This is a genomic window from Pseudomonas sp. FP1740 (assembly GCF_030687165.1).
Lineage (GTDB): Bacteria > Pseudomonadota > Gammaproteobacteria > Pseudomonadales > Pseudomonadaceae > Aquipseudomonas.
In genome coordinates this window covers 512,493-569,722 of record NZ_CP117461.1, presented here as the reverse complement: position 1 = coordinate 569,722, position 57,230 = coordinate 512,493, and the positions used below count along the sequence as shown (strand labels likewise).

Sequence of the window (57,230 nt, the reverse complement as noted above, 5' to 3'; positions counted from 1 at the left end):
GCGTGTAAATCAGGCTTCGTCGTTATAAACGAACTTGGGCATTTCCCAGTGGAAACGGATCGCCAGCAAGCGCAGCAGGAAGCCGCCGAATAGTGTGATCAGGATCGCCTGTTCACCCGGCAATTGCAGATAGACACAGAATAAATAGCACCACGCCGCGGCAAACGAGACGCTGGCGTAGAGTTCGCGGCGGAAGATCAGCGGGATGTCGTTGCAGAAGATGTCCCGCAGAATGCCACCGAATACCCCGGTGATCACGCCGCTGACCGAGGCCACCAGCATGCCGTGGCCCATTTCCAGGGCGATCATGCAGCCGATCAGGGTAAACGCCACCAGGCCCACGGCGTCGAGCACCAGAAACAGCGAGCGCAGATGGCGCATCCAGCGCGCCGCGAAGACGGTGAACATCGCTGCGATCGACGTCAGCACCAGGTATTCCGGGTGTTTGACCCAGGTCAGCGGGTAATGGCCAAGCAACACGTCGCGCACCGAACCGCCGCCCAACGCCGTGACGCATGCAATCAATACCACGCCAAACCAGTCCATGCCGCGACGGCCCGCAGACAGGGCGCCAGTCATGGCTTCGGCAGTAATGGCGATCAGGTAGAGCATCAGCAACATGGTGGCGGTCCTTACGAGAAGGCGCGCAGTCTACTCAGATCGTCAGGGCACCAAAAGGGGGCAAGGGGACCTGTGTCGAGGGAGCTTGTTCCCGCTGCGCCGCAGAGCGGCCCCATTTGCTGAGAAAGCAACTCTTCAAACAGACCGCGCCGGCTGACTTTACGACTGCTACGCAGCCGAACGGGAGCAAGCTCCCTCGCCACAAAAACCTCCCTATGCCCAATCAGAACTTGATGAAATTCTTGCGGTAGTGCTGCAGCTCGGCGATCGATTCGCGGATGTCGTCCAGGGCCAGGTGAGTGCTGCCCTTTTTGAAGCTGTCGCGCACGTCCGGGGCCCAACGCGCGGCCAACTCCTTGAGGGTCGACACGTCGAGGTTGCGGTAGTGGAAATAGCTTTCCAGCGACTTCATGTGGGTATAAAGGAAGCGACGGTCCTGGCAGATGCTGTTGCCACAGATCGGCGACTTGCCCTTCGGCACCCATTTCTCCAGGAAGGCGATGGTCTGGGCTTCCGCTTCGGCCATGCTGATGCGGCTGTCGCGAACCCGTTGGGTCAGCCCGGAGCCGCCGTGTTGACGGGTATTCCACTCGTCCATGCCGGCGAGGATCTCGTCGCTGTGATGGATGGCGATCACCGGACCTTCAGCCAAGGTGTTCAAATTACTGTCGGTGACGATGGTGGCCATCTCGATGATGACGTCGGTATCAGGGTTCAGCCCGGTCATTTCCAGGTCGATCCAGATCAGGTTCTGCGGGTTCTGCATATGTCGGCTCCTCGGCGTAGGTTCGCAGTTTAGCCTAGGGAGGCGGCCGGGCGTGCTAAACTCGCGGCCGTTTTACCTAATCGCTGCATTCTCGATACGGAACACCCATGGCCAAACGCCAACTCAATCGTCGTCAAAACTGGCGCATCGAAAAGATTCAGGGCGAGCGCGCTGCCCGCGCCGCCAAACGCGAGTCCTCGGCTGTCGAGGCACTTGAGGGTGGCGACCTGGGTCCGGAACAGACGGGCCTGGTGATCGCGCACTTCGGTGTACAGGTTGAAGTCGAAGCCCTCGATGGCGAGCTGGCCGGCCAGGTATTCCGCTGCCACTTGCGCGCCAACCTGCCGGCGCTGGTGACCGGCGATCAGGTCGTATGGCGTGCCGGCAACCAGGGCATCGGCGTGATCGTGGCGCAACTGCCGCGCAAAACCGAGCTCTGCCGCCCGGACAGTCGTGGCCAGCTCAAGCCGGTGGCGGCCAACGTCGACATGATCGTCATCGTCTTCGCCCCGCTACCCGAGCCTCATGCCAACCTGATCGACCGCTACCTGGTTGCCGCGGAACACGCGGGTATCCGCCCGTTGTTGCTGCTGAACAAATTCGACCTGATCGACGAGCAGAACGCCCCGGCGCTGAATGCCTTGCTGGCGGTTTACCGCACGCTGGGTTACCCGGTGCTGGAAGTGTCGGCGCACCACGGCAACGGCATGGAACAACTTCAAAAACTGTTGGACGGGCACATCAGTGTGTTCGTCGGCCAGTCCGGTGTCGGCAAATCATCTTTGGTCAACAGCCTGTTGCCGGAAGTCGAAACCCGCGTCGGCCCGCTGTCCGAGTTGTCGGGCCAGGGCACCCACACCACCACCACCGCGCGGCTGTTCCACTTCCCCGGTGGCGGTGAGCTGATTGACTCCCCGGGTATCCGCGAGTTCGGCCTGGGTCACGTCAGCCGTGCCGACGTCGAAGCCGGCTTCATCGAGTTCAACGACCTGCTCGGCACCTGCCGCTTCCGCGACTGCAAACACGACCGCGAACCGGGCTGCGCCCTGCTCAAGGCCCTGGAAGATGGCCGCGTGCAGCAGCAACGGATGAACAGCTACCGGTCGATCATCGCCAGTTTGCCTGAAAACAGCTATTAAACAGGTGTACCAGCCGCCCCGACATTAATGGGACGGCTGGTCGGCAGGATGGGTGACGCCGTCATTCACCGGGACTTCGGTAACGTCGAATAGCCGAACGGTTAGTCGTCAATCGCGGTGCAGGGTCAATCCTTTTTGGATCGTGGCGGGTTGTCCTGACGATAGGTGTGCTGGGGTTTTATGACCAATTGCCTGACCTGGCTGTCCAATTCTTTGCTGTGATACAGGTCCAGGCATTTGAGCAGCTCAAAGCGAACGCCTTGACGCTCTGACTCGACCAATGGATTGTGATAATCACGAGCCAGGAACTGGTCAACCAGAGATCTACCGGCTTGAGGTGCTTGCTCCAGATCGAAATAGGTCCAGTCATAAGCGCACTGGCACTGCTTCCGGCATCCTGGGCGGCTTCAGGTTCGCTCTTGTAGGCTGTAGCGATGCAGTCTGCCAGCACCATATCCTTGTAATTCTGCGCGTAGGTGCGACCGCCAGCCTGTGGGGAGTGGGTCGGATCATCCTTGGACCAACCGCTGGAAGGTGCGACTGCCCAAGCCAGGGCCAAGACCGCAGTCAAATATTTCATCAAGACAAACTCCAGAAGTTTGCGCGGTCGGTTTGATAGTTCACACCTGGCTCATTGAAACAGCAGAAAAAAAACCGCGACCATCGCGGCTTTTTTTACCTCAGGAAACCGCGGCCGGCGGTTTCGGTTCGACGCTCTTCAGCCCAGGCTTCTGAAACGGGTACAAGTGCTGGCGCAGGATACCGCCCGGCAAGTCCTTGCCAAAAACCCCGTAGCGCGTCGGCCACTCCTTGGGTGGCAACTTGAAGGTGCCAAACAGCATATCCACCAGCGGCGTATGGATCGCATAGTTCTTGTAGATGTAATCCTTGTGCCGGGCATGATGCCAATGGTGATAGCGCGGCAGGACCAGCACATAATTCAGCCAGCCGCCGTTGATCCGTACATTGGCGTGGGCCAGCACGGCCTGCACCCCGACCAGAATCACGTAGGCGTTCAACGCCTGGGGCGCAAAACCCAGCAGCATCAAAGGCACCAGCACGCCGGTGCGGGTGAGCAGAATCTCGATGAAGTGGACACGCGAGCCGGCGAGCCAATCCATGTGCGTGCTTGAGTGATGTACGGCATGCATGCGCCATAACCATGGCACGACGTGATACAGCCGATGCAGCCAGTACTGACCGAGGTCGGCTACCAGTACCGCCAGTAAGAACTGCACAACGATCGGCAGGCTTTGTACGCTGGCCTGCAAATCCGTCGACACGGCCCAACCAGCCATAAAGCTCGACGAGGCAGTGATGAAAATCAGGATGAACTGCACCAGCATATGACTGACAAAAAAGTAGGTCAGGTCAGTTCGCCAGTGCGGACGCAGAATGTTTTGCTCAGGGTCCTTGGAATAGAGTTTTTCCAGGGGGATAAAGACGATGGCCGACACCAGCAGAGCCAGGACGAACCAGTCCAGCCCCAGCGAGTACGGTGTCTGCCCAATCGAGCTGATCTGCACATTGGTGCCGCCGAGAAACACCGCCAGCCCCGAGGCGACAAGTCCGGTGATCCCCAAGCGCTTTCGCTTGTTGAGCAGGATATTCAGGGTGCCCAGGCTGAAAGACAGTACCAGCCCAAGCAATAGCGTGGTGCGCGCAAACTGCTCGTCGTACACCTTGCGCAGTTCGGCGGTGGTCAGCCATTCGGGAAAGAGAAAGCACAATACCGCCAGCAGGCTCAATAGCCCGAGCGTGGCTGAGATGTAGCCACTGACCCGCCCTTCACCAAACTTGAAGGGTGCATTGCCATGCTGCTGAAAATAGGACTTGAGTCTTTCCATTACTGATCTTCCATGATTCCGAAAACAAACTTGCAGTGAGTCGAGTCATTGCGACGCTGCAGTGACGCAGCCAGAAACAGAAAAGCCACTCATGGTGGCTTTTCTGCAGGTTATTGCTTGGGCGGTAGAGCGGGTTTGGGCGGTTCGCCCGGCTTCGGCACCGGGTTATCAAACAGATTCAAACGCTCACGAAGTTCGTGTGCTGGCAGCGGTTCTTTGTCCGCCGGCAATGCGCTCGGATCGGCTGGCGGCGCATGCACTTCGCCCGGGCCGCCTTGCCCTTGCGTCGGCACTGGCGCCGGCTCGGCACCTTGTTCGCCTTCGATGGCTCGCTGGGCTTTCTTGGTCAGCACCACGATGTCGATTCGGCGGTTGACCGGATTGAACGGGTTCTCCCTGTCGAACAGCGCCGACGAGGCATAACCGACGACTCGCGCGACCTGGGCGTCCGGATAACTGCCGGCGACCAATGCACGACGAGCCGCGTTGGCGCGGTTGGCCGAGAGTTCCCAGTTGCCGAAATCGCCAGTGCCCGAGTACGGCTTGGCATCGGTGTGGCCGCTGATGCTGATTTTGTTCGGCACCGCTTTGATGGTGTCGGCCATGGCCAGCAGAATGTCTTCGAAGTACGGCTTCAGGCGCGCACTGCCGGAGTCGAACATCGGGCGGTTTTCGGCGTCCATGATCTGGATGCGCAAACCGTCCTGGGTGATCTCGAAGAGGATCTGGTCCTTGAATTTCTGCAATTGCGGGTTTTCATTGACCTTGTTCTGCAACTCTTGCAGTAACAACTCCAGGCGTTCCTTCTCGACCTGCTCGGCCATGCCTTCAACCTGCTCGGCGTCGATGGTCACCTTGTCTGGCTGCGGCTGAGATTTCACCTCCGGGTTGAGGGTGTTCTCCGGCGCCAGGGTCGGCGTGCCGCCCAGGTCGATGATGTACGGCGTACCGCTTTCGGAAAACCCGACCGGGTCCTTGAAGTAACCGGCGATGGCGATCTTCTGTTCAGGCGTCGCGGTGGACAGCAGCCACAACACCAGGAAGAACGCCATCATCGCCGTCGCGAAGTCCGCGAAGGCGATTTTCCAGGCGCCCCCGTGATGCCCTCCGGCGATGCGCTTGACGCGCTTGATGATTATCGGCTGGTTATTTTCCATGACTTAACGACCGCGAACCGCTTGTTCCAGCTCAGCGAAGCTAGGACGGTGCGCCGGGTACAGAACCTTGCGACCGAACTCCACCGCCAGCGACGGCGGCATCCCGGAAGCCGAAGCCACCAGCGAAGCCTTGATGGCTTCGTAGGTGTTCAGTTCTTCCTTGGCATCGTGAGCCAGGGAGTGGGCCAGCGGGCCAAAGAAACCGTAGGCCGCGAGAATACCGAAGAAGGTACCGACCAGTGCCGCACCCACGTGCAGACCGATGGACTTCTGGTCGCCTTCGCCCAGGGATGCCATGGTCACCACGATCCCCAATACCGCCGCGACGATACCGAAACCGGGCATGGCGTCGGCGATGCCGTTCACCGCGTGGGACGGGTGCTCGAGGTCTTCCTTGAGGCTGTAGAGTTCCATGTCGAACAGGCCTTCCAGCTCATGGGGAGCCATGTTGCCGGAGGACATGATGCGCAGGTAATCGCAGATGAACGCGGTCATGCGTTCGTCTTTGAGCACCGCCGGGTACTTGGCGAAGATCGGGCTCGCGGCGGCATCTTCGATGTCGCCTTCGATCGCCATCATGCCTTCGCGACGGCTCTTGTTGAGGATCTCGTAAATCAGCCCCAGCACTTCCAGGTAGAAGGTGTGGTTGAAACGCGAACTGAACATGCCCAAGGACTTCTTGAGCACGTGCATTGTCATGTGGCCGGGGTTGGCCTGCAGGAAGGCGCCAAGGGCCGCGCCACCGATAATCATCACCTCGAAAGGCTGGATGAGAGCGGCAATCTTGCCGTGGGAAAGCACGTATCCGCCGAGCACGCTCGCGAATACGACGATGATGCCGATAATTTTAGCCATAGGTAGGAGAGCACTTACTGAGTCGGGTTCAAGGTCATATTCGGAAGTTAAAAAATCTCTTCTTCTACTTATCGGCAAAACTGCGCCAGACTATAGCCAGTTAAGGCGAAAAGCTAATTTGACCCGTTCAGGGCATAGGTAAAGCAGACGATGATCGCGTCCAGACATGGCTAACGAAACGAACGTCCCAACGCCAAAACCAACCACGCTTGAAAGCTGGGTCAAGCTTCTCGATGGCGTACGCCTGCCGGTTCCGCAAGCCAGCCACGACCGGGTCTGCAAAGCGATCCGTGATAACCGCAGCTCGCTGCGCGACATCGCCGACCTGATGCAGGAAAGCCCGGCCCTGGCCTTGAGCGTGATTCGCGAAGCCAACCGTCACACCCATGGCAGCATGACCGAGCCTGCTGAAAACCTTGAGGTGGCGATCAATCGCCTCGGTTTGAAACGCACCGAAGAACTGCTCGACCGCCTGCCCGCCGAACCCCAATTGCAAATCCCCGTCGCTCTGCGCCAGCTTCAACTGATCAGCCAGCACGCCACTCAACAGGCCAATGGTTTTTTTGCCAGTCGCCTGGCGCGACTGTGGCAGGACATCCACTGGGGCAGCCTGCTGTTTCTCTCGCCACTCTGGCCCATGGCGCTGACCCATCCGCAGTTGCTTGAAGAGTGGGAGTTGCGGGTCATCCATAAAGGCGAGTCGGCACGCAAAGTCGAAAAGCAATTGTTCGGCGTGCGCCTGCTGGAAATCTGTCTGGCGCTGGTGGACGTCTGGCGCCTGCCGATCTGGGTGCAGCAAGGTTATCGGCTGCTGCGTAGCGAACAACGTGAGCTGGTGAAAGTCCTGCGCATTGCACGTGACAGCGATCACCCGTTGCGCCAACAGAACCGCCTGGATGACGACCCGACGTTGCGCCGCTGGCTCAATCAGCCCGCCAATACCGTGCTGCTGGCCAACGGTCTGGCGCTGGCGGCACAACAGGCCTGGGACAGTCCACACTGCGAACGCTGGCAGTACCTGACCAGCCTTTATCTGCAAATGCCGATGGATGAGGTGCAACAACAATTGCACCAGCAGGCCGCCAACAGCGCTCGCCAACACGCCATGCCAGACCTCTGGCACCCGGCCGAATCGCTGATCTGGCCACCGGGTGCGCACCGCGTGCATGCCGGTTTGTTGCCCGCCCCGGCGCCGACCGCCGAAGACCTGGCGAAGTGGCGCAAGCAATGCGCCGAATTGCTGGTGGAGCCGAGCCGCTTTACCAATGCCATGCACTTGACCACATCGGCCCGGGACGCTCTGGTGGCGTGTGGCATGCGCCGGGTGATGATTCTGATGGCCGATCGCACGCACGCCAATTTGCGTGTGCACCAGACCGCCGGGCTACCCAAGGAAGTGGCCGGCCTGAACCTGGTGGTCAGCCAGAGCACCGTGCTGCAACGCCTGCTCGCGCAACAGGCCCAGGTGCGCCTGACGCCGGCCAACAACGCACAATTCTCGGCCCTGCTGCCGGCTAGCCTGCGTAACCAATTCAGTGGTGAACACCTGCTGCTGCGCTCACTGGTCAACAATGGCCGGGTGATCATGATCGTGGTAGCGGATCAGGGCGGCGGACCGTTCTCGGAAATCACCGTGCAAGCGTTCGGCAAAACCGCTCAATGTATCGAAAAGGCCCTGCACAGCTTTAGCCACCGCTAGGGCCTGTTATCAGTTATTTCCTGCCCCAAAATAACTGATAACAGGCCCTCATGACGCTGCGCTACAATCCTCCCCTTTGTGCTCTGGAGACCTCACATGTCTGACTTCTCTGGCTTGGCGCTGGTGATCGAACCGAGCGACCTGCTCCCGCGTCTCGACTCCCGCGAACTGATTCTGGTAGATCTGACCAGCAGCGCCCGCTATGCCGAAGGGCATATCCCCGGTGCACGCTTTGTCGATCCAAAACGCACTCAGCTGGGCCAGGCGCCTGCGCCCGGCCTGCTGCCGACCCAAGCCGCGCTTGAAGCACTGTTCGGCGAACTGGGGCACAACCCCGATGCCGTCTATGTCGTCTATGACGATGAAGGCGGCGGTTGGGCAGGACGTTTTATCTGGTTGCTGGATGTCATCGGCCACCGCAAATACCACTACCTGGACGGCGGCCTGCCGGCCTGGCTGGCAGAAGGCTCGCCCATGTCGATCCAGATCCCGCCTCCAGTCGGCGGCCCGGTTGCGTTGACCTTGCACGACGAACCCACCGCCACCCGCGAGTACCTGCAAAGCCGTCTCGGCGCCGCCGACCTGGCGATCTGGGACGCGCGCGGGCCGCTGGAATACTCCGGCGAGAAAGTGTTGGCGGCCAAGGGCGGGCACATCCCCGGCGCGGTCAATTTCGAATGGACCGCCGGCATGGATCAGGCACGCAACCTGCGTATCCGCACCGACATGCCGAAAATCCTGGAACAACTCGGTATTACCAAAGACAAAGAAGTCATTACCCACTGCCAGACACACCATCGTTCTGGCTTCACCTATCTGGTAGCCAAATCGCTCGGTTATCCGCGAGTCAAAGGCTACGCCGGCTCCTGGGGCGAATGGGGCAACCACCCCGACACGCCCGTTGAGATTTAAGTTTTTCAAGGACAGTTAATGAATAAGCGTTTGTTTATCCTCAGCCAATACCTGCTGCCCCATCACTTGCTTTCGCGACTGGCCGGCTGCATTGCCGAATGCCGCGTGCGCTGGTTCAAGAACGCCTTTACCGCCTGGTTCGCCAAGCGCTATCAAGTGGACATGTCCCAGGCGCTGGTCGAGGACCTGACGGCTTACGAGCACTTCAATGCATTCTTCACCCGCGCCTTGAAAGATGGCGCTCGCCCGCTGGACCCAACCCCTGGCGCGATCCTCAGCCCGGCTGACGGTGCGGTCAGCCAGCTCGGCCCGATCGAACACGGTCGCGTTTTCCAGGCCAAGGGCCACAGCTTCAGCGTGCTGGAACTGCTGGGCGGTGACGCGGCCAACGCCGCGCCCTTCATGGGCGGTGATTTCGCCACCATTTACCTGTCGCCGAAAGACTACCACCGTGTGCACATGCCGCTGGCCGGCACCCTGCGCGAGATGGTCTACATTCCCGGCCGCATCTTCTCGGTCAACCAGACCACCGCTGAAAACGTGCCGGAACTGTTTGCCCGCAACGAGCGTGTAGCGTGCATTTTCGACACCGAGCGCGGCCCGATGGCCGTGGTGCTGGTGGGCGCGATGATTGTGGCGTCGATTGAAACCGTTTGGGCTGGCTTGGTCACACCGCCAAAACGCGAGCTGAAAACCTTCCGCTACGACGAAGCGGCTCGTGCGCCGATTCACTTGGAAAAAGGTGCGGAACTGGGTCGTTTCAAGCTCGGTTCTACGGCGGTCGTGCTGTTCGGGCCGAATCAAGTGAAATGGGCTGAAGGGCTCGGCGCCCTTTCGCCAGTGCAGATGGGCCAGGGCATCGGCCTGCCAACCGCCTGATCCCTTGATCCGATCCCACGAACGCCTTTCGTGGGATCGGACATTTCCTCCCGCTGCGCCCCCTCCTCCAGCGTTCATAGCTGCTACAGTCAAAGTCATTCGTTGCCCATTTCCCGGTCGGAGTTTGTCCACGGCATGAATGAGACCAATCCTGCCCTGCTGCTACGCGCACCGATCCCGACGCAGTCGCGCCTGTCTTTCTGCGAAGCCACGCCACGCGACCTCAAGCGCTGGATCGCCAACCTGCCCAAAGCCAACATCGGTGAAACCGCTCGCCAGTTGTATCAAGGCTTGAACGAACTAAACCAACTGCTCACACCCAGCGACAATCGCCTGCAATTGCTCGAATTGCTGCGGCCCGAGGTGTATTACGTCTGCAAGCACCTGGAGCGGCATTTTCTGCACCAGGCCATTGTGCTCGACGAGCGTTCGCGCAAGATTGCCAACCTTTGCCAGGCGCTGCAGAGCCACTTGGCGATTGGCTACAAGCAGATCGTCATCCGAATTACGCAGCACTTCAGCAAGGACCGGGCACCGCTACTGACCCAGGCGTTGCAACGGGCGACCCATTGCCTGAACGGCGCGTTGATCCGCGCCACTGAGCTCTATTGCCCGGTGCCCGAAGGCCTGTGGCTGGAACTGCATCAGCTGTACCGGATCGGCTGCGAACATCAGCTGCAACATCAGAACGTGCGCGATGAACTGGCCAGCCAGACGCAAAGCCTGAGTATCGAGCAGACCTACGTTGTCGCCCTCCTGCTGGGTGCTTCACGCTGCAATCAACTGCGCCAGAACCAGATCGCCCGACTCGCCGAGGTGCTGGAACCCTGGAGCCAATGGATCAAGCTGCAACCCTTCAAGCCGGACAACGGGCTGTTTGCCGTCGCCCCGGATCTCGACAGCGGCCCGCGTTATCGCGCCAAGTTCCCGGCCGAACAACAGGAGCGTTTGTTGGGGATCGACCCGCAGCCCCTGGTCGCCGCCATCGAAACCCATCTGCAACAATCGGCCGACAAGGCATCGCCGCTGCCGGTTCCGATGGGCCTCAATCTGGATACGCTGCAACACCTGCATGCCGCCTGGGGCCAGGCCTCCGAGCGCGGTTTCCAGCGCGCCGTCGGCCACGGCACATTGACCCTGTGCGTGGGCATGAGCGCCCTGCACTTTTATCTCGGTGGCAAACGCCCGTTCAACGACATCCTGAAAAAAACCGGCGCCCGTCCCGCGCAGTTCTCGGCAGCCGAGCCGGCAGGACGCGCCAAGGACCAATGGAAACAGGCCTTCGACGCCGCCCCCCATGGCACGGCAGACACGCTGCTGCCCTACGAAGAGATCGAATATCCACACCTTCAGAAACATGACAACCACGAGGCGTCCGGCCAACAGCATTTCCCGACCTACGCGCTACCGGTGATCAATCACAGCCCTGGCGGTTATTGCCTGGCCTGGCCCGGCGCAGTGCCTGCCGAACTGCAGGCTGGCGAAATGCTCGGTATCGAGGATATGGCCGGTCAAGGCTGGAGCGTTGCCGTGGTGCGCTGGATCCGCCAGGTACGGGGCGGCGGCACGCAGATGGGTATCGAGCAAATTGCGCCTTACGCCGAACCCTGCGGCCTGCAACTGATTCGTTCCGGCGACGAACACAGCCAGTACTTGCGCGGGCTGTTACTGCCCGCTATCAGTGCCATCGACCTGCCGGCCACCCTGCTCACGCCGCGCCTGCCGTTCCAGGAAGGTAATAAGGTGTTGATCAACACCAATGGCCAGGAACGCCCGGCCGAGTTGGAGCGACGGGTGACGAGCACCAACAGCTTCAATCAGTTTGCCTACCGTTCGCTGGAGGTAGCCAGAAACGAAAACGCCGCGGAAGGCGGCGTGGTCGGGGTCGCGCAAGAGTTTGATTCGTTGTGGAAGTCGCTATAACGGCGAGTCCCAGAGACCGAGGCGCCCCCATCGCGAGCAAGATCGCGATGGGGGCGCCCGGACGGTCGAAAACTCAGAGCTGCCCGTCGCGATCCCGGAAGCCCAGCAGATACAGCACGCCATCCAGCCCAAGGGTGGAAATCGCCTGCTTTGCCGATTGCTTGACCAATGGTTTGGCGCGGAACGCTACGCCCAGCCCGGCAATCGCCAGCATTGGCAGGTCGTTGGCACCGTCACCGACGGCAATCGTCTGCTCCAGACGCAAACCTTCTTTATGCGCCAGTTCACGCAGCAAATCCGCCTTGCGTTGCGCATCGACAATCGGCTCGACCGCCACGCCGGTGACCTTGCCGTCGACCACTTCCAGTTCGTTGGCGAACACATAGTCGATGCCCAGCTTGGCCTGCAGTTGCTTGGCGAAGTAAGTGAAGCCGCCCGACAGAATCGCAGTCTTGTAGCCCAGACGCTTGAGTTCCGCGAATAGGGTTTCGGCGCCCTCGGTCAGGCGCAGGGAAGCACCGATGGAGTCCAGCACGCTGACGTCCAGCCCTTGCAGCAAGGCCAGGCGTTCCTTGAAGCTGGCGCGGAAGTCCAGCTCGCCGGCCATCGCCCGCTCAGTAATCGCGGACACCTGATCGCCAACACCGGCGGCCTTGGCCAGTTCGTCGATGACCTCGGCTTCAATCAGCGTCGAGTCCATGTCGAACACCGCCAGACGACGGTTACGGCGGAACAGCGAATCTTCCTGGAAGGCGATGTCGACGTTCAGCTCTTGCGCGACGCTGAGGAATTCAGCCCGTAGCGCTTGCGGGTCAGCCGCTTCGCCGCGCACGGAAAACTCGATGCAACCCTTGCCCTTGTCGGCCGGGGTGTCCAGCGGCATGCGCCCGGACAGACGGTCGATATGGTCGATGTTCAGACCGTATTTGGCGGTGATCGAACTCACACGCTGCAATTGCTCAGCGGTCACTTTGCGGGTCAACAGGGTGACGATGTGGCGTTTCTTGCCCTGATTGCCGACCCACTGCTGGTAATCCTCTTCGGACACCGGCGTGAAACGCACTTGTTGCTCAAGCTCATAGCCTTTGAACAGGATGTCTTTGAGCACCGAGTTGCCTTGCTCGGTGTCAGGAATTTCAACCAGGATGCCGAACGACAGGGTGTCGTGGATCACCGCCTGACCGATGTCGAGAATGTTCACACCACCCTGGGCCAGAACGCCGGTTATGGCCGCAGTCAGACCCGGACGGTCGACTCCCGTGATGTTTATCAGGACGATTTCGCGCAAGGCGCACCCCCGCAGGTGGAAAAAAACCGCATTCTACCCATTTTCAGTGACCATCGGGCACCGCGAGCGCTTTGACGGCCTAGGGCCTGTCGCTATACTGCGCGTCAACTTCACGGACAAAGAGCCGAGCTCAAGTGAACCGGCCCACGCCAGTAAAAACCGATAACTTCTTTCTGCTGATCTTCCGGGCACTGCGTCATCGCCGTGTACCGATCGCATTACGCATTGCCAGCCATAACGTGATCCTGGTCGCTCTGGCCCTGGTGATCTATGCCTGTGTGATGGGTTTGCAGTTCAAGCAGGCCATGCACGAGCAGGCGGATGCCCTGGGCGAAAGCCTGACTACCCAGACGGCTACGTCGGCCACGGAGCTGTTGGTGTCCAACGACATCCTCAGCCTGAATGTGCTGCTCAACAACCTGACCAAGAACAAGCTGGTGGCCCACGCTGCCATCTACAGCGTGGATAACCGCATCCTCGCCGAAGCCGGTCAGCGTCCCAAGCACGGCCTGCTGGGCGAAGCCGAAGGCATGTACCAGAGCAAGATCACCTTCCAGGACGTGACCGCCGGGCAACTGCGCATCAGTCTGGACATGGATCAGTTCCAGCAGCCGATGACCATCAGCCTGCAAAGCATGGGCATTCTGAGCGCGATTCTGCTGGCGCTGTCCCTGGCCTTGAGCCTGCGCCTGGGCCGCAATATCTCCACGCCGCTGCTGCAATTGCGCGTGTGGCTGCGCAATATCGACGAATACACCCCGGCCACCGAGCGTCAGGATGAAGTCGGCGATCTCGCTCGTCAGCTGCACGCCAATTTCGCGCCGGAGCCGGCTGAACCTGAGCCTGTTCCGGAGCCCGAGTTCGACGACAGCGATGACGACGAAGAGGTCGATCCGGCCTTCGAAGTTCGCAACCTGCGTGATCCGAGCTTCGATGAAACCCGACCGGTGGCAGGTCTCAAGCCTGCGCCGCGGCGCATTGTCAGCACGGTCGAGGACGACGAGGACGACGAAGATCCGTTTGCCGATCTGCGTGACGACTCGACAGACAGTGCGCCGAAATCCGTCGCAAAGCCGCAGGTATCGAACGTACCTCAACACAGCGCGGTACTGGCGGTACAACTGGGCGCACAGGATCAACTGCGTCGCCTGCCCCGCGCACGTCTGGAAGAGCTGCTCAAACGCTACCGCGATTGCCTCGATCAGGCGGCGTCGCTCTACCAGAGCGAACTGCACACCCTGAACGATGGCAGCACGCTGATGCTGTTCCACACCGAAGACAGCGGCGATGACTACCTGACCAACGCCATCTGCTGCGGTGAGTTGCTGCGCGCCCTGGGCCATCAATTGCAGATCGAAGTCGCCGACAGCGGCATCACCCTGCAATTGCAGTTGGGCCTGACACTGGGCGACGAACTGTTCGGCTTGAGCCAGATCGACCTGCTGCTGACCGAAACCGCTCAGGATGCGCTGGCCCTGTCGCAACACAGCCGCAACCTGCTGCTGGTGGAGCGCAAGATCAGCGACGACGCGCTGATTCGCCAGCGTGCGCGGATCCGCCCGATTGCAAGCCCTGAGGGTGCGTGCTGCGTAGAACGCCTGATGGAGCCTTATCCGTCGATGCTGGAGCGGCAACTGGCGCGGATGCACGAACGCCGGGCATAAACCTCAAGGAAGCCCGCAGATGAGTGATCGTCTGCGGGCTGATCGTTCCCATGCTCCGCGTGGGAATGCCTCCAGGGACGCTCCGCGTTCCAGTACATAGAACCTGGCACCGATGTGACGCAGAGCGTCACGGGCTGCATTCCCACGCAGAGCGTGGGTACGATCAGCGTCTTCCTCGAACGCAGGCTCCGCAGCTCCGCAAAAACAACAAAGCCCGCACAAGGCGGGCTTTGTTCTGGACTCAATCCAGGCTCAGAACCTGAATACTTCCATATCCGTACGAATCGGCGAGGCCATCGGGATCTTTGGCTGCTTCTCCGGCTCTGCTGCCGGTGCTACCGGTTTGGCAGCCGGTTTGCGCGGTGCTTCAGCGATCGGTGGCTGATTGGCCAGTGGCTTGAGCGCTGTGGACAGTTGCTCGGCCAGACGCTGCAGCAACACACCCTGGGCCTGAACCTGGGACGCCGTGCCGCCGGAGTGCTGCTCCTGCAGATGAATGATGCGGTTATCACGCACCTGACCACGACGATCGATCAGGCGCCATTGCGCGTCCAGGATCGCCGGTTGCGACACACCCGAGTCCAGACGGGTGATGGTCAGCAGAACCTGAACATCCGGCGTGAAGCCCACTGTCGCAGGTGCCAGGACAACGCGCTGGCTGTCCAGATGACCAGCGACCTGACGCAGCAACAGCTGATCGATGTCCGACGACAGGCTGCCGGCCCAACGACCGTCGGCCGACGCTTGAAGGCTGCCATCCGGCTGACGTTGCAACAAGGTTTCGCGTTGCAGGTAATCAGCAACCGTTACCGGGCCCAACAATACCGCCATGCCCGCGCTTTGCGCAGGCTGAGCCGGACTTCCGCTGTCCAGCTGATACAGCGACACCGGCTGGTGCACGCTGCAACCCGCTAGGCCAAGAACGCCAGCGAGCATCAAAATAAAAGGAAGGCGCAGAGCAGTCATCGTCCCATCCAGGTGGCTGCCACAAGGCTCACCACAGTGAAAATACTCAAAAAATATGAAGAACACTCGGCTACGCCGGCGCTTGAAAGGCCATATCATCCGTGAATATGCGTTCCGACTCCAGCGCCAAAGCGTCGATCTACGCGTTAAATCGTAGATCGAGCGCTCTAGGACGCTTAATTGAGGTTTTCGACGAACAGCGCATCCACCCTCTGGAAGCCCCGTGGCAGTTTGTTACCGCGACGCCCACGCTCACCTTTATAGTGTTCAAGGTCGTCCGCCTTCAGTGACAAGGTACGTTTGCCGGCCTGCAGCACCAAAGTGGCGCCCTCCGGCAAAACAGCGATGTCCGTGACATATTCTTCGCGACTGGCAACACGCTCACCGGGAATCCCGATGATCTTATTCCCTTTACCTTTACCTAATTGTGGCAGATCGCTGATTTTGAAGATCAGCAGGCGACCCTCGGTGGTCACCGAGGCCAGCCAGTTGTGCTCACGGTCGGCCACCGGGCGCGGCAGAATGACCTTGGCGTTGTTCGGCAGGCTCAACAGGGCCTTGCCCGCCTTGTTCTTGGCTTGCAGGTCTTCGCCCTTGACCACAAAACCGTAACCGGCGTCGGATGCGATCACGTACAGCGCATCGTCTTCAGGCATCAGCACGCATTCGAAGCTCGCCCCTGGTGGCGGCGTCAGACGGCCGGTCAGCGGTTCACCCTGGCCACGGGCCGACGGCAGTGTGTGGGATGCAACCGAATAACTGCGGCCGGTGGAGTCGATAAACACGGCAAACTGGTTGGAACGCCCGGCCGCCGAGGTCTTGAAGCCATCCCCAGCCTTGTAGGACAGTCCGGTAGCATCGATGTCGTGACCTTTGGCGGAGCGAACCCAGCCTTTTTCCGACAACACGACCGTCACTTTCTCGTTCGGCAGCAGATCGTGCTCGGTCATCGCCTTGGCTTCGGCGCGCTCGACGATTGGCGAACGACGGTCGTCGCCATAGGTTTCGGCGTCTTTGATCAGCTCGCTGCGTACCAGTTTCTTCAGTTTGGCTTCGCTGCCCAACAGGGCTTGCAGCTTGGCCTGCTCCTTGAGCAGTTCGTCCTGCTCGGCACGCAGCTTCATTTCTTCCAGTCGCGCCAACTGACGCAAACGGGTGTCGAGAATGTAATCGGCCTGGATCTCGCTCAGGGCGAAACGCTCGATCAGGCTGGCCTTTGGATGCTCCTCGGTACGGATGATGTGGATCACTTCATCCAGGTTGAGGTAGGCAATCAGCAAGCCGTCCAACAGGTGCAGGCGACGCTCGACCTTGTCCAGACGGAATTGCAGGCGTCGACGCACGGTCCGCACGCGGAATTCCAGCCATTCCACCAGCAATGCACGCAGGTTCTTGAGCTGCGGCTTGCCGTCGAGGCCAATGATATTGATGTTGACCCGATAGCTGGATTCCAGCTCGGTGGTCGCGAACAGGTGCTGCATCAGCGCTTCGTGATCGACCCGGCTGTTGACCGGAATAATCACGATGCGGCAAGGGTTCTCGTGGTCCGACTCGTCGCGCAAGTCCGCGATCTGCGGGGCTTTCGACGGTTTGGCCTGCATCATCGCGGCAATCTGCTCGAGCACTTTGGCACCAGAGACCTGGTGCGGCAGCGCCGTCACGACGATGTCGCCGTCTTCGACGTGGTAAACAGCGCGCATGCGCACCGAACCGCGACCGGTTTCGTAGATTTTCAGCAGGTCGGCGCGCGGCGTGATGATTTCCGCTTCGGTCGGATAATCCGGGCCCTGAATGTGTTCGCAGAGCTGCTCGACCGTGGCTTTCGGTTCATCCAGCAAGCGCACGCAAGCGGTCGCGACTTCGCGCAAGTTATGCGGCGGAACGTCGGTGGCCATGCCCACGGCGATACCGGTGGTGCCGTTGAGCAGGATGTTCGGCAAACGGGCCGGCAACACCAGAGGTTCTTCCAGGGTGCCGTCGAAGTTCGGGCCCCAGTCCGCCGTGCCCTGGCCCAGTTCGCTGAGCAGCACTTCGGAATAACGCGACAGCCGCGCTTCGGTGTAACGCATGGCCGCGAAGGACTTGGGATCATCCGGCGCACCCCAGTTACCCTGGCCGTCGACCAGCGTGTAGCGGTAGCTGAACGGCTGGGCCATCAGGACCATGGCTTCGTAGCACGCCGAGTCGCCGTGTGGGTGGAATTTACCGAGCACGTCACCGACGGTACGCGCCGACTTCTTGTGCTTGGAATCGGCGTCCAGCCCCAACTCGCTCATCGCATAGACGATGCGTCGCTGTACCGGTTTCAGGCCGTCGCCGATATGCGGCAAGGCACGGTCCATGATCACGTACATGGAGTAGTTGAGGTAGGCATTTTCGGTGAAGTCAGCCAGTGACCGGCGTTCTACACCGTCCAGGCTGAGATCAAGGGAGTCGCTCATGCGGGCCTCATTATTTCGTGGTCTGGCGCAGCAGCATGGTGCCACCGCGCTGGGTAAATTCAAGTTTGTTCAGTGCGCTCATGCCGAGCAGCACTTGATTGCCGTGCAAACCGGGCGCCACCAGCGCGCGAACGTCACGCAGCACGATGGCGCCCAGTTGCAGCCGGTCGAGGCGGGTTCGATAGCCCTCGCTCAAGCCATTGGCCGTGCTCAGGGTCACCCCGAAGCCTTTTTCCAGTTTCAATCGTTCAGCCATTTCGGCCGGGATCGACACATCGGTTGCGCCGGTATCGAGCATGAACTCCACGGGCTGGCCGTTGATCTGGCCGGTGGCGACAAAATGCCCCTGGCTGTTGCCGATCAGCTTCACCTCGATAAAACCCTGGCCCTGCTCAGAGCTGACGACGGTATTGGGATTCTGTTGACGCTCCTCCCATTGACCGAAGAACCGCGTCGCCAGAAACAACGCGGCGCCCCAGGCCAGCACCATCAACACCCGACCGGCGCGTTTGCCCGGCGGTTGCTGACTCATGGCTTGGCACTCCAGCCACCTTCAGGCGCGGCAAAGCGCCAGACAATCGGCCGTACTTCACCGTCGGCGCGCGCACCGTTGTTGTTGTCGATACCGATCCAGGCACCGTCAGCGTCGATGATCAGCGCTTCCGCCAGCCCAAAGGGCTGTGAATAACGACGGTTTTCCTGCAAGGCCTCGGCGGCAAACGACCAGCAGCGCTCGACCTTGGTTGTCACCGCATCACGGCGACAGATCTGAAAGGCGTTGCGCTCAAGGGTAAACAGCTTGCCGTCGAACAATGAAAGATCAGCAAAATCCCGAGGGCGCGCTCTGGCGTGGGGAAATTGCGCTGGCTGCATTTCCACCCCGCCTTCACTTAGCAGCACACAGCTACCGTCGCAGTCCCACACTGTTTGCTGGCGCTTGATCAGCAGCAAACCGCGGCGCTCACGTTCGGCGGCCAGCCACAGCGTGTCACCGGCCGGATTGATCGCCAGGCCTTCGAACAACGCATTGAAGTGCAACAACATGCCGCTGGCCCGCGCTTCGCGCACCAGCATCGGCGAGATTTTCAGCCAGGACGCAGGCCCGGTTGGCGGTACTTGCAACACCGCGGCGTGGCCTTCGCTGACGATGTAACGATTGCCCGCGCTGTCACAGGTGATGCCTTCGAAATCCAGATCCCCGCCCCGCACGAACGATGCCGCCCAAGTCCGCGCACGCAAGCCCCAAGGCAAACCGGTGTCGGGCACCAAGGGTACATCGATGTGCACGGTTTCAGCTTGCCAAGTGGTGGTGCGCGTGTCGAGGCGATAGATTTGATCATCGTCGCGATCCGAAACGGTCCACAGCTCCTTGCCACACTGGGCCAGCCCCGACAGATTGCCGCCGCGCATGCCGTCGACGGCATGTTCGGACAACAGCCGCAGCTCTGGCGCGGGTTGCGCGCAAATCGTCACCGAAGTCAGTAGCAACGCACACGCCAGGGCCCAGCCAAAGCGCATCAGCCCAGAACCTCGGCCAGGTTGCCTTTGGATTCCAGCCAGGTCTTGCGATCGCCCGCGCGTTTTTTCGCCAGCAGCATGTCCATCATTTCCGAGGTTTCGGCGAAATCTTCACCCAGCGTCAGTTGCACCAGGCGCCGCGTGTTCGGGTCCATGGTGGTTTCGCGCAACTGTGGCGGGTTCATTTCACCCAGGCCTTTGAATCGGGTGACCTGCGGCTTGCCGCGTTTCTTCTCGGCCACCAGGCGATCGAGGATGCCGTCGCGCTCGGCCTCGTCGAGGGCGTAGTAGATTTCTTTGCCCAGGTCGATACGGTACAGCGGCGGCATCGCGACGTAGACGTGACCGGCCTCCACCAGTGGGCGGAAATGCTGGACGAACAAGGCGCAGAGCAAGGTGGCGATGTGCAGACCATCGGAGTCGGCGTCGGCGAGGATGCAGATCTTGCCGTAACGCAACTGGCTCATGTCCGCCGCGCCCGGGTCGACACCAATCGCCACGGCGATGTTGTGCACTTCCTGGCTGGCCAGCACTTCGCTGCCGTCGACTTCCCAGGTGTTCAGGATCTTGCCGCGCAATGGCAGGATCGCCTGAAATTCTTTGTCCCGCGCTTGCTTGGCCGAACCACCGGCGGAATCACCTTCCACCAGGAACAACTCGGAACGCATCGGGTCCTGCCCGGCGCAGTCGGCGAGCTTGCCCGGCAATGCCGGCCCTTGGGTAATGCGTTTGCGCTCGACCTTCTTGCTGGCCTTCAGACGACGACCGGCGTTGTTGATCGCCAGTTCGGCCAGCAACATGCCGGTTTCCGGGTTGGCGTTGAGCCACAGGCTGAAAGCATCCTTGACCACACCGGAAACGAAGGCGGCCGCTTCACGGGAGGACAGGCGCTCCTTGGTCTGGCCGGAGAATTGCGGTTCCTGCATCTTCATCGACAGGACGAAGGCGATACGTTCCCAGACGTCTTCCGGCGCCAGCTTCACACCACGCGGCAACAGGCTGCGGAACTCGCAGAACTCGCGCATGGCGTCGAGCAAGCCCTGACGCAGACCGTTGACGTGAGTACCGCCCTGGGCTGTCGGGATCAGGTTGACGTAGCTTTCCTGAACGCTGTCGCCGCCCTCGGGCAACCACAGCAACGCCCAATCGACGGCTTCCTTGTTACCGGCCAGGCTGCCGCAGAACGGCTCGTCAGGCAGGCGTTCAAATTCGCTGACCGCGTCTACCAGGTAGGAGCGCAAGCCGTCTTCGTAATGCCATTCGACTTTCTCGCCGGTGGCCTTGTCTTCAAAACTGACCAGCAACCCCGGGCACAGAACGGCCTTGGCCTTGAGCACGTGCTTGAGGCGGCTGATGGAGAATTTCGGTGAATCGAAATACTTCGGGTCCGGTGCGAAAAATACGCTGGTGCCGGTATTGCGCTTGCCGACAGTACCGATGACTTCCAGCTCGGTTTTCTTGTAACCGTCGGCGAAGGTCATCTGGTATTCGTTGCCGTCGCGTTTTACACGCACCCGGACTTCGGTCGACAAGGCATTGACCACGGAAATACCCACCCCGTGCAAACCGCCGGAGAACTGGTAGTTCTTGTTGGAAAACTTGCCGCCCGCATGGAGTTTGGTGAGGATCAGCTCGACGCCCGACACACCCTCTTCCGGGTGAATGTCCACCGGCATGCCACGGCCGTCATCGCTGACTTCCAGGGAGTGATCGGCGTGCAGGATGACCTGCACCGACGTCGCGTGCCCGGCCAAGGCTTCGTCGACGCTGTTGTCGATGACTTCCTGGGCGAGGTGGTTCGGCCGACTGGTGTCGGTGTACATGCCGGGGCGTTTGCGCACCGGGTCGAGGCCCGAGAGGACTTCGATGGCGTCGGCGTTATAAGAGCTAGCGCTGGGAGTGGCCATGGGGTCTCGTCGTCAGTGTTCAGTGAAAATAGGGGGCAATGATCACAGTGCTGTGAAATCGATCGCCTGATACAAATCTGCGCCGATGCCGGCAAAACTCAATATGGCCGGCAGTTGCGCGGCAAAACCCTGGAAACTATGGTCGCCGCCGGCCTGAATGCGCAAGGCACAGGCCCGGTAATATTGCTGGGCGAGGCGATAATCCAGCGTTTCATCACCGGTCTGCAACCACACCTGAAACCGCTGCGGATCCTGGGGCGCCGGCACTTCCAGCTCGGCCAGGGCCGTCACATGGTCGTGGGTCATTTCCCAGGTCTCATTGGTATACAGGTTTTTCTGCGTCCCCAGAAATCCGTCGAACATCCGGTGCGGGCTGACGGCAGGGTTGATCAGCAGGGCTTTCAAGCCATGGCGCTCGGCCAGGTGAGTCGCATAGTAGCCGCCGAGTGAGCTGCCGACCAGCAGTGGCCGCCCCAGCTCGGCAATCGCCTGCTCCAGCTGACCGATGGCCTCGCGGGGATGGTGATGCAAGGCCGGCACACGCAACTGATCGCTCAAGCCCAGCCGTTCCATCACATTCATCAACTGACAGGCCTTTTTCGACGCTGGCGCGCTGTTGAAACCGTGGATATAAAGGATCGAACCAGACATTTGAGCCCCCTGTGCGTCGGGTAAAGAAGGCGGAGTTTACAGGGACTCGGGGGGAATCGGGGACATGCGTGGGATTCATGTCTCCTGAACGGATGCCATCGCGGGCAAGCTCGCGATGGCCACGCCTCGGTCTTTGAAAATGACAAAGAAATCAGTAGCCGTTGGAGCCGTAATCAATCTGGAAATCGAACCCGGTCACGCGCTCAACGCCAGTTTCAAGCTGACCATCGGGCAACAGCCGTAACCACCGATACCCCGGCGCCTGCTCACTCACCTTGAAATCGTCGCTGCCCGGCTCGAACTGGATGCAGGTCGAGGGCGATGCGATCAGGCGAACACCGTTGCGCACTTGATCAATCTCCTGATGAACATGCCCCCAAAGCACCGCACGCACCTGCGCAAATCGATCCAGCACCGCGAACAACGCCTCTGGATTGCGCAATCCAATGGGCTCCATCCACGCACACCCGATCGACACCGGATGATGATGGAAACACACCAGATGATGCCGCTGCGGCGCCTCGCTCAACGAGCGCACGAGCAATTGCAACTGCTCATCCTGTAAATACCCCGGCACCGAACCCGGCACCGCCGAATCGAGCAACGTCACCCGCCAGTTGCCGATGTCCACCACCGGCTCCAGCAATGCACTGTGCACCGCCGCCTCGGCCATGATCCGCGGCTCGTCGTGATTACCGGGGATCCAGCGCGCCGGGGCATCGATCTGCCGGGTCAGGTCGCGAAACAGCTGGTACGACTCCAGCGTCCCGTCCTGGGACAGATCGCCAGTGGCAATCATCAGATCGATCTGCGGTTGCTGCTTCAATACCAGCTCAATCACCTGTTGCAGGCTGTCGCGGGTATTCATGCCCAGCAACGTCGCGTCCGCCTCGGCAAACAGATGACTGTCGGAGAGTTGCACCAGCAACGCCGGATCGGCGGTGGTCAAAGTGGATACGCTCGGCAAGGCGTTCTCCCAGGGCGTGATCACGGGATTGGAAAGTGCCGCAATTATGCTGGGGGACGATCAAAAGAGGAAACCTGTGAACCGGAAGCAGTTCACAACTACACAGCACTCTTAGCGCACAACGGCGTACTCGTGTCCGCAAGCCAGGCAATGACTCAGCCATTCCCCCAGGAACAGATTGAGTTGAGCCTTTTCGTCCGGCTGATGCATCGCGGCGTTCGGGTAAGGATAGATGCCGCGAAAGCGTCGTGCATGTTCGGCGCTGATAACTTCAGCCATGCGCGCGTCGTGATACACCTGCACTTCCAGTTGCGGCACCGGCAACCAGGGCAGGCTGTGTTCCTGACGCACTTGCAGGGTGGTGGTGTATGGACAGGCTTGCAGCACTTCCAGGGCCAGCACGCCCAGCATCTGGTCACCCTGGGTCACGGCAATGCGCCGGGCCGCCGGATCGTTGCGCATGTCCGGCAACAGTCGCATCAGGCGCGCGTAGTTGGCCTCGCAAGAGGCTTGCAGCCCCACGAGGTCGACCCGATAGCGATCGCGCAGCTTGTTTACGACCATAACCCCCTCACTTCCACGCGGTTCAAAGCCAGCCACTGCAAGGCAATGATGCTCGCCGCGTTGGCAATACGTCCGTCACGCACGGCTTGCAGGGCATCTTCAAAAGCCCAGACCGTGACGCGAATATCTTCTGCCTCTTCCTCCAGCCCATGCAGGCCGCCAACCCCGGCACTGTCACAACGCCCCAGGTACAAATGCACAAACTCGTTACTGCCGCCCGGTGATGGAAAATATTTGGTCATCGGCCAGAGCGCCCCGAACACAAGTCCAGCTTCCTCCTGCGCTTCGCGGTGAGCAACTTCTTCCGGTATTTCATCCTTGTCGATCAGACCGGCGACCAGCTCGATCAGCCACGGATTGTCGGTCTTGCCCATGGCGCCGACGCGAAACTGTTCGATCAGCACCACTTCGTCGCGCTGTGGGTCATAAGGCAGCACACACACTGCATCGTGGCGCAAGAACACTTCACGATTGATCTCGCGACTCATGCCACCGTCAAACAATTCGTGGCGCAAGTGCACGCGGTCGAGCTTGTAGAAGCCCTCGTAGCACTTTTCGCGCCGAACGATATCAACGGCGGTCGGAATGGCGTTGGCAAAATCAGTCATGACAATCCTCGTTTACTGCAAATTCGTTACGAGGCTCCTTTTTGTTACTTGCAACCTCGACTTCGCGCCATCCTAACGCGCCCGCGATGTTTGATGCAGCCCCTTTACAGTCAGCGGGATAGACGGTGAGGGCGAAACCAACTCTAATTAGCTTAGTGGCGAACTGACTGCCTCGTTGAGAGTCGAAGCGGGTAACTTTTCGCCTTCCCCTGTTTCATTAAGGACGCCCATGTCGCTTTTCAAGATCGCCTCCGTGGCCGCCATCGCCCTGACCCTGGGTGCGTGCCAGAGTCTTTTCCAGCCCAATTACCGGGCGCCGCTGGAAACCACCCGCGACGCTTCCGAACAGCTGAAACCGGGTTGCGCCAACCCTGACTGCCCGCTGGTGAACATCGATACGCTGCACTTCCCGGCTGAGCCTGCGCTTGACGGCATCATCGAAAAACGTTTGCTGCAAATGACCCGCACTTCACCCGACGCCCCTGTAGCGCCGACACTGGCGGCGTATCGTGAGCAATTTTTGAGCAGAGCCGAGCCGCGCTACAGCAGCTACTTGCAAGCCAAGGTACGTGAGCAGCATGACGGCTTGGTGATCATTGAATTGTCCAGCTACCTGGACAATGGCGGTGCGCATGGCACGCCGGGCCGCGGTTTCATCAACTACTCGCGTCAGCAGCATAAAGTGCTGACGCTGTCGGACATGGTGATCCCGGGGCAGGAAGAAGCGTTCTGGAAAGCGGCCCAGGTGGCGCACAACAGCTGGCTGATCAGCACCAAACTCGATCAGGAACCAGAGTTCGTCAAGAGCTGGCCCTTCGTGAAAACCCAGAACGTGGCGTTGACGTACGGCGGGGTGATCCTCAAGTACGAAGTGAGCACCCTTGCGCCTTACGCATTGGGCCACGTCGAACTGAAGATCCCCTACCCACGCCTGAACGGCATTCTCAAGCCTGAGCTGTTTCCCGGCCGTAGCTGAAGGCTCGACCAAGCACCAGTTGCAGCAGCCCTGCCAGTACCAGCGACGGCAGGGTTGCGCCGATGTCCGGATAGAGATTGGCCAGCAAGTGATAAGTGCTCACCCCGCCCAGCCAGGCGAGCAACGCCGGCCAGCGCAAGGCAGCCGATGCCACACGGGCACTGCGTTTGCGCAGGATGAAGTGATCCACCAGCACCACGCCGAACAGCGGCGCAAACACCGAACCGATCAACAGCAGGAAATTCTGGTACTGGGCCAATGGCGCCAGGCAAGCGATCAGCGTGCAGATCACGCCGATGGCCAAGGCCAGATGCTCGACTTTCAAGCGCAGCAGAATCCCGCTGGACACCGCCGCCGAATGAATATCGGCAAAGGCGTTTTCTGATTCATCCAACAGAATCAACAGCAACGGAATCCCCAGGCCCGCACCGGCCAGCGCCAGCAGCAAGGCATTCACTTCACCGCTCGGCGCGAACGCCAGGGTGTACGCCACGCCCAGGCTCATCAGCCAGAAGTTACCGATAAAGAAACCCAGCGCCGTACCGCCGAACACATTTTTCGCACGCTTGCCGAAGCGCGAGTAGTCGGCAATCAGCGGTAGCCAGGACAGCGGCATCGCGATCGCAATGTCGAAGCCCACGGCGAACGGCATCGAACCATCACCGGCCTGCGCCCACAACGCCGCCAGGTCGGCCTTGGCGAACAGGTTCCAGGTCAGCCAGATGCACGCGGCCAGCAACAGCCAGATGCCCCACTTGCGCAGGATCTTGCGCACGAAGGTCAGCGGACCGCTGACCGCCAGCAAAGTCGCCAGTGCACCGAAGAACAGCGTCCATAGCAGCGGGTTCGACCACAGGCTGCCTTCGCTGAATGCACGGGCGCCGAGCAGGCTGGCGGCGTCGCGCATCACGATGATTTCGAACGAACCCCAACCGATCAGTTGCAGCAGGTTCAGCACCGCCGGAAGGCTTGCGCCTTTTGCACCGAGGCTGAGTTTGAGCGCGGCCATCGATGACAGGCCGGTGTCACTGCCGATCACGCCGACAGCGGCCAGCAACAGCACGCCGACCAGCGTGCCGAGAAAAATCGCCAGCAATGAACCGGACAGACCCAGACCCGGCGCGAGCAAAGCGCCGGTCTGCAATACCATCAGGCCAATGCCGAGGGAGAACCACAGGGAAAACAGATCCCGACCGCCGAAGACGCGTTTGTCGGTCGGCACCGCGGTATCCGGGGAGTAAGTGCTGGGTTGGATGCTCAAGGGGTGTTATCTCAGAGGGACATTTGTTGTCGTGTTGACCACCCTTTGTGGCGAGGGAGCTTGCTCCCGCTGGTCTGCGAAGCAGACCCAAAACAAGTCACCGCGGTCTGACAGTCAGGTTGCGATTACCGATTTTACGACTGCTTCGCAGCCGAGCAGGAGCAAGCTCCCTCGCCACAAGGGTAAGCGGCGCACCCTAGTGCGCCGGTCAGATCAAACCTTCTTGTACAGCTGACTGCCTTCCTGCTTGAACCGCTCAGCCTGTTCCGCCAGTCCCTTGGCGACTTCGGCATCGACGGTTTCGATCCGCTGGTTGGCCGCGTACTCACGGACTTCCTGGGTGATCTTCATCGAGCAGAATTTCGGCCCGCACATGGAGCAGAAGTGCGCGACCTTGGCCGAATCCTTCGGCAGGGTTTCATCGTGGTACGAGCGCGCGGTGTCTGGATCGAGGCCCAGGTTGAACTGGTCTTCCCAACGGAATTCGAAACGCGCCTTGCTCAAGGCGTTGTCGCGAATCTGTGCCCCCGGATGCCCTTTGGCCAGGTCGGCGGCGTGAGCGGCGATCTTGTAGGTGATGATCCCGGTCTTCACGTCATCCTTGTTCGGCAGGCCCAAGTGCTCCTTCGGCGTCACGTAGCAGAGCATGGCGCAACCGAACCAGCCGATCATCGCCGCACCGATACCGGAAGTGATGTGGTCGTAGCCTGGGGCGATGTCGGTGGTCAGTGGGCCGAGGGTGTAGAACGGCGCCTCGTCGCAGCACTCCAGCTGCTTGTCCATGTTCTCTTTGATCAACTGCATCGGCACGTGGCCCGGGCCTTCGATCATGCACTGCACGTCATGCTTCCAGGCGATTTTGGTCAGCTCGCCGAGGGTTTCCAGTTCACCGAATTGCGCTTCGTCGTTGGCGTCGGCAATCGAGCCCGGACGCAGGCCATCGCCCAGCGAGAAGCTGACGTCGTAGGCCTTCATGATTTCGCAGATGTCTTCGAAATGGGTGTAGAGGAAGTTTTCCTTGTGGTGCGCCAGGCACCACTTGGCCATGATCGAACCGCCACGGGAGACGATGCCGGTCACGCGCTTGGCAGTCAGCGGCACGTAGCGCAGCAACACGCCGGCGTGGATGGTGAAGTAGTCGACGCCCTGCTCGGCCTGTTCGATCAGTGTGTCGCGGAACAACTCCCAGGTCAGGTCTTCGGCGACACCATTGACCTTCTCCAGTGCCTGATAGATCGGCACGGTACCGATCGGCACCGGCGAGTTACGGATGATCCATTCGCGAGTTTCGTGAATGTGCTTGCCGGTGGACAGGTCCATGACCGTGTCCGAACCCCAGCGAATGCCCCAGGTCAGTTTCGCCACTTCTTCTTCGATGGACGAACCCAAGGCACTGTTGCCGATGTTGCCGTTGATCTTCACCAGGAAGTTACGGCCGATGATCATCGGTTCCAGTTCGGTGTGGTTGATGTTGGCCGGAATGATCGCGCGACCGCGGGCGATCTCTTCACGGACGAATTCCGGGGTGATGATTTTCGGCACGCTGGCGCCAAAGCTGTGGCCGGCGTGTTGCTGGTCCAGCAGGCCGGCGGCGCGGGCCACTTCGAGCTTCATGTTTTCGCGGATGGCGACGTATTCCATCTCGGCGGTGATGATGCCTTTACGGGCGTAGTGCATCTGGCTGACGTTGGCACCCGGCTTGGCGCGGCGCGGGTTGTTGACGTGGGCGAAACGCAGCTTGGTCAGTTCCGGATCGGCGAGGCGTTCCTGGCCGAAATTGGAGCTCAGGCCGGACAGGCGCTCGGTGTCGCCACGGGATTCGATCCACGGCGACCGCACATCGCCCAGGCCTTTGCGCACATCGATGGTGACATTGGGGTCGGTGTACGGACCCGAGGTGTCATACACCACCACCGGCGCGTTGATTTCGCCGCCGAAGTCGGTCGGGGTCACATCCAGGCTGATTTCGCGCATCGGCACGAGGATGTCGGGGCGTGTGCCCTGAACATAGATTTTTTGCGAGCGGGTAAACGGCTGAACCGATTGCTGATCGACCTTGGCCGAGTCACTCAGGTTGGTTGCGCTTTTTGATTTTGTAGTCATCACGGGCTCTCCAGACACACATCCAGGCGGTGGATTTTTGTCGGAGCGAACCTGTAAACGAATGGACGCACGTGCGCTGGAAATTCCAGCAAGTGCTGTGCTCGATGCTCGAGGGGTGTTCGATTGTCGAACAACATCCCGGACGAAGCACAAGAGGACTCGCCGGGTGACGAGAAATCTTGTTCCCTACGCAGGCGCTAACCTGATCAGGTTCAACGGGATCCGAAATTATTCGATCTCAGCCTCATAGCAAGGCACCCCGACAAGAACCCGGCCAGTCTAGACATAACCGGCAAAGAACGCCAACACCACGGTAAACACCATGATGAATGGCGCAATCAGCGGATTGTTGCCGTGCCTGCGTGCAACTACACTCGCTACGCCGTGCCGCGCCTTGACGCTCTGCCTTGACGCTGCAGTGCGCCGCGCCGTAGCCTTGGCGCTCAAATTATCAGCGTAATTTTTTAGGGATGGCCTCATGCTGCGCAAACTCTCACTGGCCCTTGCCGTGTCTTGTGCGTCCAATGGAATGGCCTGGGCAGCAGAAGCGCCCTTATCGACCAAGACCGACCTGGTCAGCGTCTATCAGGAAGCGGTGGACAACAACGCCGATATCGCCGCCGCCCGCGCCCAATACGGCGCCCAGAAGGAAGTCGTGCCCCAGGCCCGCGCCGGACTGCTGCCCAACCTGTCGGCCGGGGCCAACCTGAACGACACCCGCACCGCGCTCGATCAACCATCGGTGACCTCGAACCGCAGTGGCACGGTGTATCAGGCGACCCTGTCGCAACCGATTTTCCGCGCCGACCGCTGGTTCCAGTTCCAGGCCGCCAAGGACGTCAACGAACAGGCCGCCCTGCAACTTTCGGCCACCGAACAGAACCTGATCCTGCAAAGCGCCGAAAGCTACTTCAACGTGCTGCGCAGCCAGGACAACCTGGCCTCGACCAAGGCCGAAGAAGCAGCCTTCAAACGCCAGCTCGACCAGTCCAACGAGCGCTTCGACGTCGGCCTGTCGGACAAGACCGATGTGCTGCAATCCCAGGCCAGTTACGACACGGCGCGGGCCAACCGGATTCTCGCCCAGCGTCAGGTGGATGACGCGTTCGAAGCGCTGATCACCCTGACCAACCGCCAGTACAACTCGATCCAGGGCATCGTCCATACCCTGCCGATCCTGCCGCCGGCACCGAACGACGCCAAGGCCTGGGTCGATACCGCCGCCAAACAGAATCTGAATTTGCTGGCCAGCAACTACGCGGTGAGCGCTGCCGAAGAGACCCTCAAGCAGCGCAAGGCCGGCCATGCGCCCACCCTGGATGCGGTCGCGCAATACAAGAAAGGTGATAACGACGCCCTCGGCTTTACCAACCCGAGCCCGAACGGCGTGCGTTACGGTGGCGATGTCGAACAACGCACCGTCGGCCTGCAACTGAGCATCCCGATCTACAGCGGTGGGCTGACCAGCTCCCAGGTGCGCGAGTCTTACTCACGGCTGGATCAGACCGAGCAACAACGCGAAGCGTTGCGTCGCCAGGTCGTGGAAAACACCCGCAATCTGCACCGCGCCGTGAACACCGACGTCGAACAGGTGCAGGCACGTCGGCAGTCAATCATTTCCAACCAGAGCGCGGTGGAAGCGACCGAAATCGGTTATCAGGTGGGGACGCGCAACATCGTCGACGTGCTCGATGCCCAGCGTCAGCTGTACACCTCGGTGCGCAACTACAACAACACGCGCTACGACTACATCCTCGACAACCTGCGCCTGAAGCAGGCCGCCGGCACCTTGAACCCAGGGGACTTGCAGGACCTGACGCGTTATCTCAAAGCCGATTACAACCCGGACAAGGACTTCTTGCCACCGGATCTGGCGAAGGCTGCGGCGGAACAGCTCAAAGCCAAACCTTAAAAGCAAAAGATCGCAGCCTTCGGCAACTCCTACATTGGGATTGATATACACCCTGTAGGAGTTGCCGAAGGCTGCGATCTTTTTGTTTCAGGCAACTGGGTCTAACGCTCGATCAACCGCCCCAACCCATCCAGCAATCGCTGCAACGCACCCTGATTGGTGCGCATCACCTTCAGCCCCGCCTCCGCCATCCGCTGCGCATCACGCGGCAGTTCGAACAGCCGCTGCACCGCCAGCGCCAGCCCTTCGGCATCATCGACCTCGGCCAACGCTCCGGCGCTGCGTAACTGCGCGGCGATTTCGAGGAAGTTGAACAGGTGCGGCCCGCTGAGCACCGGTTTGGCCAGGGCCGCCGGCTCCAGCAGGTTATGGCCGCCGTTGGGCACCAGGCTGCCGCCGACGAAAGCGCTGTCGGCCAAGGCATAGAGAAACAGCAACTCGCCCATGGTGTCGCCCAGCAACACCGAAGTGTCCGCGGTCACCGGCTCGCCCGTCGAACGCCGTACCGTGGCGAAACCTTTTTGCCGGCACAACTCGAACACCGGATTGAAACGCTCCGGGTGACGCGGCACCAGAATCAGCAAGGCATCGGGGTGATTGACCAGCAGCCGACGATGGGCATCGAGCACCACTTCGTCTTCGCCTTCATGGGTACTCGCGGCGATCCACACCGGGCGTTCCAGCGCCTGCCATTGTCCCCGCAATTCGGCGGCACGCTGCAACAGCTGCGGATCGATGGTCAGGTCGAACTTGATCGAACCGGTCACTTCGACGGTTTCCGGGCGCGCGCCCAAATCGCGGAAACGCTGGGCCTCGGCTTCGGTCTGCACTGCGAACAGGCTCATCTCGGCGAGCATCGGCCGGGTCAGTTTATGGAAGCGGCCATAGCCCTTGGCCGAGCGTTCGGACAGTCGCGCATTGGCCAGGGCCACGGGAATCCCGCGTTTGGCGCACTGATGGATATGGTTGGGCCAGAGCTCGGTTTCCATGATCACCGCCAGTATTGGCCGGGCCCGATCAAGGAATCGCGCCGCAGCGCAAGGCAAGTCATAAGGCAAATAGCAGTGCTGGATGCGCGGCTCGTTGGCAAACAGCGCCTGGATGCGCTCAGACCCGGTCGGGGTCATGCAGGTGACGGTGATCGGCAGCGTCGGATATCGCTGCAGCAAGGCACGGATCATTGGCGCCGCGGCGATGCTTTCGCCCACCGACACCGCGTGCACCCAAAGGCCGTCCGGCTTCATCGCCGGTAGCGCGAGGGAGAAACGCTCGCCAATGCGCTTGGCGTACGCCGGCGCCTTGCGCGCCCGCAACCAAAGCCGAATCGCTACCAATGGCAGCCCCAGGTAAAACAGCGCGGTGTAGAGGGTTCTATTCATGGCGGCGGAGTTTATCGGTTTTTTAGCCAATCGCCTGCAAGTGCACGGCAAAACGTTCCGCCAGCCAACGGGCTGCCGGGCCGAGGGGCTCGTCGCGGCGCCAGACCAGCTCCACAATCAATGCCGGCGGCGTCCATTCGCTGGTCAGTTCGACCATCAGATTCTGATACGCCGGGTACTGCACCACGTGGCGCGGCAACCAGGCCCAGCCGAGGCCGCGCATCACCCATTCGGCCATCACATAGAAACTGTCGGCACGCCAGACCTGCGGGCTGGCCGGCTCACTGCCGGGATAGACGCTGGACTGCGTGGACATCAGCAGCTGTCGATGCTGCGCCAGTTGCTGGCAATTGACCTGCGTCTGCTGCGCCAATGGATGCCCCACGCCGCACACCGTGACCATTTCAACGCTGCCCAGCACTCGGCGCTCAAGGGCTTCGGGAATCTGCTCGTGATAAAACAGCAAGCCCAGGTCGGCCCGACGTTCCACCAGTTTGCGCGCGACGTCACCCTGGGCAGCGCTGGTCAGTTGCACTTCGAGGCTGGGAAATTGTTCGGCCAGGGCTTCGAAGCTTTCAACCACTGCCTGATAAGGCATTGCCTCGTCCTGCGCCACCCGCAAACTCGCTTCCTGACCGCGCATCATCGCTAGTGCCCGGCCGTTGAGGCGCTCACACTGGCGCAGCACTTCCCGCGCCTCTTCAAGCAGCGCGGTGCCGGCTTCGGTGAGTCTCGGCTGGCGACCACTGCTGCGATCGAACAGGCTGACGCCCAGGTCTTCTTCCAGCAGCGCAATCGAACTGCTGACCGCCGACTGCGCCTTGCGCTGATCCCGCGCCACCGCGGAAAAGGAACGCTGTTCCGCGACACTGACAAACAAGTGCAGCTGTTCCAGACTCCATTGCATGTTCATGGCTCAACCCATCTTCAGAACAGATAGGTAATGACTTTACCGCATCTGGCGGATCTCTAGAATGCCGACCTCAGAAAGCAACACTTCATACGAGGATTGACCCATGACCGCTTACTACTACCTCGCCATTGCCATCTGCGCCGAAGTGATCGCCACCGTTTCGATGAAAGCGGTCAAGGGTATCAGCACGCCACTGCCGCTGCTGCTGGTCATCGTCGGTTACGGCATTGCTTTCGGGATGCTGACCCTGGTGGTGCGCAGCGTTCCGGTCGGCGTGGCCTACGCGGTGTGGGCCGGCATGGGCATCGTGATGGTCAGCGTCGCGGCGCTGTTTATCTACGGGCAGAAACTGGATGTGCCGGCAATGCTGGGGATGGCGTTGATTGTGCTGGGCGTCGTGGTTATTCAGCTGTTCTCGAAAACCGCGGGGCATTAACTGACACAACCAATGCTCTTGTGGCGAGGGGGCTTGCCCCCTCGCCACAATGAATCTCTTGATCGCCAGCAAAACCTCCAATCTATGAGTCTGTATACTGCGCCCTCGTCTTGAACACTGAGGTCGCTGCATGCCATCCGTTATTTCCACCGACGTTCTGATTGTCGGCGCTGGTGTCGCCGGCCTCTGGCTGAATGCACGCCTGCGCCGCCAGGGTTTCTCGACCGTGCTGGTGGAAAGCGCCAGCCTCGGTGGCGGGCAAAGCCTGAAGTCCCAGGGCATCATCCACGGCGGTGCCAAGTACGCGTTGCACGGCGCCCTGACCGGCGCCTCGGAAGCCATTGCCGACATGCCGCGTCGCTGGCGTGAAGCACTGGCCGGCGACGGCGAACTGGACCTGTCCGGCGTGCGCGTATTGTCCGATGCCCATTACCTCTGGTCCCCCGGCACCCTCGCTGGCAACCTCACCAGCTTTTTCGCCAGCAAAGCCGTGCGCGGGCGGGTCGATCAGGTCAAAGGAGATCAATTGCCGCCGGCGCTGCAAGACAAGCGCTTCAAGGGCAAGGTCTATCGCCTGACAGAACTGGTGGTCGACGTGCCAAGCCTGATTCAGCGCCTGGCCGACCTGGCTGGCGACGGTCTGCTGGCCGGTCAGCATATCGAGCCGCTGCTGGAAAATGGCGAACTGGTCGGTTTGAAAGTCGACGAACGCGAAATCCGCGCCCAGCGCATCGTTCTCAGTGCCGGTGCCGGCACCGCTGACCTGCTGACCGCGCTGGGCCTGAGCCAACCGGCCATGCAGCGCCGCCCCCTGCACATGATCATCGTCAAAGGCCCGAGCCTCAAACCGCTGTATGCCCACTGCCTGGGCGGCGGACCGAAGCCGCGCGTCACCGTGACCACTCACCCGGCCGCCGATGGCCAGTGGGTCTGGTACGTGGGCGGCGACATCGCCGAAGCCGAAGGTGTGGCCCGCGAGCCAGCCGCGCAAATTGCCGCCGCCCAGAAAGAACTTGGCCAACTTCTGCCGTGGATCGACCTGAGCACCGCACAGTGGGCGACCTTGCGAGTCGAACGCGCCGAGCCGCTGCAATCGGGCTTGACCCGCCCGGACAACGCCTTCCTCGCCGAGCAGAATCGTCTGCTGGTGGGCTGGCCGACCAAACTGGCCCTGGCACCGGACTTCGCCGACCGCGTCTTCGCCACACTACAACGCGACGGTATTCAGCCGAGCCATCCGGCCCCGCTGCCGGAACTGCCAAAACCGCCGATAGGCGCCCCAGCCTGGGAGCAGCTGCTGCCATGAGCCAACCGACCCTGCATGACCTGCATCGCCCGCTGGGCAGTACCGGCCTGCTGGTATCGCCCCTGGGCCTGGGCACAGTGAAACTTGGCCGCGATCAAGGGGTGAAATACCCCAACGGCTTTCAGATCCCCGGCGACGACGAAGCCCGCATGCTGCTCAAACTCGCGCGCGACCTGGGCATCAACCTGATCGACACTGCCCCGGCCTATGGCCGCAGCGAAGAGCGTCTCGGCCCGTTGCTGCGCGGGCAGCGTCAGGACTGGGTAATCGTCAGCAAGGTCGGTGAAGAGTTCGCCGATGGTCAGTCCCGCCATGATTTCAGCGCCGCGCATACCCGGTTCTCGGTGGAGCGCAGCCTGCAACGTCTGGAAACGGACTTTATCGATCTGGTGCTGGTGCATTCCGACGGCAACGACCTGGAGATTCTCAACGACAGTGAGGTCTATGCGACCCTTGCCGAGCTCAAGCGCGAAGGCAAGATCCGCGGCTTCGGCTTCTCCGGCAAAACCATCGAAGGCGGTTTGAAGGCTCTGGAACAAGGTGATTGCGCAATGGTCACCTACAATCTGAACGAACAGAACGAGAAGCCAGTCATTGACTATGCTGCTGCTCACGGCAAAGCGATCCTGGTCAAAAAGGCCCTGGCCAGCGGCCATGTGTGCCTGAGCCCGGGCGTGGACCCGGTGCGCGCCAGCTTCGAACTGTTGTTTGAACACCCGGGGGTAGCCAGTGCTATTGTCGGGACCATCAATCCGCTGCACCTCGCCCATAACGTCGCGACCGTTGCCCAGGTCCTTCGTAGAAACTGATGCCGCCCACGCGGCCTTAAGCAGGAGCCGACATGCCGCGTACGCTCATAAGAAAGAACCCGAGCAACTTCAAGACCCTGCCGCTGTTCGTCGAAGCCACACCCGAAGGTTTGAGTTACCAGAGCGTCGGGATGCCGTTGAATTTTTCCCAGACCCTGCAACGCCGCCGTCCGGTGACGGTGGCCGACAGCGAGCGGTTTGCCCTGGAGCTGGCGAACCTCGGGGTTTCGGTGCGCCTGACCCTGCATTGGCAGAATCGCGACTACTGGGTGTTGGTGCGTCAGCGTCGGCAGGATCGCGGCGACGTGGTGCTCAAGCTGATCTCCGGCTACGTGCCGGCCCATGAGCTGAACCTGCCGTTGCACACGGCGACCCAGGAAATTGCCGAAGAGTGCCTGCTGGAAACCCCGGAGGGCTGGCTCAGCGGGCGCTTCAACGAAACCTGGCTGCCAGCGCCCTACTCGGCAGCCCTGCATTACCGCGAAGCCCTGCCGTTTCGCCTGACACCACTCTCCGGCTCGGCGCGGCCGGTGCGCTGCGCGAACATGCCGCTGATCGAACGTCCCCGGGCCTACGTGCACTTGCCGACAGCCTCGCTGCAATTGATCTACGATTTGCGCCTGGACGTGCCCAAGGAAGCCAAATCCCTGAGCCTGTTCCATGTCGACGAGCGGCTGGAGGGCGATCAACTGGTGGCCCGGCTCGATCGCAAACGTCCCGATTTGTACCTGATGCCACTGCAGGACGGTCAGCCGATGGCCGAGCTCTATACCCTGAAAAAGGATCACCTGTACCCGGCAAGTACCCGCGGGTTGTATCTGGCGGAGAGTTTTGCCCGGCAGGAAGGCTGGCTGGTGAGGGATGAACGGATTCGCTGGAAGGATTGGGTGCGGCAGCAGGGTTTGACCCCACCGGGGAAGGATTCCGGCCTGGCCCGGTTACGCGGGAAGGCGAAGCAACTGTTGAAAAGAATCGTGCCGCGCAAGAAAGTCAGCTCTTGAAGCATCACAAAAGCAAAAGATCGCAGCCTTCGGCAGCTCCTACAGGGTCATGTGTATACCTGTAGGGGCCGCCGATGGCTGCGATCTTTTTTATGGCTTTACTCCGGCTCTGATTGGCGGATCTTCTCGACAATCGCCGTGGTCGAGCTGTTTTCCACCAGCCCCAGTACCTTCACGGTCCCGCCGTAAGCGTTGACGATGTCCGCGCCAACCACTTGGTCGATCCCGTAATCACCGCCCTTGACCAGTACATCCGGCTTGACCGCACGCAGCAGGTTTTCCGGGGTGCCTTCAGAGAAACTGATCACCCAATCCACGGCGCCTAAACCTGCCAGTACCGCCATGCGACGGTCGACGCTGTTGATCGGCCGACCCGGCCCCTTCAAGCGGCTCACCGACGCATCGTCATTGACCGCCACGATCAGGCGATCACCCTGGGCGCGCGCCTGTTCGAGGTAAGTCACGTGGCCGGCATGCAGGATGTCGAAGCAGCCGTTGGTGAACACGATCTTCTCTTTGTGCGCTCGCGCGTCATCGACTGCCAGCAGCAACTGCTCGAGGCCCAGCACACCGCGCTCGGAGCCTTCCTCGCGCTGGATCGCGCGACGCAGTTCCGGTGCGCTGATGGCCGCGGTACCGAGCTTGCCGACCACGATGCCCGCCGCCAGGTTGGCCAGGGCCACCGCATGGGGCAGCTCTTCGCCAGCGGCGATCGCCGCCGCCAGGGTAGAAATCACCGTGTCGCCGGCGCCGGTCACGTCGAACACTTCACGGGCACGGGCCGGCAGGTGCAGCGCCGGATGATCCGGGCGCAGCAAGGTCATGCCGTGCTCGCCACGGGTTACCAGCAATGCACCGAGGTCGAGGTCGTGCATCAGCTGCGCGCCCTTGCTCACCAGTTCGTGCTCATCGGCGCAACCGCCGACGATGGTTTCGAACTCGCTGAGGTTCGGGGTGATCAGGCTCGCGCCACGGTAGATCGAGAAATCCTTGCCCTTGGGATCGGCCAGCACCGGAATGCCACGGGCAAGGGCGGCCTGGATCAGCACCTGATGGTTTTTCAGCGCGCCTTTGCCGTAGTCGGACAACACCAGCACCTTGATGCCTTCGAGCAATTCGTCGACTTGCTCGCCCAGCGCCAGGGCGTCAGTTGCGAAAGGCTCTTCGAAGTCGATACGCAGCAATTGCTGGTGACGGCTCATGACCCGCAGCTTGACGATGGTCGGCTGGTGCGCAATGCGCTGGAACAACGCCCGCACGCCGGCGCCCTTGAGGCTATTGACCAGGCTGTCGGCGGCTTCGTCGTCGCCGGTCACGCCGACCAGCGAGGCCGGCGCACCGAGCGCGGCAATGTTCAAGGCAACGTTGGCGGCACCGCCCGGGCGGTCCTCGATGTGCTCGACCTTGACGACCGGTACCGGCGCCTCAGGGGAGATCCGTGAGGTACCACCATGCCAGTAACGGTCGAGCATGACATCGCCGACCACCAAGACAGGGGCTTGATTGAATCGCGGCATGGACAACTTCATGGAGCAACCCACATACAAAATGAACAGGGGCGCGATATTACCACAGGGTTGGCGCTGGCTTGCGGGGCGGCTGCAACCGGATGAATCGGCGGGGATTTCTGTTCATTTATTGAGCAGAAATTGCGATAAACGATGGCAAGCGTCCTCACATTGCAGCGCCTGGGTGTCGATCTCGCACTCCGCCGTCAGCGGTGCCTCATAAGGGCTGTCGATGCCGGTGAAGTTCTTGATCCGCCCTTGGCGGGCCGCTTGATACAGACCTTTGGGGTCCCGTTGCGCGCACACCGCGAAGGGCGTGCTCACATATACCTCGATGAAATCGCCCTCAGCGAACAACCGACGAGCGGCATCACGCTCTGCGCGAAACGGCGAGATCGCCGCAACAATCACAATCAAACCGGCGTCGACCATCAGCCGTGCCACCTCGGCCATGCGCCGGATGTTTTCCCGGCGACACTCAGCACTCATTCCCAAGTCACGACACAGGCCATTGCGCAAATTGTCGCCATCGAGCAGGAACGTGTGCAGCCCGTGCCGATTGAGTTGCAACTCCAGTGCATTGGCCAGGGTCGACTTGCCCGCACCTGACAGGCCCGTCAACCAGAGGCAACGCGGGTGCTGGAGTTTGATTGCGGCGCGGTCGCGGTTCGACAGCGACAAATCGTAAGGCCTGATCTCTGGAACAGGTATCGACAGGGTCTCATTCATAACCGAGCATTTCGTAATCACGCTGGTACACCCGTCGCACCAGCCGACGGGTACGCACCGAGCAGAAATCGCGGGCAAGCATCGGACGCCGCTGTCGCGAGCCGTTGACATGAGGTAACACCGCCCAGTGGCCTATCTGTTCGCAGACCAGGCGAAAATCCCGCTCCAGATGCTCCTGGTAGCCGATGAAGTCCAGGGCCAGATGCCCAAGGGAATCGGTCAGAAAATCCGTTTGCGCGGCAAAATGCATTTGTCGGCTGATTGTCTCCGAATGCAGCCAGCGAGCGACGAAATCATCGAAGTCGCGGTAGTGGCAGACCAGCCTCTGCGCCGCCTGATCGCGCCGGCTCAACTCATTGCCGCGCAAAAAGGCATAAGCCGAGTAGGCCCTTTCCAGCGGATCACGAACGAAGGCGAACTTGAAACTGGCGGCGAACTGCTCGGGAAACTGCTGCTCGTACCAGTACAACGGCAAGTGCCCGGGGCTCCAGCCATCGAACATCGCCGCACACACGCTGCTCCCGGCACACTTGGGAACATGAATGAATAGACAGGAACGCTGCTCGAAGGCCTGGGGGAAACTCAGGCTGGCCGACATCGACTTGTTGATCACCTGACGGTCCACGACCGACAGGCGTCCCAACAGAAAAGCCCGCTGCGGCTTGGGCAAGAGCTTCCAGAGATAACGTTGCAGCATGGCAGCACCCGCGCGAAAGGGTTGGCCCCCTCGATTGAAGTCAAAGTTCGTTCAGGAACCTTAACAAGCGCGTTGCCGAGATTTATTCAGGTTTGGTCAAGAAGCGTAAAGGTCTGGATACAATCCACCGGACGCGTTGCACGCCGGTGAATGCAAGGGTGAGCAGGGCTCACCCTTGCATCGAATCAAGCGATGTCTTCAGCCGGGGCGTCGAGCCCCATGGCGTTCAGGCGGGCGTAGTAGCCATTCTGCGCCAGAAGCTCGGCATGGGTGCCGCGCTCGACGATCCGGCCCTGATCCATGACCAGAATCAGGTCAGCCTTCTCGATGGTCGACAACCGGTGAGCGATGACCAGCGTCGTGCGACCCTTCATGACTCGATCCAGCGCGCCTTGAATGTGTCGTTCAGACTCCGTATCCAGTGCCGACGTCGCTTCATCGAGAATCAGCAGTGGCGCGTTTTTCAGCAAGGCCCGGGCGATCGCCAGACGCTGTCGCTGACCGCCGGAGAGCAGCACACCGTTCTCGCCGACATCGGTGTCCAGCCCCTGCGGTAGCTGGGCGATAAAATCCATGGCATAGGCGTCTGCGGCAGCTTTCTCGATATCCGCACGCGGCGCGCCGGCCAGATCACCGTAGGCGATGTTGTTGGCAACCGTGTCATTGAACAGCGTGACGTGTTGCGTCACCTGGGCAACATGACGACGCAGATTGCGCAGGCGGTAGTCTTCGATTTCCACGCCATCGAGCAGGATCTCGCCGGTTTCGTGGTGATAGAAGCGTGGAATCAGGCTGGCCAGGGTCGACTTGCCGCTGCCGGAACGCCCCACCAGTGCGATCATTTGCCCCGGTGCCGCGGTGAAACTGATGTTTTTCAGTACTTCACGGTCGGCTCCCGGATAGGTGAAGCTCAGGTTGCGCACCTCCAGATGACCGTTGATCCGATCTTTCTCGACCGTACCCTTGTCCACCTCCGGCTCGACATCCAGTTGCTCGAAGATGCTTTCGGCCCCGGCGACGCCTTTCTGGATCGTCGAACTGACTTCCGATAGCTGCCGAATCGGCTTGGGTAACAGGCCTGCGGCGGTAATGTATGCCACCAGGTCACCGGCGGTCGCATCGCCGCGCAGGAACAGTACCAGGAACATCAGCGCAGCCATGGCGCTGTAGATCACCAACTGCAGCATCGGTGTGTAGATTGCGCCGGTCTTGGTCATGCGCAATTGCTTGTCCGTGTTGCCCTGGCTGGCTTCGGCAAAGCGGCGCTCTTCATAGCTCTCGCCACCGAAACTGCGCACAACGCGATAACCCTGGATGGTCTCGGACGCGACGTGGGTCACGTCGCCCATGGCCACCTGGATCTTCTTGCTCTGCTTGCGGAATTTTTTACTGGTATTGCCGACCATGAACGCGATGAGCGGCAAGATCGCCAGCATGACCAGGGTCAGCTTCCAGTTCATCCATATTAGGTAGGCAAACAGAAACACCACGGTCAGGCCTTCGCGGATCACCACCTTGATAGCATCGGTGGCGGCACCGGTAACCATGGTCACGTTGAAGGTGATGCGTGAAATCAGATGCCCGGAGTTATGGGTGTCGAAATAACGGTTAGGCAGTACCAGCAACTTGTTGAACAGCTCGACGCGCAAGTCGTGCACCAGCCCCAGCGAAACCTTCGCCAGATAGTAGTTGCCAAGAAACGAACCCAGGCCTTGCCACGCGGCGATCAGGATGATCAGCAATGGCACGGCCATCAGCAGCTGCAAGTCCTTCAGATAAGGCACATTGGGGAAGAGCACTGCTTCCGGGTTGCTCAAGCCATCGACGAAATACTTGAGAATCCCGGCCAGCATGGGCTGCGTCGAAGCAAAGATCACGAAGCCGACGATACTGATGGCGAACATGCCCCAGTACGGGCGCACATACGACAGCAGGCGCAGGTAAATCTTCAAGCTCGACGGCGCAGGCGAATCAGGGCTAGTCATGAGAACCCGTTGTATGAGAAAAGAGCCCGCGAGTGTAACACAGGCCATTTTAGTCACTGAGCTGCGGTAACATTACCGGCTATCCATGCCTCACAGCGTCGAAACCTGGAGTATTGATGCAAGTGCTTGACCACCCCCGATACCTCGCCCTGCGCGAGGGAGCACAAGTCCTTGAAGCCGATGGCTCCGGGGACAAGGTTCTGCGGTTGACGGACGGCTCGATCCTCAAGCTGTTTCGTCGCAAGCGCCTGCTGACATCGGCTGCCTGGTACCCCTACGCCAAACGCTTTGCCGACAACTGCGACGCACTGCATGAGCGGCAGATTCCCTGTCCGTCGATACGTCAGGTCTACCGCATCCCCAGCATCGAGCGCGATGCCGTACATTACGACCCGTTACCGGGTCGGACCCTGCGCCAACTTCTGGATGCCCAGGACGACGCCGACCCACTGCGCGGTCAGCTGGGGGCCTTCATGGCCACCTTGCATGAGCGCGGGATCTACTTCCGTTCAGCGCACCTGGGCAATATAGTGCTCACGCCCGAGCATCAGCTGGGCCTGATCGATATTGCAGACATGCGGGTTTATCGCCGTCCGCTGCGCAAGAGCCTGCGGCTGCGCAACTTCAAGCACATGGTGCGATACCCGCAAGACCGCCAATGGTTGCTCGACGGTCGCGGCGAAGTCTTCATGGAGAATTATGGCCAGACACAGAGCACCTGCTCCCCGGAAGAACTGAGCATCGTTCTGCAAAAATGATCCAGACACCTTCGTCCCTGGGGCCGGGACGAAGGTCGGGTATTACACTAGCGCCTGGCGCTGCGCTTGCAACGCGCGAGAAAGGATCATCCCCGCCGGCAACAGCACCAATGGCCATAGCTCGTCGGGATTGCCGATCAACAAGCCGCCGTCGAAGTTCAGCATCACCAGCGCACACGCCAGGTACACGCCCCACTCATCACGCACACGCCAGGCTTGCCAAAGCGAGGCCGCCATCAGTGCGATGAACAACACCAGTGCGACTGCGCCGCTGTAAAGCCCCAGCGAGACGAAAATATTGTGCGGATGCTGAATCGGCATCCAGCCATCGAGCAACTGAGTGGTGTGGAAGTCGATGCCGCAACCCAGTACCCAGCCGCAACGGTGCCATTCGCCAACCATGACATCGAAAATCTCGATGCGGTACGAATCGCCGCGTACCCACAGTGCCTGGTACCAGGCGTCGTTATGCACCGTCAGGAACAACAGCCCCATGAGCACCAGACCAATCGCCATGATGCCGCCGACCAGTCGCGGTTTGTGGTAGATACCGTAAAGCCCCCAGACACCCGCCAGGAACACCACCCCTACCAACGCCGTGCGTGCCTGCAGGATGTAGACCACCGCGAATAACGAAAAAGCGACGGCCAGGCCAGCTTCGATGAACTTGCGTTCCCTGAGCCAGAATGGCAACGCCAGCGCCAACGCGCACAACAGCCAGATACTGGCATATATGACGTTCTGCAAACGCGCAGGAAGCAATGCCACCCGACTGCCGACGGCATACTCACCGGTTACCCAGCTGTAGAGCGCGCAGGCGAAAATGTACATCGCCAGGATCCAGAACTGCGCACGAACAAACAGAGGGCTGCGGAAAAACCGAGGTTCGGTGAATGCGCCGATCACCATGACGAACATCAGCACATAGAAAATGTGCTTGTAGAACTGCAACTGTCCGGCAATCGCCGCAGGCACCACGAACCACAGAAGAAATGCCAGCCAGCCCCACATCAACGGCTGCTTGAGCAAGCCTTTACCGCGTTCCTTGATCAGGAAAAACAGGCCCGGCACTACCATCAGTCCGTAAAACAGGTTGTTGGTCCACTTCGACGACCAGCCCACTATGAAGCTCAGCAGAAACAGACAGAGCATCGTTCCAAAATAAGACGTGACGGTGATCTTTCCAGGCTTCGCGCCGCTAAATCCCATGGAGCACCCAACCTGTCGCCATGCCGATAATAAGGGCTGCCATCAGCTTGAGCCGATCGAGACGTTTGCGCTTCAATTTGTCCGCACGCTCCTGTGGAACCACCACATGCTCACCGAAGCCGGTGTGCAATACCGCGTCGTTTTCCAGAATCAACGCATAGCGGTTTTCCCCGGCATACAGACGCGACAATTCCTTCTCTCCGGATAACCCGGAATACGGTGCATGCAACAGATAATCCGCGCGACGGCGTAGCCCCGGGTTAAAGGAAAAACCCTGCCAGTCGGCCTTGTGCGAACCCAGCATGTAGAAAGGAACGCCATGGCTGACTTTTCGTTCGCCCAGGAACACATAAGGACTGTGAACCATCAGGTCATGATTGAAGCTGCGCAACCACACCTGCAGCGCCTGTGGATCTTCCTCCAACAGGCGTTGGGAATCTTCGATAAACCCTTCGCGATAAAAATCCCAGTCGTCTTCGCAATGGAAGATCCATGACGTCTGCACCTGAGCATAGGCGGCATCGATGGATCGCAACTGACCCAGACGCGGATTGTTGATGAAGAACTGGGTGTGCGCCCTCCAGTGCTCCGGAATACAGGCCTCTACGGCACTGTCGCCGGAGTCCTCGGTAATGAACACTTTACGGATGGGGGCCGTGTTGAACCGGTCAAGTGTCTCCAGTGTCCGCTTCAACAGATCGAAGCGGCCGCAACTGGTGATGACGATCGAAATGTCGCTAGTATCGCTGAACAGCATTTATTTACACCGCACCATTGATTGTTTAATCGCCCGGCTTCACAGCCCCAACGACAAGCGTAGTTTCTCTTTCCAGCTCAGCGGCACCCGCTCGCGCAACGGCGCACGCATGGCATCGACAATCGCATGCCCCACCGCCCGGAAGGTATAGCGCTGCTCTACCAGAGCCTGGCCGGCCAACGAAATGGCCTCGGCCAGCTGCGAGGACGCGCGCAACACGGCGAGTTTCTCTCTGAGTTCGTCGCGTGTTCGATAGAGCACAATATTCTGCATATCAACAAAACCTAGCGCGCGATTCTCTGCTTCCCCTTGATCGTAAGCAAACAGCACGCAACCACAGGCCATGGCCTCGAAATTCTTAATCATGTATTCGCCCATGCCGACATCGGCACTCACGAAATAACGGATCCGGCTCAACGTCTCGCAGTACTCCTCACCCGACCCGGTGCGAGTGATCAGCAAGTTTTCGACGTCGGCCACCGACTCGAGCATGGCCTTGCGACCGGCATACGCCACGCTATTGAGACTGCCAACGAAACCCAGCTCGATATCACGCTCACGTTGACGGTTTTGCAACAGCGCCTGATCGTAGCCCTTGGGCACGAAATGCGCGTCAAAACCTTCATCACGCAAACGCTGGCTGACCATGAAACCCGAGCTGATCACCCGTACCCAAGGCAATTTGCGGTAATGGGCACTGAATTTTCCGGTGTATTTGCACGGGATGTAATTCTGGTACGCATCGTGTTCAAGAATAACCAGATTGGGCAGGGTTTGTATGAACCTCACCTGTCTGATTTCTTTTTTGAAGCGCAGGAAAAACACGATCCGGTCATAACGGGTCACATCGACATGCCTGCGAAAGTACCCACGCAAGTCGTCCTGCTCTGCACTGGTCAATTCACGCTTGTCGCACTCGCAATGCTCGGCGATCCCGTCATACAGTCGGTCAAGGATCGCTCGCTGCTCCTTCTGAACCAGAAACAGAACTTTCAATTGGACTCTCTCTTTCCAGACTGCTCTTGGACCCAAAACAACTCGTGGCGTCGCACTGCTTTACGGAAGAACTCGTTTTCGCCGAATGCCGGCCGGCGTCGGGCCGCCAGGCAACGTTGTATTGCCTGGCGCAGTAGACGCTTGAAGGGAGGCCGGGGCTGAAGGTCGTGCATCATGCCCAACGACATGGCCTTATGCCACTGCTTTTCGGCGGATAAACAAAGCGTCCAGGGTCGCAGCGGCTCATGCGTACCCATCTGCGGTGGCAGCGCTACGCCTGTACCGGCATCGCCCATTGGCCAGCGATCGTTGTCGTGCAAATGATTGGCGTAATGCAATAAGGTGTCGGGTTGCCAAGTCGTGCCGCTTAGTGCCTGCATCACTGCCTGCTGCGAGCACAGATGGTCTGGATGAGGGTCAAAGCGTGGATGCGGCAAGACAATGATCTGAGGCTCGATGCGCTCGATCAACTCACGCAGATCCGCCAGCAGATTGTTCCAGGACGGCAGGCCATCAACGTCACTGCCCAAGGCAAACGGATTGAACCGTCGGAAATATCGGGTATCGCCAAGCTGTGCCTCGCGGGACGCTACGGCCTCGGCCGGTGCTCTCTGCATGACGGGCAATTGCAGGCAGAAGTACCCCAGTTGTATACAGCGCTCCTGAGGTACACCTCCCCACAATGGCACGCTGACACTGTCCCAGGCACGCAGTGAACCTTTCATCCGGGACGCTTCGACATCATTGAGCCCCATCTGTCGATAGTGCCCGGCCTCGATTTCACCGGCGGTCAGGGTCACCACCCAACTTTGACTTGCGCTACTGTACAGCCCGAATGCCGCCAGCTCCGCGTCGTCGGCGTGCGGGGCGATCACCATCACCCGTTGACGACTGTAATCCGGATGCTCAAACGCCCAAAGCACTGGCTCACCAAGCAATCGGCAGAAACGCCCGCGCAAACGTAATTCACCCTGTGACAGCACCCGTGACTGACCACTGAGATTGAGATAACGCAGCCCGTTTACACCGCGCTCGAAAGTTTGCCGGTCGGGATTATCCCCCCCCAGCAACTCGACCACCGGATCGATAAAGCGCCCCAGCCAAGTACTTTTGACCCGCAACGCCAGTATCAGCGTGGCGTCATCGACCAGCATGACGCCCTCATCCAGCCGTAGCCGTTCACCGTCCAGATGAATCTTGGGCTGTGGTGTATACGGCGGGAAGCTGTATTGGTAATCGTCTTGGGGAGAATAAAACAGATGGTCGGCAAACCACGCCTCGTGGGCGATCCAGCCCAGCACCGCAAGCACCAGCGGCAGCCACCAGGCCACCAGCACGCCGATCGCGATCAGCAGCATCAACGCAATCAACAGGCCGATGCGTTTGTTGCGCCGATGGCGCTTGAGCAGTTGCTGTTTGCGGCTCATGGGTTGGCTCATACCGTGAAGACCGGCACAGAATTGCACCAACGGTCCTTGTACTCACGGTCGGTTCGACCAAAGGAAAACCGTAGGGGTTTATCCAACGCGCGTGCATGTTCCCAGGCGCTTTGGGTGTTGAGGAAGCTCAGCACGCTGCCCGGGCTGAATTCGCGGGTCTCGGGATCGACACCACCGTTGACGTATTCGACACTGATCCACTCCGGCGCCTCGACGCGGTACACCAGTTGAGTCGCAATCGGTGCGTCGTTGAGGAAAATCACCGAGCCAATCAGCAACTCGCGCAACAACTCGATCACCTCGCCCATGCGCTCGGCACCGGTGGCCGGAAAGCCCCAGCGACGCTGGAACAGGTCGCAATAGATCGCCGCCAGTTCGCTGCTGGAAAACTCGGTAACCGGCCTCACCACGCCGCCCGCCTCTTCCAGCAGACGCAACTCGCGGCGCTGGTTGTAGCGAAACTTTTTCGACAGCTCTTCAGGCGTGCGGGCCAGCGCCAGTTGTTCTGTCTGCAGCTTGATACCGGTAAAACGACCTTCGCTCAGCGCCGACAGGTAACGCCCCCGATGGCGCAGCGGTGCCTGGGCATCGGCAGCGGCCGGCAGAATCAGTTCGGCATTGCCGAGGTCGAACAGGCCCTTTTTACCCGTGCGCTTGAGCACGTCCTTGGACAGCGCCAGGTCGCGCCCCCAGGTCGGGATGGCGGCTTTCACTTCGCCGTCCTGCTCCCAAGCCAGGTAACGCACCGGGATGTCGGCCAACTGTGCCAGACGTTCGACTACCAGAGGATGAGTCGCGACGCTGCCGCCAAAACGCTGCCAGGTTTGTGCATAAGTCGAGGCGTCGACCTGCACCCAGCCACGCTCGCGCCAGCCTTGAAATCGGTTGAGCATCAGCCCCTCGGTGCCAGTTCGGTAACGTGCGGCAAATGCCAGAAAGCATCGCGCACCGCGCGATCGGAGAAGCGCTCACGCAAGCGGTCGAACATCAGCTCGGCGCACTGGCGGCGTTGCTGCTCGTCCATCGCGGCCAGATGTTGCAGCCCTTGAGCCAGGTGCCCGGCATCGCCCAGCGGAAATAGAATGCCCACACCTTCGACCACTTCTCTGGCGCCACCACACGCGGTGGCGAGCAACGGCACACCGGCGGCCATGGCCTCCAGCAATACCATGCCGAACGGTTCATGATCGGAACTCAAGGCAAACACATCGAAAGCACGGAAGTAGCGACGCGCCTCGGGCACCTGGCCGAGGAACAGCACGCGATCGCCGATACCCAGTTCACGCGCCAGGGCCTTGAGGTCCTGCTCCAGCCGACCGCTGCCCAGAATCACTAGCTGACTGTTGGCCGGCAACCCCGGCAATGCCGTGGCAAAACCATGCAACAACGTAGTCTGATCCTTGTCCGGATGCAGGCGCCCGACGTTGCCGACAATCCAGGCATCCATCGACAGACCGAGGGTTTCCCGGGCCTCGCGAACCGACACCTGGCTGGCCTGCAACGCCTGCACATCAATCCGGTTATAGAGCGTCTGAATCCGTTCCTGCGGCCATTTCGGCAAGCAACGGCGCATGTCGTCACGCACCGCGTCGGAGACGCCGAGCAGGCTCAGGCGTTTGCGGAAAATATGCGCGAACAGCTTGCGGGTGCGGCGCTGGTAATCACCAAACGCGTGATGCACGCCAATCACCGGCAACGAAGTGCCGAGCAGGGCGATGTAGATCGGTTTGAAACGATGAGCGATGCAGAAACTGAAGTTGCGCGATGCGGCGATCTTGCGCAGATCGCCGATGGCGCCCAGCTTCAGGCCACGAATGGCCTTGGAGCTGTACTCCATGAACAGCACCTCGTCGGACGCACAGTTCGCGGCGACTTGGCTATCGGCAGCCCCGGTCAGGAACACCGTGGTCACGCGATAACCGGTCCCCGCGAACAGGCTGGCGTACTGCCGGGCGCAGTCCAGAAACGGCCCGTCATAGCCGTGACAGAACTGCAGCACATGGCGTTCAGCCGAGCGAGTCATAAGCGTCCGCGCCTTCTTTGACCACCAGAATGTCTTCCATGATCAGGTACTGCAGGTCGGAACCGAAGAACATGTTCAAGGCGTCGGTCGGCGAGCAGATCATCGGCTCGCCACGACGGTTGAGCGAAGTATTCAGCGACACACCGTTGCCGGTCAGTACTTCCAACGCCTTCATCATGTCGTAGTAGCGCGGGTTGTATTCGCGCTTGAGCACCTGGGCCCGGGACGTGCCGTCTTCATGGACGACTTCCGGCACGCGGGTTTTCCACTCTTCAGCCACTTCGAAGGTGAAGGTCATGAACGGTGCCGGGTGATCGATCTTGATCATTTGCGGCGCAACAGTGTCGAGCATCGACGGGCAGAAAGGCCTCCAGCGCTCGCGGAACTTGATCTGATGGTTGATACGGTCCGCCACGCCGGCCACGCTCGGGCAGCCAATGATCGAACGACCGCCCAAGGCACGCGGACCGAACTCCATGCGGCCCTGGAACCAGGCCACCGGGTTGCCATCGACCATGATTTTGGCGATCTGCTCCGGCATATTGTCGAGCTTGCGCCATTTGGGCTTGTCGGCGTGACGGGCGCAGGCCGCGATCACATCTTCATTGCTGTAGGACGGGCCGAGGTAGACGTGTTCCATCTTCTCGACCGGTACACCACGGGCATGAGACACATAAGCCGCTGCACCCACCGCGGTACCGGCATCGCCCGACGCAGGCTGGACGAACAGCTCTTTGATGTCGTCGCGGGCGATGATTTTCTGGTTCAGCTTGACGTTCAACGCACAACCACCGGCGAAGGCCAGCTTGCCGGTTTCCTTGAGCACATCGCCCAGGTAGTGGTCGATCATCTGCAACGCCAGTTTCTCGAACAGCGCTTGCATGCTCGCGGCGTAGTGAATGTAGGGCTCGTCGGCGATATCGCCTTCACGTTTCGGACCCAGCCACTCGATCAGCTTCGGCGAGAAGTAGAAACCCTTGCCCTTCTCTTTATAACGACGCAGGCCGATGACGTTGGCGTAGTCGGTGTTGATCACCAGCTCGCCGTTCTCGAACGAGGCCAGACGGGAGAAATCGTATTTGCTGGCATCGCCGTAAGGCGCCATGCCCATGACCTTGAATTCACCGTCGAGCATCTCGAAACCGAGGAACTCGGTGATCGCGCCGTACAAGCCGCCGAGGGAGTCCGGATCGAAGAATTCCTTGATCTTGTGGATCTTGCCGTTTTCGCCATAACCGAAGAAGGTCGTAGCGTACTCGCCCTTGCCGTCGATCCCCAGGATCGCGGTTTTCTCTTTGAAACCGGAGCAGTGATAAGCACTGGAGGCGTGGGCCAGGTGGTGCTCGACCGGCTCGATCTTGATTTTCTTCGGATCGAAGCCCAGTTGCTCGAGGCACCAGACAATCTTGTTGCGATAACGCTTGTAGCGACGGTTGCCCATCAGGATCGCATCGAGGGCGCGGTCCGGGGCGTACCAGTAACGCTTGGCGTAGTGCCAGCGAGCCTTGCCGAACAGGCTGATCGGCGCGAACGGAATCGCCACCACATCAACGTCGGATGGCTTGATGCCAGCCTGTTCGAGGCAGAACTTCGCCGATTCGTAAGGCATGCGGTTCTTTGCATGTTTATCACGCACGAAACGCTCTTCTTCAGCCGCCGCGACCAGCTTGCCGTCGATGTACAAGGCTGCGGAAGGATCATGGCTAAGGGCGCCGGACAGGCCAAGAATCGTCAATGCCACAGGGGTCTAGCCTCTTTAGTCTGCATGCAGGCGCAACGCGCCTCAAAAATTAATGTGCCCTCGCAAGGGGCGAGAGACAGCTAAAGGGCGGGATTATAGCTTAAAAGCGCCGGCAAGCCTCTAGCGGGAAGTGGCAAGCTGGCGCGTTGACAGATGAAGGACCTCGACATAGACTCCTGCGCAAATGGACTGGGGGATCCCGGTCGGCGTTGTGGCCTCGGTGAGTTTCACCGGGGCTTTTCGCTTTCTGAGAGAGGGAAAATCTTTAAACCCCAGTTCTCGAAACCCTCCCCAACATTATTACGCCCACCACTGCAATAGAACTTGCGCTTGAGTACGTCAAAGGCACGATTTTCTTGCCCTGACCGCAAAACGCTTGAATTTAAACTTCTGAAGGGCAGAAATAACCCTCTCGCAATAATGTCTTTTATGAAACATACAAAATGCCAGCACAAACATTGGATAGTTTGGATCTAATGTTTGCATCCCATGATCGCCGCTCTCATCCACATAGATAATGAAATCGCTGTACCTCCCGAACGGAGGTGAAAGCTTTTTCGCTTCAACATTAGTTGAGGTTTCGTTTTCAAAAAGAAAAAACTGTTGAGAGGGCAAGATCGGGGTCGACACGAGCTATTTACCCTTTGTTTTTCGAGCCAGGTGCGTTAGGTGGAGCACTGACACGTCGGAATACAAAAGGATTACCCGCGACCCCGTCGCCAGTAAATCCTGATATTTCCGTCGGCAGCCTGCCGGTAAATCGTATAGGGCAAGAAAACCGTGTCGAATACACCCGAAAGGGTCAAATCCAGCAATACGAACGGCACCAGAATACCCGTGGGATCGGGTGGCGCATGGAGGAGACAAAAGTCGTGAGCCAGACCGCTGTAGATGCGAGGAATGGACTGACAGTAGGTCTTTTGCTTTCTGAGGCCACGGGCGGCCTCTTCATCATCCTGCAGCACCGTGACAGCGGTCCCGCAGCCAGACAGCGCCAGTGAAAAAGAGCTCAACATCACAGCCATTTTTATCGTCAAAATCTGCCCTCCGAGAACGTCAGGCAAACTAGCATCGTGGCTATTCAGGGCACAGTTCATGGGCTCTGCAGATCACGTAGGACAATTCACAAGAACTTGTCCGCCAGATCTCGGGAGACTGATCTGGCGCCATCGCGGGCAAGCCCGCGATGGGGTCGAAGACCCGCTTCAAGCAGCGCCAGAAATATCTTTGGGCAGACGCTGATCAATCACTTGGTACAGCGCACTGCTCTCGGGCCAGTTGCGCATGAACCGCGCCCGATCCCGCGCATACGCGGGGGCAAAGCTGCTGAGCGAACCATGCTGACACATCGAATCCAGGTCGATCAGCGCCCAGCGATCCTGTTGCCAGAACAGATTATGGCCCTTGAAATCGCCATGGCTGATCCGCTCGCCAATCAGCTCGGCGAACAGGTAATCCAGAGCCTGCAGCTCAGCCTCTGGCGCGTCCCCGCTCTCAACGTACGGCGCGAAGCGCTCGATGATGTCCGGCCCCGGCAAATACTCGGTCACCAGGTACGCCCGGCTGCGCAGCCAGAGAAAACGCTTCTCCAGCAACGCCAATGGTTTTGGCGTGGCAATACCGAGGAACGCCAGGCGATTGCCTTCGCGCCATGAGTGCCAGGCGCGGCTCGGGCGCCAGAAACGCTTGAGCCAGTGGGTAAAGCCTTTGATGTTGTAACGCTTGACCACTAATGTGCGCCCGGCCACCTCGACCTTACCGACGCTCGCCGCGCCGCCGGTCTTGTACAGATGCCCCTGATCGAGCAAGGCGTCGGCCTGTGCCAGCACCGGCAGCATCGCGGCCTCTTCCTCACGGCGAATCGCCCGTAAGCCGAACGCACCACGCTGGACGCTGAACAGCGTGCATTCGCGGCCGACCTTGATCAGAAAGTCCTTCAAACGCCAGCGACGGACCTTGTCGATCTGTTTTTGCAACGCCTCCATCGGCAACGCGTGTTCGCCGTTACTCAGCAGGTAATACACCAGCAACTCTTCGGTGAAGGGCTCCAGTGCTTTGGGCAACTGGGCGAAAAACACCCCGAGGTTTTCCAGGACTTTCTGTTGCGACAGCGGCTTGCCCGCCGTTTCGACGCAGATCCCGGCGCCATCGATCAAATATAACTGGCCGCCATGACGCAGCAGGTTGTCCAGGTGCAGGTCTTCCTGCCACAGGCCTTTGCTGTGCAGTTGGCCGATGGCGCCCAACGCCTCAGCCAGCACCGCGGATTGTTCATCCGCCAATGCGGGCAAGTGCTCGACCTGCTTCCAGGCATCCCCCAGGCTCTCGGCGCCCTCAAGGAAATCGAACAACAGCCAACCGCCCTCGCCATCCTTGAGGCCATCGGCCAATAACAACGGCGTGGTCAGCCCTTGAGCGGCCAGCAAACGCACGCCGGCCAGTTCACGTTGAAAATGCCGCGCCGCTTTGCCACCGACCAACAACTTGGCCAGCACCGGCCGGCCGCGCCAGACACCAGCACCCACATAACGCTGCCCCGGCAACACCCGCAGCAGACTCAGCAACTGCAAATCGGCAGGCCCCGCGGCATCGGCCAGTGGAATGCTCAGCGGCAGGCTCGGGCTGCGGCCGGCGTTTTTCAGTTCGGACAAACGCATCAACGCGTCTCCTTGTTACTGCGCCGCGCACTCAGGCGCGACACCCAACGGTCCACCCGCGAACCGTTCAGCGGCTGATCCAGATAAACCGCCAACAATTCGCGCAGCTGGCTGTCGCTCCATTCCGGCGCCCGACGCAGCAACGGCTCCAGATCCTTGATCCGATCACGCCGGCCAAAAAACAGCGGCCGGGTTTTTTCCAGGTCGATCAATTGCGCCTGATAGCCGTCGCCGGTGGCCTGAAGAAAAATGTGCTTGGGGTAAAAGCAACCGTGGACCTGGCGCCTGCCATGCAGGCGTCGCGCCAGTTGCCCACAGGCCTTGAGAATGGCCGAGTGCTGTATCGCGCTCAGCTCCGACCAGCGCTGCAACAGCGAATCCAGATCATCCCAACCGTCCAGCGCGTGAGTCAGCAGAATCGCCCGAACTTCGCCGTCGACCTTGCGCTCACCAAAAAACGCCGCCTGCAGCGCCGGAATACCCAGTGTCCGATAACGACTGATGTTGCGAAATTCACGGGCAAAACTCGGCTCGCCAAAGGGCGAATGCCGGGAGCGCGTCAGGTAGTTGCTCTGGCGCTTGAGGTAGTAGCCATGACCGTCCAGATCAAGCCGAAATACACTGCTCCAGCCACCCCGACCGGTGTTGGGCTCGTCCACCGCGTCGAGCTGCTTGGCCCAAAGTGCATCGAAGGTGCCGAGACCATGACGCTCGAACAGCGCACGGTCTTCAGCAGCCAGAAAATCAGTCATTCGCGTCCCTCAAAAAATCTCACCACGTGCCGAATGCGTTTCTTGTCCGCGGCATCGAGCCGGGCGCATTGGCGGTATTGCAGGTAAAAGCGCAGGCGCTGGGTGGCCGACAGGTGATACTTGGCGACCTTGTCGAGGCAGGCCAGGTCTTTGGTGATGCGGTATTTGAGCCAGAAGCCGCGCCAGAAATCGCCGTTGGGGCAATCGATCAGGAACAGCCTGGCCTCATCGTCGACCAACAGGTTGCGCCACTTCAAATCATTATGAGTGAAACGGTTGTCGTGCATGGTCCGGGTGTAACCGGCCAATTGGCGACTGACGGTATCGACCCAGGCGCGGTCCGCCAGTTTCGGATCATGCCGATTAGCCAGGACCGACAAGTCTTCGGTATGCGGCAGTTCGCGGGTGATCATTGCCCCACGGGCGTACGTCACACCGTGCCGCTCCAACCCCCAGGCCACAACCTCTGCGGTGGGAATGCCCCACTTGGCGAAACGCTTGAGGTTCTGCCATTCGGCCTTGACCCGAGGTTTGCCCAGGTAGCGCCGCAGGCCTTTACCGGCACTGACGTAGCGTTTGACGTAATAGTTGACGCCTTTGCGCTGGACGCGAATAACTTCAGACAGCGGATCGTGGGTCAGTTGCTCGCCCTCGAGGGCAAACACCGCATCAAGACTGCCGAAATCTTCTGCCAGATCGCTGTAAGCCGGCTCCAGTGTCCAACCCGACATCAGAGCGCATCCCCGTAGCGCTGTTTACGCTCGTAGAGCTTGTTGGCCTTGCCTTCGAGCCACGCCAGTAACCCGGCTTCTTCAACCAGTATCTGGCGCAGGGGCTGCTGGAAGTACCCCTTGAGGAAACGCAGTTTGTCGCGACGGGTCAGGCCGATCTCCAGCGCCGAAAAATACAGCGCCGCCAGGTCCTTGTTGCGCCAGCGCCGGGTAATCGTCGGGCGGGCCTGGGCGCGGTGCAGGTCGATCACCGACAACTTGAGGTCATCGCAGGTCACCGGCTTATCGGTGTGCAGCAGGAAGTGGCAGATGTAGCAGTCGCGATGGTTGACCCCGGCGCGGTGCATCATGCCGGTCATGCGCGCGACTTCGGCGATCAGCGCGCGCTTGAGCTTTGGCTCCGGCGGGTGCTTGACCCAGTCGATGCTGAAATCTTCAAGGCTGACGGTGGGCGCCAATTCTTCAGTGACGATGAACGAATGCTGATCCGCCGGGTTGCTGCCCTTTTCGCCATAAGCGACGGCAGTCATGGTCGGCACGCCGACTTCTTGCAAGCGCTCAATGGCCTTCCACTCTTGGCCCGCGCCCAGCACCGGCAGCTTGGCGGTCAGCAGGTTCTTGAAAATCTCACCCCAGCCGATGCCCCGGTGGATCTTCACGAAGTACCCGTGGCCGTCCACTTCAGTTCGCAGTGTCCGGCGCGCTTCGAGCTCGCGGTACACCTCGCCCTTGAGGCCCTCGACTTCGGCGAACGGGTCGCGTCCTGCCCAGAGGCTCTTGAACGGTTCAGCCAGCATCAACTTCATTAAGCGTGCTCCGCCAGAATCACATCGGCCGCGTGCTGCGGCATGCTGTAGAGGTCGGCCGTCTCGGCGAAGGCCAGACCGTTGCGGCTCCAGGCCGCCCGTGCATCAGTGTCGTTCAACATGCCGGTCAGGTACTGAGTCAGTTGCGCCTGATCGAAGGGTTCGTCCAGCACCAGACCCGCATCGGCCTCGGCGATGTAATGGGCGTAACCGCACACTTCGCTCACCAGCACCGGCAACCCGGCCACCAGGGCCTCAAGCAATACCGTCCCGGTGTTTTCGTTGTACGCCGGGTGGATCAGCAGATCGGCACCGAGCAGGAAACGCGGGATATCGCTGCGGCCCTTGAGGAACTGCACGTTATCGCCAAGCCCCAATGTGGCGCTCTGCAGCTGGAATACTTTGGGGTCGTCCTGGCCAATTACAAACAGCCGGGTGCGTTTTTTCAGCTCGGCAGGCAGCGCGGCCAGTGCCTTGAGGCTACGGTCCACGCCTTTGGTCTTGAACCCGGAACCGATCTGCACCAGCAGCAGCTCATCGTCCTTCAGGTTGAATTCGGCGCGGAACCCGGCGCGAATTTCATCCGCATTCGCGGGGCGACGACGGTCTTGGGCAATGCCCGGAGGCAGCAAATGGAAGCGCGCCAGCGGTGTGTCGTAATGCTTGATGAACAGCGGCTGCTGGACTTCGGAAATCATCAGCACTTCGGTCTTGGCATCTTTGGCGAACACCGCGCGTTCGTACTCGGCGAAGTGCCGGTAGCGGCCCCAGCGACGGTACAGCGAGTTGCGCAGGTTTTGCGCCTTGTCTTCGAAGCAGCCGTCGGCGGCGTAGTAAACGTCCAGGCCCGGCATTTTGTTGAAACCGATCAGACGGTCCACCGGACGCTTGGCCAGATCGGCCTCCATCCATTCGGTGAGTTTCTCGTTGCGCCGATGATTGAAGAACGCCTTGACCGGCGCCACCAACACTTCGAAGCCCGGCGGGATGTCGCCTTCCCAGATCAACGTGTAGACACGAATTTGATGGCCGCGCTGCTGGCATTCAAGGGCGATGCGCATGAAGTCGCGCTGCAAGCCGCCAAAGGGAAAGTACTTGTACAGGACAAATGCCAATTGCATCAGCGCAGCTCCTCAGCCAGTAACAACGTGCTCAGTCGGCTCGCGACACGCTCGGGATTCAGACGCGTGAAGCACAGGGGCCACTCGCGCTTCAGGTCAAACCGACGGAGATCGTCGGCCGTCGGTTGATAGGTGCATTTCTTTTGCAGGCACGGTGCGCAAGGGAAGTCGCTGGCCATGTGAATCTGCGATTTGCCGTACGCGCCGGTCAGGCCCGGATTGGTCGGGCCGAACAGCGACAGCGTCGGCACGTCCAGCGCCGCAGCCAGGTGACCGAGGCCGGTGTCCACCGCCACGCAGGCTTGCGCCCCGGCCAGGACTTTGCCAACACCCGCCAGGTTGAGCTTGGGTAGCACCTCGACGTGTTTCATGTCTTTGGCGATGCGCTCGGCGCGGGCCTTTTCGACCGGGTTGCCCCACGGCAGCTTCACCGCCACGCCGAGATAGCCCACCCGTTCGGCCAGCTCGCGCCAATAAGCTTCAGGCCAGTGCTTGGTGTCCCAGGTGGTGCCGTGGAGAAACACCACGTACGGATTCTTGCGCGGCAGCTCCACCAGCCGTTCGACGTTCAGACCATAGTCGCCCAGGCCTTTGGGCAAGTCGTAACCCAGGGCCAACGCGAACAGCTGACGCACTCGTTCAACCGCGTGCTGCCCACGGGCCACGGCCAGACGTCGGGAATAGAAGCGCGCCGCGATCGGTTCGCGGGCCGAATTCTTGTCCAGCCCGGCCACCGGCGCTTTGGCATAGCGAGTCAGCAACGCGCTTTTCAGCAGGCCCTGAGCATCGATCACCAAGTCGTATTTCGTCGCGCGAACGCTTTGCTTGAAGCGCTTCCACTCGCCACTCTTGA

Annotated in this window: 51 protein-coding genes, 1 pseudogene and 1 riboswitch (1 of these 53 only partly in view); of the genes and pseudogenes, 13 read left to right on the top strand and 39 right to left on the bottom strand. The window is 60.3% G+C overall.

Translation table 11 applies throughout. The annotated features are described in order from the left end of the window. Positions 1-9: 9 nt before the first annotated feature. The gene (locus tag PSH69_RS02495; protein ID WP_028940166.1) at positions 10-621 is read right to left on the bottom strand and encodes a trimeric intracellular cation channel family protein; all 612 of its coding nucleotides are present in this window, start codon (positions 619-621) and stop codon (positions 10-12) included. Between the two features lie 223 nt (positions 622-844). Further along, entirely contained in the window at positions 845-1,387 is a 543-nt protein-coding gene (gene orn / locus PSH69_RS02490; RefSeq protein WP_018928509.1) for an oligoribonuclease, read from the bottom strand. Positions 1,388-1,494: 107 nt separating this feature from the next. Between orn and rsgA the strand changes: the two genes are divergently transcribed. Beyond that, positions 1,495-2,526, top strand: a complete 1,032-nt coding sequence (gene rsgA / locus PSH69_RS02485) for a small ribosomal subunit biogenesis GTPase RsgA (RefSeq protein WP_018928510.1) — start codon at positions 1,495-1,497, stop codon at positions 2,524-2,526. A 125-nt stretch (positions 2,527-2,651) separates the two neighbouring features. Here the strand turns inward: rsgA and PSH69_RS02480 are convergent. The 4 genes and pseudogenes from PSH69_RS02480 to motA form a co-directional block, all read right to left on the bottom strand. Next, a pseudogene (locus PSH69_RS02480) lies at positions 2,652-3,106 on the bottom strand (type VI secretion system amidase immunity protein Tai4). 100 nt (positions 3,107-3,206) lie between these two features. Beyond that, entirely contained in the window at positions 3,207-4,373 is a 1,167-nt protein-coding gene (locus PSH69_RS02475; RefSeq protein WP_028940167.1) for a sterol desaturase family protein, read from the bottom strand. Positions 4,374-4,483: 110 nt separating this feature from the next. Continuing rightward, entirely contained in the window at positions 4,484-5,530 is a 1,047-nt protein-coding gene (gene motB, locus PSH69_RS02470) for a flagellar motor protein MotB (protein WP_305410947.1), read from the bottom strand. Between the two features lie 3 nt (positions 5,531-5,533). Further along, entirely contained in the window at positions 5,534-6,385 is an 852-nt protein-coding gene (gene motA / locus PSH69_RS02465) for a flagellar motor stator protein MotA (protein WP_018928515.1), read from the bottom strand. A 166-nt stretch (positions 6,386-6,551) separates the two neighbouring features. On the opposite strand from motA, the gene PSH69_RS02460 reads away from it, so the two are divergent. The 4 genes from PSH69_RS02460 (at position 6,552) to PSH69_RS02445 (ending at position 11,798) form a co-directional block, all read left to right on the top strand. Then, entirely contained in the window at positions 6,552-8,084 is a 1,533-nt protein-coding gene (locus PSH69_RS02460; RefSeq protein WP_305410946.1) for an HDOD domain-containing protein, read from the top strand. A 96-nt stretch (positions 8,085-8,180) separates the two neighbouring features. Further along, positions 8,181-8,996, top strand: coding sequence for a thiosulfate sulfurtransferase (gene rhdA / locus PSH69_RS02455; protein ID WP_305410945.1), 816 nt, complete (start codon positions 8,181-8,183; stop codon positions 8,994-8,996). 18 nt (positions 8,997-9,014) lie between these two features. Then, positions 9,015-9,875: an archaetidylserine decarboxylase gene (gene asd / locus PSH69_RS02450; protein WP_305410944.1), complete on the top strand. Its 861-nt coding sequence runs from the start codon at positions 9,015-9,017 to the stop codon at positions 9,873-9,875. Between the two features lie 135 nt (positions 9,876-10,010). Then, positions 10,011-11,798 carry a molecular chaperone gene (locus tag PSH69_RS02445; RefSeq protein ID WP_305410943.1) on the top strand — a complete coding sequence of 596 codons (1,788 nt, stop codon included), beginning with the start codon at positions 10,011-10,013 and terminating at the stop codon, positions 11,796-11,798. Between the two features lie 73 nt (positions 11,799-11,871). Here PSH69_RS02445 and serB read toward each other — a convergent pair whose 3' ends face one another. Beyond that, positions 11,872-13,086: a phosphoserine phosphatase SerB gene (serB, locus tag PSH69_RS02440; RefSeq protein ID WP_007939616.1), complete on the bottom strand. Its 1,215-nt coding sequence runs from the start codon at positions 13,084-13,086 to the stop codon at positions 11,872-11,874. A gap of 134 nt (positions 13,087-13,220) precedes the next feature. Here serB and PSH69_RS02435 point away from each other — a divergent pair, with 134 nt between their 5' ends. Beyond that, on the top strand, positions 13,221-14,750 hold the full coding sequence (locus PSH69_RS02435) for an AhpA/YtjB family protein (protein WP_305410942.1): 1,530 nt from the start codon (positions 13,221-13,223) through the stop codon (positions 14,748-14,750). Positions 14,751-15,002: 252 nt separating this feature from the next. On the opposite strand, the gene PSH69_RS02430 is transcribed toward PSH69_RS02435, so the two are convergent. The 9 genes from PSH69_RS02430 to PSH69_RS02390 form a co-directional block, all read right to left on the bottom strand. After that, the gene (locus tag PSH69_RS02430; protein WP_305410941.1) at positions 15,003-15,716 is read right to left on the bottom strand and encodes a membrane integrity-associated transporter subunit PqiC; all 714 of its coding nucleotides are present in this window, start codon (positions 15,714-15,716) and stop codon (positions 15,003-15,005) included. A gap of 176 nt (positions 15,717-15,892) precedes the next feature. Next, complete coding sequence (parC, locus tag PSH69_RS02425; RefSeq protein ID WP_064616004.1) at positions 15,893-18,157, bottom strand: DNA topoisomerase IV subunit A; 2,265 nt, start codon at positions 18,155-18,157, stop codon at positions 15,893-15,895. 10 nt (positions 18,158-18,167) lie between these two features. Next, positions 18,168-18,689 carry a TIGR02281 family clan AA aspartic protease gene (locus PSH69_RS02420; RefSeq protein WP_018928522.1) on the bottom strand — a complete coding sequence of 174 codons (522 nt, stop codon included), beginning with the start codon at positions 18,687-18,689 and terminating at the stop codon, positions 18,168-18,170. Continuing rightward, positions 18,686-19,675, bottom strand: a complete 990-nt coding sequence (locus PSH69_RS02415) for an esterase-like activity of phytase family protein (RefSeq protein ID WP_305410940.1) — start codon at positions 19,673-19,675, stop codon at positions 18,686-18,688. Before PSH69_RS02415 ends, PSH69_RS02420 begins: the two co-directional genes overlap by 4 nt. After that, positions 19,675-21,582, bottom strand: a complete 1,908-nt coding sequence (gene parE / locus PSH69_RS02410; RefSeq protein ID WP_305410939.1) for a DNA topoisomerase IV subunit B — start codon at positions 21,580-21,582, stop codon at positions 19,675-19,677. The genes PSH69_RS02415 and parE overlap by 1 nt, the downstream gene beginning before the upstream one ends. A gap of 42 nt (positions 21,583-21,624) precedes the next feature. After that, positions 21,625-22,233: a YqiA/YcfP family alpha/beta fold hydrolase gene (locus PSH69_RS02405; RefSeq protein ID WP_305410937.1), complete on the bottom strand. Its 609-nt coding sequence runs from the start codon at positions 22,231-22,233 to the stop codon at positions 21,625-21,627. Positions 22,234-22,384: 151 nt separating this feature from the next. Next, entirely contained in the window at positions 22,385-23,200 is an 816-nt protein-coding gene (gene cpdA, locus PSH69_RS02400; RefSeq protein WP_305410936.1) for a 3',5'-cyclic-AMP phosphodiesterase, read from the bottom strand. 111 nt (positions 23,201-23,311) lie between these two features. Next, positions 23,312-23,764 (bottom strand): DUF1249 domain-containing protein, encoded by a 453-nt coding sequence (locus tag PSH69_RS02395; RefSeq protein ID WP_007939629.1) that lies wholly within the window; start codon positions 23,762-23,764, stop codon positions 23,312-23,314. Then, positions 23,755-24,372, bottom strand: coding sequence for an NUDIX domain-containing protein (locus PSH69_RS02390; RefSeq protein ID WP_007939630.1), 618 nt, complete (start codon positions 24,370-24,372; stop codon positions 23,755-23,757). Before PSH69_RS02390 ends, PSH69_RS02395 begins: the two co-directional genes overlap by 10 nt. 229 nt (positions 24,373-24,601) lie before the next feature. On the opposite strand from PSH69_RS02390, the gene PSH69_RS02385 reads away from it, so the two are divergent. Beyond that, positions 24,602-25,348 carry an RsiV family protein gene (locus PSH69_RS02385; protein WP_305410935.1) on the top strand — a complete coding sequence of 249 codons (747 nt, stop codon included), beginning with the start codon at positions 24,602-24,604 and terminating at the stop codon, positions 25,346-25,348. Here the strand turns inward: PSH69_RS02385 and cytX are convergent. Both cytX and thiC read right to left on the bottom strand, forming a co-directional pair. Beyond that, positions 25,317-26,609: a putative hydroxymethylpyrimidine transporter CytX gene (gene cytX, locus PSH69_RS02380; RefSeq protein WP_064616000.1), complete on the bottom strand. Its 1,293-nt coding sequence runs from the start codon at positions 26,607-26,609 to the stop codon at positions 25,317-25,319. The two genes, PSH69_RS02385 and cytX, sit on opposite strands and share 32 nt — an antisense overlap. A gap of 213 nt (positions 26,610-26,822) precedes the next feature. Beyond that, positions 26,823-28,712 (bottom strand): phosphomethylpyrimidine synthase ThiC, encoded by a 1,890-nt coding sequence (gene thiC / locus PSH69_RS02375; RefSeq protein WP_018928531.1) that lies wholly within the window; start codon positions 28,710-28,712, stop codon positions 26,823-26,825. Positions 28,713-28,878: 166 nt separating this feature from the next. Further along, positions 28,879-28,984, bottom strand: a riboswitch (TPP riboswitch). A 206-nt stretch (positions 28,985-29,190) separates the two neighbouring features. Between thiC and PSH69_RS02370 the strand changes: the two genes are divergently transcribed. After that, positions 29,191-30,624 (top strand): TolC family outer membrane protein, encoded by a 1,434-nt coding sequence (locus PSH69_RS02370; protein ID WP_305410934.1) that lies wholly within the window; start codon positions 29,191-29,193, stop codon positions 30,622-30,624. 101 nt (positions 30,625-30,725) lie between these two features. Here the strand turns inward: PSH69_RS02370 and waaA are convergent, their stop codons facing one another. Then, on the bottom strand, positions 30,726-32,003 hold the full coding sequence (gene waaA / locus PSH69_RS02365; protein ID WP_305410933.1) for a lipid IV(A) 3-deoxy-D-manno-octulosonic acid transferase: 1,278 nt from the start codon (positions 32,001-32,003) through the stop codon (positions 30,726-30,728). Between the two features lie 22 nt (positions 32,004-32,025). After that, a complete protein-coding gene (locus PSH69_RS02360) occupies positions 32,026-32,916 on the bottom strand; it encodes a LysR family transcriptional regulator (protein ID WP_305410932.1) in 891 nt (296 codons plus the stop codon). A gap of 103 nt (positions 32,917-33,019) precedes the next feature. Between PSH69_RS02360 and PSH69_RS02355 the strand changes: the two genes are divergently transcribed. The 4 genes from PSH69_RS02355 (at position 33,020) to PSH69_RS02340 (ending at position 36,468) form a co-directional block, all read left to right on the top strand. Beyond that, positions 33,020-33,352 carry a multidrug efflux SMR transporter gene (locus PSH69_RS02355; protein WP_007939639.1) on the top strand — a complete coding sequence of 111 codons (333 nt, stop codon included), beginning with the start codon at positions 33,020-33,022 and terminating at the stop codon, positions 33,350-33,352. A 130-nt stretch (positions 33,353-33,482) separates the two neighbouring features. Continuing rightward, on the top strand, positions 33,483-34,658 hold the full coding sequence (locus PSH69_RS02350) for an FAD-binding oxidoreductase (protein WP_253417060.1): 1,176 nt from the start codon (positions 33,483-33,485) through the stop codon (positions 34,656-34,658). Next, complete coding sequence (locus PSH69_RS02345) at positions 34,655-35,467, top strand: aldo/keto reductase (protein ID WP_305410931.1); 813 nt, start codon at positions 34,655-34,657, stop codon at positions 35,465-35,467. Before PSH69_RS02350 ends, PSH69_RS02345 begins: the two co-directional genes overlap by 4 nt. Positions 35,468-35,499: 32 nt before the next feature. Further along, positions 35,500-36,468, top strand: coding sequence for a metal ABC transporter ATPase (locus PSH69_RS02340; RefSeq protein WP_086944091.1), 969 nt, complete (start codon positions 35,500-35,502; stop codon positions 36,466-36,468). Positions 36,469-36,566: 98 nt separating this feature from the next. Here the strand turns inward: PSH69_RS02340 and hldE are convergent, their stop codons facing one another. The 4 genes from hldE to msbA all read right to left on the bottom strand — a co-directional run bounded on the left by hldE (position 36,567) and on the right by msbA (position 41,387). Continuing rightward, positions 36,567-37,997 (bottom strand): bifunctional D-glycero-beta-D-manno-heptose-7-phosphate kinase/D-glycero-beta-D-manno-heptose 1-phosphate adenylyltransferase HldE, encoded by a 1,431-nt coding sequence (gene hldE, locus PSH69_RS02335; protein WP_305410930.1) that lies wholly within the window; start codon positions 37,995-37,997, stop codon positions 36,567-36,569. A 102-nt stretch (positions 37,998-38,099) separates the two neighbouring features. Further along, a complete protein-coding gene (gene cysC / locus PSH69_RS02330) occupies positions 38,100-38,705 on the bottom strand; it encodes an adenylyl-sulfate kinase (protein WP_305410929.1) in 606 nt (201 codons plus the stop codon). Next, entirely contained in the window at positions 38,698-39,402 is a 705-nt protein-coding gene (locus tag PSH69_RS02325) for a sulfotransferase family 2 domain-containing protein (protein ID WP_305410928.1), read from the bottom strand. The genes cysC and PSH69_RS02325 overlap by 8 nt, the downstream gene beginning before the upstream one ends. Before the next feature lie 185 nt (positions 39,403-39,587). Next, positions 39,588-41,387, bottom strand: coding sequence for a lipid A export permease/ATP-binding protein MsbA (gene msbA, locus PSH69_RS02320; RefSeq protein WP_305410927.1), 1,800 nt, complete (start codon positions 41,385-41,387; stop codon positions 39,588-39,590). A 116-nt stretch (positions 41,388-41,503) separates the two neighbouring features. On the opposite strand from msbA, the gene PSH69_RS02315 reads away from it, so the two are divergent. Next, complete coding sequence (locus tag PSH69_RS02315; protein WP_305410926.1) at positions 41,504-42,145, top strand: toluene tolerance protein; 642 nt, start codon at positions 41,504-41,506, stop codon at positions 42,143-42,145. Positions 42,146-42,187: 42 nt separating this feature from the next. On the opposite strand, the gene PSH69_RS02310 is transcribed toward PSH69_RS02315, so the two are convergent. The 15 genes from PSH69_RS02310 to rfaC form a co-directional block, all read right to left on the bottom strand. Then, complete coding sequence (locus tag PSH69_RS02310; RefSeq protein WP_370695227.1) at positions 42,188-43,354, bottom strand: O-antigen ligase domain-containing protein; 1,167 nt, start codon at positions 43,352-43,354, stop codon at positions 42,188-42,190. Continuing rightward, a complete protein-coding gene (locus PSH69_RS02305) occupies positions 43,344-44,111 on the bottom strand; it encodes a glycosyltransferase family A protein (RefSeq protein ID WP_305410924.1) in 768 nt (255 codons plus the stop codon). Before PSH69_RS02305 ends, PSH69_RS02310 begins: the two co-directional genes overlap by 11 nt. Before the next feature lie 39 nt (positions 44,112-44,150). Further along, on the bottom strand, positions 44,151-45,107 hold the full coding sequence (locus tag PSH69_RS02300) for a glycosyltransferase (RefSeq protein ID WP_305410923.1): 957 nt from the start codon (positions 45,105-45,107) through the stop codon (positions 44,151-44,153). Continuing rightward, the gene (locus PSH69_RS02295; RefSeq protein WP_305410922.1) at positions 45,104-46,534 is read right to left on the bottom strand and encodes a PIG-L deacetylase family protein; all 1,431 of its coding nucleotides are present in this window, start codon (positions 46,532-46,534) and stop codon (positions 45,104-45,106) included. The genes PSH69_RS02300 and PSH69_RS02295 overlap by 4 nt, the downstream gene beginning before the upstream one ends. Before the next feature lie 8 nt (positions 46,535-46,542). Next, the gene (locus PSH69_RS02290; protein ID WP_018928550.1) at positions 46,543-47,439 is read right to left on the bottom strand and encodes an antimicrobial resistance protein Mig-14; all 897 of its coding nucleotides are present in this window, start codon (positions 47,437-47,439) and stop codon (positions 46,543-46,545) included. Beyond that, the gene (locus tag PSH69_RS02285) at positions 47,439-48,569 is read right to left on the bottom strand and encodes a glycosyltransferase (RefSeq protein WP_096481313.1); all 1,131 of its coding nucleotides are present in this window, start codon (positions 48,567-48,569) and stop codon (positions 47,439-47,441) included. Before PSH69_RS02285 ends, PSH69_RS02290 begins: the two co-directional genes overlap by 1 nt. Further along, entirely contained in the window at positions 48,553-50,310 is a 1,758-nt protein-coding gene (locus tag PSH69_RS02280; protein WP_018928552.1) for a carbamoyltransferase, read from the bottom strand. The genes PSH69_RS02285 and PSH69_RS02280 overlap by 17 nt, the downstream gene beginning before the upstream one ends. A gap of 339 nt (positions 50,311-50,649) precedes the next feature. Further along, positions 50,650-50,940, bottom strand: coding sequence for a DUF3800 domain-containing protein (locus PSH69_RS02275; RefSeq protein ID WP_370695226.1), 291 nt, complete (start codon positions 50,938-50,940; stop codon positions 50,650-50,652). A 71-nt stretch (positions 50,941-51,011) separates the two neighbouring features. After that, on the bottom strand, positions 51,012-51,347 hold the full coding sequence (locus PSH69_RS02270) for a YceK/YidQ family lipoprotein (protein WP_305412774.1): 336 nt from the start codon (positions 51,345-51,347) through the stop codon (positions 51,012-51,014). 168 nt (positions 51,348-51,515) lie between these two features. Continuing rightward, complete coding sequence (locus tag PSH69_RS02265; protein ID WP_305410920.1) at positions 51,516-52,967, bottom strand: lipopolysaccharide kinase InaA family protein; 1,452 nt, start codon at positions 52,965-52,967, stop codon at positions 51,516-51,518. Further along, on the bottom strand, positions 52,967-53,719 hold the full coding sequence (locus PSH69_RS02260; RefSeq protein ID WP_305410919.1) for a lipopolysaccharide kinase InaA family protein: 753 nt from the start codon (positions 53,717-53,719) through the stop codon (positions 52,967-52,969). The genes PSH69_RS02265 and PSH69_RS02260 overlap by 1 nt, the downstream gene beginning before the upstream one ends. Further along, positions 53,716-54,450 (bottom strand): lipopolysaccharide kinase InaA family protein, encoded by a 735-nt coding sequence (locus PSH69_RS02255; protein ID WP_018928556.1) that lies wholly within the window; start codon positions 54,448-54,450, stop codon positions 53,716-53,718. Before PSH69_RS02255 ends, PSH69_RS02260 begins: the two co-directional genes overlap by 4 nt. Next, positions 54,450-55,256, bottom strand: coding sequence for a lipopolysaccharide core heptose(I) kinase RfaP (rfaP, locus tag PSH69_RS02250; protein ID WP_019582161.1), 807 nt, complete (start codon positions 55,254-55,256; stop codon positions 54,450-54,452). Before rfaP ends, PSH69_RS02255 begins: the two co-directional genes overlap by 1 nt. Continuing rightward, a complete protein-coding gene (locus PSH69_RS02245; protein ID WP_305410917.1) occupies positions 55,256-56,377 on the bottom strand; it encodes a glycosyltransferase family 4 protein in 1,122 nt (373 codons plus the stop codon). Before PSH69_RS02245 ends, rfaP begins: the two co-directional genes overlap by 1 nt. Continuing rightward, positions 56,377-57,230, bottom strand: partial view of a lipopolysaccharide heptosyltransferase RfaC gene (gene rfaC / locus PSH69_RS02240; protein WP_305410916.1) — the 3' portion only. It continues 208 nt past the right edge of the window; only the last 854 of its 1,062 coding nucleotides appear in the window; its start codon lies beyond the right edge, outside the window; its stop codon occupies positions 56,377-56,379. Before rfaC ends, PSH69_RS02245 begins: the two co-directional genes overlap by 1 nt.

What these genes read in the sequence shown, in the direction of transcription:
- PSH69_RS02245 (WP_305410917.1), bottom strand. Translation starts at nt 56,377, where the DNA reads ATGCAATTGGCATTTGTCCTGTACAAGTACTTTCCCTTTGGCGGCTTG.
- PSH69_RS02265 (WP_305410920.1), bottom strand. Translation starts at nt 52,967, where the DNA reads ATGCGTTTGTCCGAACTGAAAAACGCCGGCCGCAGCCCGAGCCTGCCG.
- hldE (WP_305410930.1), bottom strand. Translation starts at nt 37,997, where the DNA reads ATGAAGTTGTCCATGCCGCGATTCAATCAAGCCCCTGTCTTGGTGGTC.
- PSH69_RS02420 (WP_018928522.1), bottom strand. Translation starts at nt 18,689, where the DNA reads ATGAGTCAGCAACCGCCGGGCAAACGCGCCGGTCGGGTGTTGATGGTG.
- PSH69_RS02495 (WP_028940166.1), bottom strand. Translation starts at nt 621, where the DNA reads ATGTTGCTGATGCTCTACCTGATCGCCATTACTGCCGAAGCCATGACT.
- msbA (WP_305410927.1), bottom strand. Translation starts at nt 41,387, where the DNA reads ATGACTAGCCCTGATTCGCCTGCGCCGTCGAGCTTGAAGATTTACCTG.
- PSH69_RS02255 (WP_018928556.1), bottom strand. Translation starts at nt 54,450, where the DNA reads ATGTCGGGTTGGACACTGGAGCCGGCTTACAGCGATCTGGCAGAAGAT.
- thiC (WP_018928531.1), bottom strand. Translation starts at nt 28,712, where the DNA reads ATGACTACAAAATCAAAAAGCGCAACCAACCTGAGTGACTCGGCCAAG.
- PSH69_RS02445 (WP_305410943.1), top strand. Translation starts at nt 10,011, where the DNA reads ATGAATGAGACCAATCCTGCCCTGCTGCTACGCGCACCGATCCCGACG.
- PSH69_RS02370 (WP_305410934.1), top strand. Translation starts at nt 29,191, where the DNA reads ATGCTGCGCAAACTCTCACTGGCCCTTGCCGTGTCTTGTGCGTCCAAT.
- parC (WP_064616004.1), bottom strand. Translation starts at nt 18,157, where the DNA reads ATGAGCGACTCCCTTGATCTCAGCCTGGACGGTGTAGAACGCCGGTCA.
- asd (WP_305410944.1), top strand. Translation starts at nt 9,015, where the DNA reads ATGAATAAGCGTTTGTTTATCCTCAGCCAATACCTGCTGCCCCATCAC.
- PSH69_RS02310 (WP_370695227.1), bottom strand. Translation starts at nt 43,354, where the DNA reads ATGGGATTTAGCGGCGCGAAGCCTGGAAAGATCACCGTCACGTCTTAT.
- PSH69_RS02295 (WP_305410922.1), bottom strand. Translation starts at nt 46,534, where the DNA reads ATGAGCCGCAAACAGCAACTGCTCAAGCGCCATCGGCGCAACAAACGC.
- cysC (WP_305410929.1), bottom strand. Translation starts at nt 38,705, where the DNA reads ATGAATGAGACCCTGTCGATACCTGTTCCAGAGATCAGGCCTTACGAT.
- parE (WP_305410939.1), bottom strand. Translation starts at nt 21,582, where the DNA reads ATGGCCACTCCCAGCGCTAGCTCTTATAACGCCGACGCCATCGAAGTC.
- PSH69_RS02360 (WP_305410932.1), bottom strand. Translation starts at nt 32,916, where the DNA reads ATGAACATGCAATGGAGTCTGGAACAGCTGCACTTGTTTGTCAGTGTC.
- orn (WP_018928509.1), bottom strand. Translation starts at nt 1,387, where the DNA reads ATGCAGAACCCGCAGAACCTGATCTGGATCGACCTGGAAATGACCGGG.
- PSH69_RS02345 (WP_305410931.1), top strand. Translation starts at nt 34,655, where the DNA reads ATGAGCCAACCGACCCTGCATGACCTGCATCGCCCGCTGGGCAGTACC.
- motB (WP_305410947.1), bottom strand. Translation starts at nt 5,530, where the DNA reads ATGGAAAATAACCAGCCGATAATCATCAAGCGCGTCAAGCGCATCGCC.
- PSH69_RS02305 (WP_305410924.1), bottom strand. Translation starts at nt 44,111, where the DNA reads ATGCTGTTCAGCGATACTAGCGACATTTCGATCGTCATCACCAGTTGC.
- PSH69_RS02405 (WP_305410937.1), bottom strand. Translation starts at nt 22,233, where the DNA reads ATGTCTGGTTCGATCCTTTATATCCACGGTTTCAACAGCGCGCCAGCG.
- waaA (WP_305410933.1), bottom strand. Translation starts at nt 32,003, where the DNA reads ATGAATAGAACCCTCTACACCGCGCTGTTTTACCTGGGGCTGCCATTG.
- PSH69_RS02290 (WP_018928550.1), bottom strand. Translation starts at nt 47,439, where the DNA reads ATGCTCAACCGATTTCAAGGCTGGCGCGAGCGTGGCTGGGTGCAGGTC.
- PSH69_RS02430 (WP_305410941.1), bottom strand. Translation starts at nt 15,716, where the DNA reads ATGACTGCTCTGCGCCTTCCTTTTATTTTGATGCTCGCTGGCGTTCTT.
- PSH69_RS02475 (WP_028940167.1), bottom strand. Translation starts at nt 4,373, where the DNA reads ATGGAAAGACTCAAGTCCTATTTTCAGCAGCATGGCAATGCACCCTTC.
- PSH69_RS02385 (WP_305410935.1), top strand. Translation starts at nt 24,602, where the DNA reads ATGTCGCTTTTCAAGATCGCCTCCGTGGCCGCCATCGCCCTGACCCTG.
- PSH69_RS02460 (WP_305410946.1), top strand. Translation starts at nt 6,552, where the DNA reads ATGGCTAACGAAACGAACGTCCCAACGCCAAAACCAACCACGCTTGAA.
- rhdA (WP_305410945.1), top strand. Translation starts at nt 8,181, where the DNA reads ATGTCTGACTTCTCTGGCTTGGCGCTGGTGATCGAACCGAGCGACCTG.
- PSH69_RS02355 (WP_007939639.1), top strand. Translation starts at nt 33,020, where the DNA reads ATGACCGCTTACTACTACCTCGCCATTGCCATCTGCGCCGAAGTGATC.
- PSH69_RS02350 (WP_253417060.1), top strand. Translation starts at nt 33,483, where the DNA reads ATGCCATCCGTTATTTCCACCGACGTTCTGATTGTCGGCGCTGGTGTC.
- PSH69_RS02395 (WP_007939629.1), bottom strand. Translation starts at nt 23,764, where the DNA reads ATGGTCGTAAACAAGCTGCGCGATCGCTATCGGGTCGACCTCGTGGGG.
- PSH69_RS02390 (WP_007939630.1), bottom strand. Translation starts at nt 24,372, where the DNA reads ATGACTGATTTTGCCAACGCCATTCCGACCGCCGTTGATATCGTTCGG.
- PSH69_RS02415 (WP_305410940.1), bottom strand. Translation starts at nt 19,675, where the DNA reads ATGCGCTTTGGCTGGGCCCTGGCGTGTGCGTTGCTACTGACTTCGGTG.
- motA (WP_018928515.1), bottom strand. Translation starts at nt 6,385, where the DNA reads ATGGCTAAAATTATCGGCATCATCGTCGTATTCGCGAGCGTGCTCGGC.
- PSH69_RS02325 (WP_305410928.1), bottom strand. Translation starts at nt 39,402, where the DNA reads ATGCTGCAACGTTATCTCTGGAAGCTCTTGCCCAAGCCGCAGCGGGCT.
- PSH69_RS02260 (WP_305410919.1), bottom strand. Translation starts at nt 53,719, where the DNA reads ATGACTGATTTTCTGGCTGCTGAAGACCGTGCGCTGTTCGAGCGTCAT.
- PSH69_RS02340 (WP_086944091.1), top strand. Translation starts at nt 35,500, where the DNA reads ATGCCGCGTACGCTCATAAGAAAGAACCCGAGCAACTTCAAGACCCTG.
- PSH69_RS02285 (WP_096481313.1), bottom strand. Translation starts at nt 48,569, where the DNA reads ATGACTCGCTCGGCTGAACGCCATGTGCTGCAGTTCTGTCACGGCTAT.
- PSH69_RS02315 (WP_305410926.1), top strand. Translation starts at nt 41,504, where the DNA reads ATGCAAGTGCTTGACCACCCCCGATACCTCGCCCTGCGCGAGGGAGCA.
- rfaP (WP_019582161.1), bottom strand. Translation starts at nt 55,256, where the DNA reads ATGAAGTTGATGCTGGCTGAACCGTTCAAGAGCCTCTGGGCAGGACGC.
- rsgA (WP_018928510.1), top strand. Translation starts at nt 1,495, where the DNA reads ATGGCCAAACGCCAACTCAATCGTCGTCAAAACTGGCGCATCGAAAAG.